Origin of the sequence: Bradyrhizobium sp. LA6.1, from assembly GCF_040547805.1 — a bacterium.
GTDB lineage: Bacteria > Pseudomonadota > Alphaproteobacteria > Rhizobiales > Xanthobacteraceae > Bradyrhizobium > Bradyrhizobium barranii.
This window is the reverse complement of sequence record NZ_JBEPQK010000012.1, coordinates 168,772-225,102: the sequence shown is the minus strand read 5'-3', so window position 1 is coordinate 225,102 and position 56,331 is coordinate 168,772. Positions and strand designations below refer to the sequence as shown.

The following is a 56,331-nucleotide window of genomic DNA, read 5'->3' as shown; positions in this document are numbered from 1 at the left end:
ACGAGTGCAAACTGGAGTAGCATCCTGGGGGATCTCGATGCGCCAAAAGGTTCCCCGACAGGTTACGTCTGCGGCCCGCGATGAGGCAAGCTCGGCGGCGCCGGCTAACCGCCCTTGGCGACGATCTCCGCCAGCGCGCGGCGTGCGACGATGCCGAGCTCACCAAGCGTGGAATGGCCCGATTGCGCCGCCTCGATCAGGCGCTCGGCGATGAACCTGCGGCTGTCGTGATCGCCGCCGTGCGGCAATTGGCGGCACGTCTGCTCCAGGACGACGTCCATGTTGGCTTTCGTCCGCTCGCTCAACTCTGTCATGACGTCCGGTCGGTACGCGTGGCTTGTAACCGCAAGCATACACAGAAGGATGTGGTCTGATTAGCCCGGACAATCCCGGCGGTTGTGCATCGCGGTGCGTGTATCGCCGCAACCTTCGCGCGGCCACGATGGCGCCGCAAACGACTACCGAAGATTGTACCTGTCCTGATGACAAGCCAAGCCTGCGGCGATAGCCTGCCGGCAAAACAAAAGACACGGGAGGAATACCATGCCAGACGCAATGGTCGCCGCACGTGAGTCCAAAGCGGCGAGTGGAACAGCCCAACAAGTCGACGTTGCCGTGGTCGGTGCCGGATTTGCCGGCCTTTATCTTCTCCATCGCCTGCGCAAGTCCGGCCTCACGGCGGTCGCCCTCGAGGAAGCCGGCGATGTCGGCGGCACCTGGTACTGGAACCGCTATCCCGGCGCCCGCTGCGATATCCAGACCATCGACTACAGCTACACTTTCGATCCGGAGCTCGATAACGCGTGGACCTGGTCGGAGAAATACGCGACCCAGCCCGAGATCCTGCGCTATCTCGGCTTCGTTGCCGATCGCTACGATCTGCGCCGCGACATCCGCTTCAAGACCAAGGTCACCGAAGCCAAATGGGACGAAGCGACTGAGCGCTGGCAGCTCACCACGAGCAGCGGCACGCCGGTCTCCTGCCGCCACTACATCATGGCCACAGGCTGCCTCTCCGCGCCGAAGCCGCCGGAGATCGACGGCGTCAAGGATTTCGAGGGCAAAGTCTATTTCACCGGGCGCTGGCCGCATGACGGCGTCGATCTCGCCGGCAAGCGCGTCGCCGTGATCGGCACGGGGTCGTCAGCCATCCAGTCGATCCCGCTGATCGCCGAGCAGGCCGCGCATCTGACCGTGTTCCAGCGAACGCCAAACTTCGCGCTGCCGGCGCATAACGGCCCCTCGCCGTCCGATCGCATGGATATTTTCCAGAGCGACCGCGCGGCCTATCGCGAGCAGGCGCGACAGTCGATGACCGGCGTGCCCTATCCGCAGCAAACCGTCGTGAGCTGGCAATTGAGCGATGCCGAGCGTCGTGAGCGGTTCGAACGTGCCTGGGCAGCCGGCGACCTCGTCCACATCCTGACGCAGCTCTGGGCCGACCAGGGCGTCGACTTCAACGGCAATGCGCTGATCGGCGAGCTGATCCGCGAGAAGATCGCCGCTGCCGTGAAGGATCCGGAGACGGCGGCCGCACTGATGCCGCACGATCATCCTTTCGGCGCAAAACGCCCCTGCCTCGATACCAATTACTACGCGACCTACAACCGGCCGAACGTCACGCTGGTCAATCTGCGCCAGGAGCCGATCAAGGCGATCACCGCCAGCGGCATCACCACCGGCAAACGTAACGTCGACGTCGACGTCATCGTGTTCGCGACCGGCTTCGACGCCATGACCGGCGCGATCCGCGCCGTGCATCCGATCACCGGACGCGGCGGCAAGTCGCTGACCGATGTCTGGGCGCAGGGGCCGCAGACCTATCTCGGGGTCACGGTCGAAGGGTTCCCCAACTTCTTCATCATCACCGGGCCCGGAAGCCCGTCGGTGCTGTCGAACATGGCGGTGTCGATCGAGCAGCATGTCGACTGGGTCGTCGACCGCATCGCTGCGCTGCGCGACGCCGGCTTCACCACGATCGAGCCGACCGAGACGGCGCAGGCCGGCTGGGGCCGGCACATGACGGACTGTTCGATGGTGACCCTGCACCGGCTCGCCAACACCTGGTACACGGGCGCCAACGTCCCCGGCAAGGTGCAGGGCCTGATGCCTTACACCGGCGGCGTCGGCCCCTATCGCAGCATTTGCGACGAGGTCACGGCCCGCGGCATGCTCGGCTTCAGGCTGACCGGCCCCAACGGCGCCGCGCAATGCAACGACGGCGAGGTGGTATGCCTGCAGCCGGATGTGCGGCTGGTGCTGAACCTGCTGGCATCGCTGAACCTGCCGCCGATCGAGTCGATGGGCGCGCTCGGCGCACGCGCCTTCGTCAACGAGTTCAACCAGGGCCGGCCCGCGGGACGGCTGATCGGCGATATCGTCGACGGCACGCTGCCCGGCGCGGACGGCACGCTGCCTTACCGGATCTACAAGCCGGCAACGCCGGGGCCCCATCCGGTCGTGGTCTATTTCCACGGCGGCGGCTGGGTGCTCGGCGACGAGCAATCGGACGAGCCGCTCTGCCGCGATCTGGTGCGGCGGACCGGCATGATGTTCGTCAGCGTCGGCTATCGCCACGCGCCCGAGCATCGTTTCCCGACCGCGGCCGAGGACGGCTATGCGGCAACGCGCTGGATCGCCGAGCACGCGACCGAGCTTGGCGGCAGGCCGGGCCCGGTGCTGGTCGCAGGCTGGAGCGCCGGCGGCAACATCGCCGCCGTCACCTGCCAGCTTGCGCGCGATCGCGGCGGGCCTGAGATCGCCGGCCAGCTCCTGGTCTGCCCGGTCACCGACTGCACCTTCGACCGGCCCTCCTACAACGACAATGCGACCGGCTATTTCCTGACGCGCTCGCTGATGTGCTGGTTCTGGGACCTCTACTGCTCACCAGCCGACCGCACCGATCCGCGCGTCTCGCCGCTGCGCGGCAACGTCGCCGGCCTGCCGCCGGCCTTGGTCGTCACCTGTGAATTCGACCCGTTGCGCGACGAGGGCATCGCCTATGCCGAGGCAATGGCGGCCGCCGGCGTCCCGGTCGAGCAGCTCAGGGCACGCGGCCATTTCCACTCGTCCTTTGCGATGGTCGACGTGGTGATCACCGGTGTAGCGGGTCGGGTGCAGATGGCCGAAGCCCTGCGGCGCTTCGCCGGGCTTCCGCCGAAAGTCAGCCGCGACGATGAGGATAGCCACGATCACGCCAGCCCGGGCCACAGAATCGCGGCGGCCGCGAGCTGATTTGCGACAAGGCGGCCGGGAACCTTTTCCCGGCTGCTGCGTTAAGCGCTTGGCATTAAGATGCAGTGATAGGTGTGGGCCCCGGCACGCAGGCCCGCGTGTTGGGGCAATTTTTGTTGCGTGAGGGACGATGGGAGACGTGGTTGCGGATTCAAAGGTCGATTTCGGAGCGCCGGCAACCCTGCATAAATGGCCGTCGCTTGCGAACCAGCGCCGACCGGACAGGGATTCTTATCAGGTGAGCGAAGGTACGCTCGACCAGTGTATATCGGCCTTCATGGAGAAGCCGGCCACGACCAGGCATCTCTATGAGATTCACACGATTGCGCAGCCGCCGCTGGTCACCGATATCCTCTCGCCCGAGCACGTCATCGAGCTATCGCGGTTGAGAGAATTTCTCTGATTGCGTGCAGACGCGGAAGCTGCACGCGCGCGACAAGCTTTTCATGAGGCAGGAACCTTCTACCCGATTTTCCCGTTAACCGGGATCGGAAGTCGAGACGAGAGCCCCAAGATGCTTGAAGCCGGCGTACCATCCGCGGTCGTGCCCTATGGCGCAGACCAGACCCTGTTCGTGGTGATTGATCGCCGCGACAAGGCGACTGAAATCCGCATCGAACGAAGCGATCTTGAAGCCACCATCGGCGAGCTCGTCGCCGGCTGCTTCAACGATCCGATCAAGGTGATCTCGTTCAACACGCTCGAACACTGGATGAAGGACATCTCGACCGAAATCGCCGGCGAGATCAAGGCGCGCTGCGACATCGATGGCGTCCGGCTTCCCGACTATCTCAGCGACTTCGTCGAGAGTCATAGCTGACCGCGCCCCGTCCTCGTTGATACGTTTCAAATCGCAGGCAAAAAAAGCGCCGCTTCCGCGGCGCTTTTCGTGTGGCAGCATTATTGTTTGAGCGTGATCTTATCAGAAAGCGACTCCACGCTTTTCCGGATCATGCACTAGTGGTGCCAGAACAATGCCAGCAGCAGAACGATCGGCAGCGGCACGCCAAGCAGCCAAAGCAAAGCACCTCGTCCAAAACCCATGACTTTCCTCCTCCACATTCATCAATGACATGACGCCAGAGACGAACAGAAGTTCCGCGCCTCGCAGCGAGGGCGAATGCGTTCAGTGCATGGTTATCAGGCGCGCCGGTACCTGCCGGCGATGACCTCGATTTCGCGGCGGCGTTCGCCGGCAAAGGTCAGGAGCTTTTCGATGGTCAGCGTATCCGTGATCCGTTTGGCGAGCCGCTCGGCGCGCGCGGCCTGATCTTCGAGATACTGGATCGTGTTCAAACGCCGCCTCCCCCGAGGACCCCAAATTGGAGCCCCGACTTGTTTGGGCACTCATGGTGCGCCAGGGCGACTAACACTCGGTTAAGCGGGGCGGCTCAAGTCAATCAATCGCGCTCTATCGCACCACGTCGAGCCGGACATTGGTGATGCCCTTGTCGACCATGCCGAGCGCCTCGGCCGCGGACGGCGAGATGTCGACCACGCGTCCGCGAACATAGGGCCCGCGATCGTTGACCCGGACGGTCACGAAGCGGCCTGAGGAGACGTCCGTCACGCGCAGCTTGGTGCCGAACGGCAGGCTGGGATGCGCCGCCGTCAATTCGTTCTTGTCGAACCTCTCGCCGCTCGCGGTCTCCGTGTCCGAATAGAAGCTGGCAACGCCGTGCGAAGCGGTTTGCTTTGCGTCACGGTCGCGGACCCGGCTGATCGGCCGCGGATGCAGGGCCGCTACCCTATGGGGCCGCTGGACCGCAGCCTGCCGATTGGTGCCAAGATCGGCCTTCTGGCGGCCGACCGGCGATTGTGCGCAGGCGGCGAGCGATGCGGCACCGACGATGGCGAGCAGCAACCGGCATGAGCTTGCGAGGGAAATTCGGGCACTTTCGGCACGTGCAATGCGAGACATGGTACGCCCTCCGAACTGCCCGGAGTTTCGGCGGGCAATGAGGGCAGAACCTTGGCTGAAGGAAAGCAGGCTTAGGGCCACGACCGTTTCGCGCCGGCTGTGGCGATTCCACCACAGTGGCGTGTCCTAAGTCGAGCCAGACTCGCGAAAAACTAACCCGATACAACACGCCAGACGATCGGGCGCGTCTCCAGCTGCGCGTCGCTCGCCTCGGTGTCACCCTTCAGGAGCCGCATCAGCTCGCGCCGATAGAGCCGCCGCCAGCTGGTTTTCAGGCTGGCGAGAAAGTCGAGTTCCCGTTGCGTCAGTGTGCACATCATGGACCCGATCCGGTTGCGACGGCCGCGCCGTCAGCCGACGAGGCCTCCCATCGGCTTGACGTCCGCGCTGCCGGGGAAGACCGCATCCGCCAGCACCTTCTCCTCGACACGCAGATGATCCCTGAGCAGGCCCTTCAGCACGGCGCGGAGATCGGTGGTCGGCTTGAGGTCGCGATCCTCGAACAGTTGCACGGACTTCAGTCCCGGCCAGTCCGCGATCACGCGGCCGCCGGCGAGCGCGCCGCCAATGAGGAAGGCGACCGTGCCCGTGCCGTGATCCGTGCCCTGCGTGCCATTGATGCGCGCGGTGCGCCCGAACTCGGTGACGACGGCGACGACCGTCTCGCCCCACACCTCGCCCATGTTGCTCTCGATCGCGGCAAACGCACCGTCGAGCGCGCCGAGCAGATTGTAGAGCTGGCCTGACGCTGCGCCTTCCGCGATGTGCGTATCCCAGCCGACGAAGCCCATCGCGCCGACGCGCGGGCCGTCGGGCTTGGCGAGATAGCGCGCGGCGGTGCCGGCGGCTTCGGCGAAATAGGCGCGCACGCGCGCGATGCCGGGCGGCATCAATGTCGGATCGTCCGACATCGGATCGCCCGTGCCGGGCGCGCCGCCGAGCGAGGCGAGCTTCATGCGCGCCTGGAGCACGGTCGCAAGCTTCGGGTCGGTGTGCTGGTAGAGATCGAGCAGGCGGTTCTGCGTGTCCTCGCTCGCCGGCAATAGTTTCTGCGGCACCCATGTCATAACGGGCGCCGAGCCGCGCACCACCAGCGGCGTCACCGAGCCGATGCCGAGCGCGCGACTGCCGCGCGGATCGACGCGCCCACCCGATTCCATCGCGAGCAGCGCGCGGTTGAGCCATCCCGATGCGGTGGCACCGGGCTTGGTGAACCCGCTCTCCAGCACGTCCTGGCCGTCGAAATGCGAGTGCTCGCGATAGGGCGTCGCGGTGGCGTGGACGATCGCCGCCTTGCCGCCCTTGTAGAGCCGGTGCAGGTTCGGCATCGCCGGGTTGAGCGCGAAGAAGGAATCGAGCGGCAATGCCGGCGGCTTGCCGTCCAGCACCAGCGCGCGATCGCCGCGCAAGCCGACCCAGTCGGGATCGCCGACCGGCGCGACCGCACCGAGACCGTCGAGCGCGCCACGCAGGACGACGACGAGAAGGCGCGGATCGCGCCCTTCGGCACGTGCGATCCGCGGCATCTGGCTCCACGCGAACAGCGCACTGGAGCCGACCAGAAGCTCGCGCCGCGTGGGCAAATGATTGTCGAAGCCCATGCTCACCTCCTCTGAAAATCTGCCGACATGAACAGCAGCGCCAGCGCCTGCTGGCGGCTCTCGGCGCGGCCGACCGCCTGCTTCACTTCGGGCGCGATCTGCGATGCGAAAACGTCCTCGATGATCCCCTGCGGATCAGCAGTGGCCGCCACGCGCTCGGCAAAATTGTTGGCGATGTCGAGCCGCCGGCCAATGCCGTCGATCCAGCTTGCCTCGTCATCCGGATAGCCCTTGGGCGCCGACGGCCGCCACAGCCCTTCGCCGAGCAGCTCCTGGCCCGCCGTGAAACGCGTGGGGTCGACGACCGTAATCCCGGTCGCGCGCACCATGCCAACGCCCCATTCGCTCGGACGCTTCAGTTTTGACGGCGACCCGCGCCACGCGTCGTCCGACGAGACCATCGTGATAGCGACCTGCTTGAGATCGCCCTCGGTGTCGCGGAACGTCTTCGCCATTTGTTCGACGAGTGGCGGAGGCGGCTCGTCGGCCACGAAATGCCGTACGAGCTTGGTTGCGACATGGGTCGCGGTCGCCGGATGTGCAGCGAGGTCGCGCAGCACGGCGCGGCCCTGCTCGGCGTCCTCCTGCTCGTAACGCTTGCCGAGCACCGTCTGCCCGCCGGGCTCGTGGAGCCGCGGGTTGAAGGTGAATTCGCCGCCGTGCTCGGGATTGTCTCCGGGCGGAACAAGCGTCCATCCCGTCAACACATTGGCGAAGCTGATCACGTCGTCCTGGGTGTAGCCGGTCCGCACACCCAGCGTGTGCAATTCCATGATCTCACGCGCGATGTTTTCGTTGAGGCCGCGGCTGCGGTTGATGCCGGCGATCGAGTTCGCGCCCATCGAGCCGAGATTATCGAGATAGAACAGCATCGCCGGGTGGCCTTCGACCGCCAGCAGAAGATCGACGAAGTGGCCGAGCGCATTTGCGCGAATGGCCTCGCGCTCGTAAGCACCCGACATGCTCTGGATCTTGTAGGCCGAGATGCAGAAATGGTTGGACCAGAACCACACCAGCCGCTCGGCGAAGCCGATGTCGGCGGCGAGCGCGGCTTCCGTGTGCAGCTTGGCTTCCTGCAAATACATCGGACGGCCGGGATCGGGAACGGCATCGGCCGCCTGCTTGGCCGCCATCTCGGCGGCATCCTTCGCGGAGCCCTGGCCTTGCGCCTGCCCTTGCGTTTGATCTTCGGACATGACGGGCGCCGCCGCCGTCTGCTGCTTCTTCGCCTGCTGCTGCGCCTGCTTGGCGCGCGCCGCGCGCCGCGCATTGGCGTCGGCCACCGTGCGATAGGCCTTCGCACTGGAAGGCAGGCTTGCCGCTGCGGTCAGCACCAGCGGCCGGTCGAGCTCGGCAATCAGCGCGCCGCGCGGATCTGTCCCGACAGCGGCAACCGACCCCGGTCGCGGCCCCATCCCGAACCGATGAAGCGCCAGCACCGCTTCAGCCTTTGCAGAATTGCTCATGGCGAACGCCCAATTCTCCGAGCCACCCGACGGCAGCGCGATGTTGCCGCGTGCGGACTACGAACCGTAATGCTACAGACCGTAACACTAGAGATCGGCTTGCGCAAGCCGGGATTGAAAACGCCGCTGCACTATCTCGGTAGAACAAGCGCGCATCCGCTGCCCGGCGGACGCGCGTGAGAGGCCTAGAAATTCGGCCCGAGCGCGATCTTCGCCGCGTGCTGCTCCCAAAGCCCAGGATTCAAGATGAGCCCAGAGACTTTGCCCGCGGCGTCCCTGACGAAAGCGATCCGGGTACGATCTTCGTCGGCTGCGGTGAATTCGTTGCTTGATGTCGCCACGAACGGGGTCGCCTTGCCCTTCTCGAATTCGAGGACCGGCCAGACCCCCGTCGCTTCCGCGACGAGCTTGCCTTCCGCGACGCGAACCTGAAGCCGGACCGAATTGACACGGCGGTCGGCTCTCACGACACTGAGGTCGTTCACGCCGTCTTGCCCCTTGTGGACGAGCTTCATCTTGATCGTCGAGTTGGCTGGCCCTCGCAGCTTGGCCAGGACATCGGCGAGCGCGAGGCCTCTCAGCGGCGCGCCGTCAATTTCAGTGATGAGGTCACCCGCCGTCACACCGGCCTTGGCTGCGGGGCTGCTGCCAGGGTTCGGCTTGTTGATCCTCAGCCCCTCCTGCTCCATGGCGACGAAATTGCCGATTCCCAGCCATCCGGTCTTGCCATCGGCCAGGCCCTGCCTGTCACGCGAGCTCACCGTGGCGCCGAAGTCATAGGTTCCGGCATAATCGGCGAGCGCTTCCGGGCTCAGGGGCACCGGCGCAGCCGGCGGGACGGCGGTCGACTCGGGAATCGTCAATGCGCCATAGACGAGGTGATTGATCCCCGAATACAGCACCGCCTGGCGCCCTTTGCTGCCGGGCGTCGCCTGGACCATCTGTACGCCGATCAATTGCTCCGCCGGATCGATCCAGAAATACGTGCTCCAATGTCCAGCCCAGGAAAAGCTTCCAACCGCTCCCGGTATCCAGCTTTGGACCGGATCGGTGCGGATGGCGAAGCCAAGCCCGAAGGTTGTTCCGGCGCGGGCGCCAACCTCGTCACCTCCGAAGATGCTGACACCCGATGGCAGTGCGTTCGTCGTCATCTGCTTCACCGCATGCGGGCTGAGCACGCGCACGCCATCGAGCTCGCCGCCATTGAGCAGCATCTGGCAAAAGCGGAGATAGTCGGGCGCGGTCGATACGAGTCCGCCGTCGCCGGAAAACAACTTTGGCGACGTCGTGACATCCCAGATCGGCGGCCGTTCCGGCATGGGAGAATCGACGAGCCGATCGAGCTTCTCCTTCGGCACAAAGAAGCCGGTATCGACCATATGCAGCGGACCAAAGATGTGGCTCTCCAGGAACTGATCGAAGGGCTGACCGGACGCCACTTCAACGACCCGGCTCAGCACTTCGGCGCTCCAGCCATATTCATGGACCTCGCCGGGCTCGTGCGCGAGCGGCAGGCGGGCCAGGCTCGACACGAATTCCGCCAACGTCGTGTCGCGTCTCCGCACGGCCCTCAAGCCATAGAGCTCATGGATCGTCCGGATCCCGAAGTCGGCGCTTGCGTCGGCAAGGCCCCGTTCCGGGTAGGCAAAATCGAGCTCCGGATAGATCAGGCCAGACGTATGGCGCAACAGATCGCGAACCGTCATCGCACGTTTTGCTGGTTTTGGCAGACCGAGCCCGTACTCCATTTCGCCTGTCGCCGGGTCAGCCTTCTGGAAAGCGACCCGCATGTTCGCAAGCTCCGGCAGATATTGCGAGACGGGAGCGTCGAGGTCGAGCTTGCCCTCGTCCACCAGAATCATGGCGGCGACACTGGTCACCGGCTTGGACATCGAGGCGATCCAGAAGATGGAATTCGTCTTCATCGGGACGGTCTTGGCGCGGTCCTGAAATCCGATGGCCTGCAAATAGGCGAGCTTGCCGCCCTTCGCGATTGCGACGACCGCGCCGGGCAAAAGGCCGTCCGACGGCGAGAAAGAATCGAAGCGCGCCTGATACCACGGCGCGATCCGCGCCAGACGCGCGGCCGAGAATCCCATGCTTTTCGCATCGCCCGGCGTCGCGAGGTCATCGGCGAACGCCGTCCCCGACAGGCAAAGCACAACGGGAATCGCCCACATCGATGCGACGAGTCTCACTCCGCAGTCTCCGCAGAAGCAGAAGCACAACAAATCTGAGCAGGCACTCCTGCGGCAGATGTGAACCGCTAGAAATTGGGTCCGAGCGCGATCTTCGTGATCGTGCCGTTCCTGACGCCGATGCGCCATTCCGCCGAGCCGTTGGCGAACTGGGCGACATAGATGTCGCTGTCGAGCGCGGTGACGCCACGGAACGAAACCGCGCGCAATGCGCCGAGCCGCGCCAGGATCGCCTGGTCGAACGGAAGCTGCTGACGCGTGATGTCGGCCACCTCCGACGTCATGCGCTCGTAGTCCGGCTGGCCCTTGCCGACGCCTTCGATGTAGTGGCGCAGCATCTCCTCACCATTGGCGATCGGAACGGCGCGGCGCGCGGCGCGGCCGGGACGCGCACCGAGGTTTGACGCCTCGACGTTGTGGAAGCGCGTCTGCCGGCCCGGCACAAGAACCTCAAGGCAGCGCCCCGACTTGTCGGCGATCATCCAGGGATTGTTCACGGTGGTCGTGGAGGCCCAGGTCGCGTTGGGCCTGACGACGCTCTGCATCCTGCGATTGCCGCTGGCGTCGAGATTGAAGACCTGAAGGTCCTCGCCCATCTCGTTGTAGACCATGATCCTGATCGGCGAGGTGCCGGCGCGGCCGCGCACGCTCGCCTCCTCCGAACAGGAGACGATGCCGCCGAGTTCGTCATTGCCGTCGGCCCGGAACAGCACGTCGCCGGCCTTGCCGTCGGGCTCGAGCATCAGGCGGAATTCGGCCGTGCCGTTCTCGAACTTCGCGCCATAGATGTCATAGCCGCCGGGGCCGACGCCACGGAAGAAGAGCGATTCCACCGCACCGAGCGCCTGGAACGCCTCGCGCATTTCATTGAGCTGCCGGTGGACCTTGGCCGCAAGCGGCGCGCTCATGCGATCGTAGTTCGGCGTTCCGGCGCGCAGGTCTTCGATCCCGCGCAAGATCATCTCCTTGCCGCCCGCGACCGGGACCTGCTCCCTGAACCTGTCAGGAACTTCCGCAAGGCGGCGCGTGAAGTCCGCCTCGACCGCCTGGGCCACCGCTGCATCGACGCGAGGCGCGAGGCGAGCGCCGAACATTGCGCTCTGCACCAGCACGCGTGCGACCTTCGACTGCTCGTCGCGCAGGAATATCAAGAGATGGTCGCCGCGGAAGGAGAAGGCGTCAGCGCCCTCGGCGAGGACCTGCGTTGCGCCCTGTCCCGTCTCACGCAACCAGAGACGATCGCCGTCACGCCGCAGGGTGAGCACGCGGTTCGGCGCGATCCTGTACCAGCCGACATATTGATCGAGCGACGCGGGATCGACGGCCGCCGTCGGCATCTCGGCGACGCGAACCGCGCGGATATCGCGACCGTTCATGCGCAGCGTCAGCTCGGAGGAGCGGCGCTCCGCATCGAGCGGGAACGTGATCTCGCCGGACGAGGTCGCGTAGGCCGCGGTGCCGTCACTGCCAACCGTCAGGCGCAGCCTGCGCTGTCCGGTGAGCTGGCCGTAAAGGTCGTCGCCCTCGCGGAAGATGGCGAACACCGAGGCAGGACCCATGGCGTAGAAATTGACGAAGGGGCGGTAATGCTGGGCCGGCACCTCGCCGGTATCCGCAGCGACGGGCGCGGGATCCGGGGTGCGATAGGCGATCATGCCGGCGGACACGATCACAGCCGGAATGATCGCGGCCGCGATCCATAGCCGCTTGCGCCAGCCGACCGCGACGGGCATGGCGGCGGCCGCGATGATGCGCTCGACGCGGGCGCGCACGGTCGATACCCGCGCCATCGCGAGCTCCACCGGCCGCGGATTTACGCTGGTTGCGACATCGAGCAGGATTTCGGCATAGGACCACCGGTCGTCGATGACTTCGATCGCCTCGGCGTCGCTGATGATCTCGGCGAGCTCGGCGAGACGCGCGAGCTGCCACCACGAGAACGGACTGAACCAGAACACTGCACGGTTGAGCGAGGCGAGCAGCAGGACGTAGAAATCGCGATTGGCGACATGCGCGCTCTCGTGCGCGAGCACCGCGAGGCGCTTCTTCGCATCCCAGCCGGAGAATTGCGGCGGCACCAGAATGGTCGAGCCGAACGTGACGGGACCGCCGACCTCGCGGCTGACGCGCACGTCGGCGTCGATCAGCTGCGGGCCGCTCATCGGCCTTGCCGCGCGTGCCAGACGCCAGGTCAGGCAGAGACCGATGGCCAGCCGCAGCAGCAACGCGCCGGCGACGCCGGCATAGACGATGGTGGCGACCAGCCACCAATTGATCGATACAGCAGCTTTTGCCGGCGCCACGACAGCCGCGCCCGGCGGAATTGGCAGCGCCGGTTGCGGGGCCTCCAGCATCGAGATGTCGGCCGGCAGGAAATCATCCGGCACGGATACCGGCAGAGGCATCCGGGTGATCGTCAGCGTCGGCCAATGCATCACGAAGGGCATCGCCAGCGATGCCAGCAGCACGACGACCCACGCCGTCATGTGGACGTGCGGATTGCGCACGCGAAACAGGTTGAGACCGAACCAGACGACGCCTCCCAGCACGAAGGAGCGTAGCGCCGCCTCAGCCAGAGTTGCGATCATTCTTTCTTCACTCCCCTCGCCTTCTTCGCCTTGGCCACCTGGTCGGCCAGTGTACGCAGCTGCTGCTGGTCGAGCATCGCATTGTCCACCATGCCGACGAGGACTTCCTCCATCGAGCCGTTGCAGAACCAGTCGACGATACGCTGCACCGCCTTGGCCGCGACCCGCGCGCGCTCTTCCGCAGCGTGGTAGACATAGGTGCGTCCGTCCACGGTGTGCCGAGCATAGCCCTTTTCTTCCAGCCGGCGCAGCACCGTGCGGACCGTGGATTCCTTTAGACGCCGCGACAGCCGCTCGCGCACGACTTCGGCCGTAACGGGACCATGGGCCCAAACCAATTGCATAACCTCGTGCTCGAGGTCGCCCAGTTCGGGCAAACGATCGTCCATGGCATCTGACCTTGCGGATTGAGTTTTCTTGTAACGCTACAGATCGTCGCATATGCGGCCGCGCCGCGCAACGGCGATTCCACCTGAAATGGCGTCGTGGGCCGGCCTGACGAGACGGATAAACTTTCGATTTTGGCCAGCAGCGTGCCTTGCCCCTCACCCGGATCGCTCACGCGATCCGACCTCTCCCCGCTGAAAAAGCGGGGAGAGGTTAAGAAGCGTCACCGCGAACGATCTGGCTGACCATCCGACGTCAGGGACGCACCACTCTCGCGCTCCCTCGCCCCGTTCTTACGGCGAGAGGGTTGGGGTGAGGGGCTGCCCCCACACGTTCGGCTGAAGTTGTGAGCCTCAATACTGCGGCTCGTACATCTGGGACTGGACCAGGCCCTTCACGTCGTTGGGAGCGGGGCCGTCGGCGAGACCGCGCTGGTAGGCGACGTCTGCCACCGCAACGGCGATGCGGGCCGAGACCTCACGGATGCGGGGCAGCGCCGGATAGAGGCTGCCCTGCGCGAGGTCCTCCTTGCCGACGCAATCGGCGAGCGTATGGGCGGCCGCCATGAACATCTCGTCCGTCACCAGGCGCGAACGGCTGGCGATGACGCCGAGGCCGACGCCGGGGAAGATATAGGAGTTGTTGCCCTGGCGCGGCACGAAGGTGCGGCCGTTGAGCGTCACCGGATCATAGGGACTGCCGCAAGCGAACAGTGCGCGGCCCTCGGTATAGCGGTAGGCATCCTCGGCCGAGCATTCGGCCTTCGAGGTCGGGTTGGAGAGCGCGAACACGATGGGCTGCTCGTTGAGCGCGGCCATCGCCTTGAGCACCTCGGGCGTGAAGGCGCCCCCGACCGCGGCGACACCGATGATCGCCGTCGGCTTCAGCGTCTTGATCGCGGTGAGGAAATCGGCGATCGGCGCTTGGCCGGCATGGGCATAGCGCAGCTTGTGGCCAGAGAGGCCATCACGGCCGCCGACGACGAGGCCGCGGGAATCCACCAGCCAGTTGCGCCGGAGAGCTTCCGCCTCGGAAATCCCCTCCGCCATCATGGCGGAGACGACGAGATCGGCGATGCCGGTTGCCGCCTCGCCCGCACCGAGGAACAGGATACGCTGATCCCTGAGCTTGCCGCCATTGACGCGCAGCGCGGAGAACAGGCCGGCGAGCGCCACGGCCGCGGTGCCCTGGATGTCGTCGTTGAAGACGCAGGCCTCGTCCCGATATTTGTGCAGCAGCTTGAACGCCGAGTGATTGGCGAAATCCTCAAACTGGATCAGCACGCCCGGAAACGTCTTTCGCGCAGCCTGCATGAACTCGTCGACGAAGCTGTCATAGGCCTCGCCGGTCAGCCGCCGCTCGCGCAGGCCCAGATAATAGGGATCATTCAAGAGCTCTTCGTTGTTGGTTCCGACGTCGAGCACGATCGGCAGGCAATGCTCGGGATGCACGCCGGCGCAGGCGGAATAGAGCGAGAGCTTTCCGACCGGGATGCCCATGCCGTTGGCGCCGAGATCGCCCAGCCCAAGGATGCGTTCGCCATCGGTCACGACGATCAGCTTGGCCGGATAGGGCCAGTTCTTCAGGATCTCCGCGATCTGGCCGCGATCGCGCGATGAGATGAACATGCCGCGCGGCCGCTGGAAGATCAGACCGTATTTCTGGCAGGCGAGCCCGACCGTCGGGGTGTAGATGATCGGCTGAATCTCGTCGATATTGTCGACGACGACGCGGAAGAACAGCGCCTCGTTGCGGTCATGCAGCGCATTCAGCGCGACGTATTTCTCCAGATCCGTCGGCAGCGTGCGCAGATTGGTCAGCACGCGCTCGACCTGGGTCTCCATCGTCAGCACGCAGGGCGGCAGCAGGCCGCGCAGGCCGAGCGCATCGCGCTCCGCTTCCGTGAAGGCGGTGCCCTTGTTGAGCAAGGGATCGCGCAGCAGCGTCATGCCGTGAGCGGGGTCGGATGATGTCGATTGGGCGCTGACCCGAGCAGGTCTATTCACGAAATCCCCCAGGGAGTTTCTTATTGAAGGGCAAACATTGTCGGCCAGCGCTCACCTGAGATCAAGGACGTAGAGACTCAAGGCTCGATTGTGATCTCGCACCGCAGCGAGATTTCGTGAAAAGCCGGCATTTGCGCGCGAGAAGAGGTCAACGCAGCAGAACTACTCGGGCTTGATGTCGGCGGCCTTCACGATCGGCCACCATTTCTCGGTCTCCGCCTTCTGGAATGCGCCGAGCGCCGAAGGCGATTGCTGGTCGGCAGGCGGAATCTCCTGCCCCAATTCGGCGAAACGCTGCTTGACAACGGGATCGGCAAGCACCGCGACGATGGCCGCGTTGAGCTTTGTGACGATCTCCTTCGGCGTGTTCTTCGGTGCCCAGATGCCGTGCCAGTAGGAGATGTAGAGACCGGGCAGGCCCGCCTCGTCGACGGTCGGGATATCAGGCGCGGACGCGAGCCGCGTCGGCGACGTCACCGCGAACGCCTTGATCGCGCCGTTCTTGTATTGCGGCAGCGAGTTCGAGGCCTGGTCGAACATGATGTCGATCTGGCCGGCGACGAGATCGATCATGGCGGGTCCGGCGCCGCGATAAGGCACGAACTGGAAATCGGTCCCGGTCTTCTCCTTGAAGAAGACGCCCGCGACGTGTGCGCCCGTGCCGGCACCAGCCGTGCCAGCAGTCGCCTTGCCGGGGCTGGCCTTCAGCCACGCAATCATCTCTTTCAGATTGTTGGCCTCGAGCGACTTCCGGCCAACGATCAGCTGCGTTCCCATCGCGATCGTCGCGACCGGCTCGAAATCGGCGATCACATCATAGGGCAGCTTGAAGATTGCGCCGTTCAGCACATGCGTGCCCCAATGGCCGATGGTGATCGTCGTGCCGTCAGGCGTCGCGCGCGCGACGCGGGCGCCCGCAATGCTGCCGGAGGCACCGGCGACGTTCTCGACCACGACGGTCGTGTGCAGCTGAGCGGCGATCCGCTCGGACAGGATCCGCGCCAGCGTGTCGGTCGGGCCACCCGCCGCGAACGGCACCACGAGGGTGATGGGGCGCGACGGGAACGGCTGGGCGCCCGCCGGTACGGTCCACGCCGCACATCCGATCAACGCGCAAATGACGATCACATGACCGCGTAGTCCGGCCCACAGCCCCTGCATTCCATCCACCCTTTTTCATCGCCCGCATGTTGTCAGCGGGCTGGGGCCGGAGTGAACGCTGCCGGGCGGGCAGAGGCAAGCTGGAAATTATGCCGAGCGCTAACCAGCCGCCCGCCGCGGGGCCAGATTGGTGGCGCCATCAGCCGGCGGCGCGATCTGCATCAGGATAGTCTGGACCGGGGATGCGACCTCGATGCCGTTCTGCTGGAAGCGCAGCTTCATGCGGCGGTTGAATTCGCGCTGGACCGGCCAGCGGCCGGCCTCCGTGCAGCGGATCTGGCCGACGATCGACACCATGGCACCATCGACCTTGTCGATGCCCCACAGATCGAGGTCGCCGCGAATTGCCGCGCGAAACTCCGGCTCGCGGCGCATCTCCTCGACGATGTCCTTGAGGATCTGGCCGGCGCGGTCGGTGTCTTCCTTGTAGGCGACATTGACGCTGACGGATGCATTGCCGGCGCCGCGGCTGGCATTGGTGATGGTCGTCACCGCGCTGAACGGCACGATGTGCACGGCGCCGTCGCCGGCGCGCAGACGAATGGTGCGGATCGAGACGTTCTCGACCACGCCGGACAGCCCCGAGACGCTGACATTATCGCCGACCTGGACCGTGTTCTCCAGCAGCAGGAACAGGCCGGTGATGAGATCCTGCACCAGCTTCTGCGAGCCGAAGCCGATGGCGATGCCGACGATACCGGCGCCGGCCAGCAGCGGCGCGACGTTGACGCCGATCTCGCTCAGCGCCGTGAGGCCGACGACCGTGGCGATCAGGCAGAGCAGCGCCGTCCGCAGCATCGGCTGGAAGGTGCGCAGGCGCGCGGCGCGGGCGTAGTGCCCGTCGCGCGACAGCGTGTTGATCTGGCGGTCCAGCAGCGCGTTGCTGGCTTCCCAGATGGCGGCAGCAATGAGCACGGCGATGCCGATGGTCGCCACCGCCGAAATCAGCCGGCCGCCGATCTGGCCTCCATAGAACCAGACGATGGCGTCGACGCCCCAGACTTCGAGCACGGCCACGAAGCCGATGAACGCGATCACGCTGGATACGATCTTGCGCAGCAACGGCAGATAGCGGTTGGCGCGGATCTCGAGGCCCGGAAAGCGCTGGAGGATCTCCGGCCTGATGCGGAAGCCGCGGTCGATCAGGCTCAGCGTCACCATGATGGCGACGCGCGTGATCAGCGCGACCACGACGGTGCCGACGAAATATTGCAGCAGCAGCGAATAGCCATTGCGGATGTTGAGCGCCCACACCGCCCACAGCGCAAGGTCGAGCGCGATGGCGAGATAGTGCCAGCCGCCGGCAATGCGGTTGCGCAGGCGCGCCGCGATCCCCTGCCGCTCCGCCGGGGCGCGGATGGCTTCGGCGACCTGGCGGCGGCATTGCAGGATGATGACGACGACGAAGAGATGCACGACCAGCAACACCATGCGCAGCAGCGCGGCATAGCCGGCGCGATGCAGGCCGAGCAGCAGCGCCACATTGGCGAAGGCGATGCCGGAGACACCGACGCCGACGATGCGCCGCGCCCAGATCTCGATATAGGCCGCGGTTTCTGCCCGAACCGGAACCAGGCCAAACGGCCCCGCCAGCGCGCGGACGACGCAGATGAGCCCGCGCGAGAACGCATAGGCATTGACGACGGCCAGGATCACGAGGCGGACGGTTGCTGGATCGCCGATCTCCGTGCCGAGCAGTGCGGTTGCGACACCGATGAAAACGAACACGGGAAGCAGCTCGAGCAGGAGACGCCCGAGCACGAAGGGCAGCCGCAGCAGCAATTGCCAGACACGTGCGAGACTGTGGCGGCGCTTGTGCAGTTCGGGCGCGGGCGTGACATCGGCGACCGATGAGGGCGGATCGGCGATGGGCAGCACCTGCGCCGGCAGGCGCGCGGTTTGGGGTACGCGTCCTTCCAGGAAGGCGACCGGTCGCCGGATCGCGCGGAAGATCACCCACTCCGCCGCAATGGCGCAGCCGAGCACCAGCGCGAGCTTCCACGCGATCTCGATCAGGAGGTTGTAGGCGACGGGATCGTTGGCGGTCCGTACGATCCAGTAATAGAAGGCGGGGAAATGCGTCAGCGTCCGCGCCACGTCGGCGATCTCGCGCGATATCTCGCCGATCTCTTCCGACACCGTGAGCAGGAGCTGTGCGCCAAGGCCGTCGGCCGAGAGCGGGATCGGCGATTTCTGCTCGGGCGCGGCGGGCACGGGCTGCTGCTGACCGGGCACATTCGCGATCACGCGCAGCGTATCGATCATCTGCGCACGTTTTTTGTCGTCCTGGAGCGTCTCCAGCGCCCGCTTGGCTTCCTCCGGCGACAGTGCGGCGGCCCTATTGGCGGCCGGCGGCTCGGCGCGAACGGTGGAAAGAGATGAGATCGCGATGAAGAGAGCGGCGAGGAACGCCGGGGCAAGCTTGTGCGACACGAGGATTCCCTGGAAAAGCGCATGCGCCGGCGGAGTCGGGACTGTCGCCGCCGAAGCACTGCGTCATGTCGTATCGACGCTATTCGCCCCGGCGCTGTGTCGGAAGTTGGCCAACGCGGCGACATTCTCTTGGCATTTGCCGCGGTGCAGGAACGGGAACCGTCGGCCCCGTGCGGCCGAACATCAACCGAGTGCGATGCGCACAGCAAAGCTCGTCCGTCATTCCGGGAGTCGGCCCGGAATGACGGCGAGGAGGAGGAGGAGGAGAGAGCAGGATGTCAAAGCGCCTATCGCGGCGGCCGCATCACGGCCATCCGACATGATCGGTGTGATGCAAAATACAGCGCCGGGAAGGTAGGGGCTTTGCCTCACTGATGCAGCCCGCTAAACCTTGACCCGGCGTGCCGTTCGCGGTTTCTGCCGCTATGCGATAGTCCGAACGAGCTCCATCGCACTTAACGCGGCTGGATCTGCGGAGGTGGAGTCATAGACCTCCCCTTGCTCATGAGGTGGACGTTACGCGTCGCGTATTCGCGACCAGCACGATGCTCCTCCCGTGACATAAAACTGTCAAGCAGGATCAATGGTGCCGGTATCACATTTGAGGACGTGTTCCCTCCCACCTCGACAGATTGATCACAGTGGATCAGGGAATAAATTCCCTCCCGCCGCGTTTGTGTCAGAGAGTCCATTCGCCTTCCGCATTCCATCCATTTCCAGAAAGCAAGACATGAAAGCATTACTTTGCATCGCCGCTGTCGCGGCCCTCCTGACTGGATCAGCCTTCGCGCAGACCCCGCCGCAGACCTCGACCAAGAAGGTCGACGGCACCGAGAACGTCTACGTCTTCCGCTATGGCGGTCATCAGTCGATGTTCATCGTGACGCCGCAGGGCGTGATCGCGACCGACCCGATCTCGTATTTGCGTCCGGCAAAGCCCTATATCGACGCCATCAAGGCCGTCACCGACAAGCCGATCAAATACGTCATCTACAGCCACCACCATTACGACCACATCGCCGGCGGCCAGCCCTTCAAGGATCTCGGTGCCACCTTCATTGCGCACCGGCGGACCAAGGAGCGCCTGCTCGAGCTGAAGAAGCAGAATTCGCTGCTCGCCGATGTCGTGATGCCGGACCAGGTGATCGACGACAAGAAGAGCATCACGCTCGGCGGCACCACGCTGGAGCTGAACTATGTCGGCCGCAACCACTCCGACAATTCGCTGGTGATGCGGCTGCCGAAGGAGAAGATCGTCTTCGTCGTCGACTTCGCGCCGATCGAGTCCGTGCAGTTCCGCAACATTCCCGACAACGCCTCGCCGGTCGAGTATATCGCCTCGCTGAAGAAGCTGGCCTCGCTCGACTGGGAGCGGATGACCCCCGGCCATCCCTATGCCGGAGGGCGCTTTGGCACCAAGAAGGACGTCGAGGACGACATCGCGTACATGGAAGATCTGTCCGCGGAGGTGAAGAAGGCCGCCGATGCCGGCAAATGCTTCGACACCGCGATGAAGGAAGTGAAGCTGCCGAAATACGAGAAATGGGCGAATTACGAGACCGCCCTTCCCGCCAATATCGAGCGTTTCTGCTACTGGTGGGGCCGCGGGTATTGAGGGTCGGCTTGCTCAGACGCGACGAGCTTCGCTCGCGCTGAGATCGTAGGGTGGGCAAAGGCGCTCTTGCGCCGTGCTCACCACCTCTCGCCGGATGAAGATTGGTGGGCACGCTTTGCTTTGCCCACCCTAGGGATCGCCGCTAGCGAACGCGCCGCCCTGTCCTCGCCGACGGCGCCTGCGCGAAATACGGATTCGTCAGACATGTCGCCGGACGCCCCTGCGCGCTTGCCTGACACTGGGCGAACGAGGAGAAAATGCAGTCCATCCGCTCGCCCTCCAACTCGCCGAAGACGTGCAGGCAGACCGGCGCATCGCCCCCATAGGTCTGGGCGCGCGCGGAACCGGCGATCGAGAGCGCGGCGAACAGGGAAACGACGACAGCAGGCTTGTACACGACAACCTCGAAATCAGAGAAACATTTCAGTCAAATCAACCGTCGACGAGCTGCCGATCAAGTCGAAGTTTTGCGTCAGCCAGCTTCGCGCGGCCTCGCGCCCCTCGTCACGCAGACGGCACAACAGACTCCATTCGGGATGGAACTGCGTGGCCGTTCCGAGCTGCGACATCAATTGGTCGTTTCCAATCCAGTGCATGAACATGCGGCTGTGCGTGTTGCGATCGAGCTCGCCATTGTCGATCAGCCGGGTCGCGAAGGCAATCGCGCGCATCTCACGCATCAGTGACGAATTGAAGCTGATCTCGTTGATGCGATGGAGAACGTCGGCGGCGCTCGCCGGCAGTTCGTCACGCCGGATCGCGGTCACCTGCACGATGATGACGTCTTGGCTACCTTTTCGATAGATCAGCGGAAAGATCGCGGGATTTCCGAGATAGCCGCCATCCCAATAATGCTCGCCGTCGATCTCGACCGCCTGGAAATATGGCGGCAAACAGGCCGAGGCGAGCACGGTCTCCGCGCTGAGCAGCGGCGTCTGGAACACCTTGATCTTGCCGGTACGGACATTCGTTGCGTTGAGAAAGAGCTGCGGTGCGTCCGGCGATGAATTGAGCCGATCGAAATCGACCACGCGTAGCAGCAACGACCGGAGCGGATTGAAGTGGAGGGGGTTGAGCAGGTTCGGCGGCACCGTGTGCGTCAGCGTGTGGATGAAAGCATGGACAGGGTGATATTCCGGCGGCAGCTTGAGGGCCTGGATCAACTGGTTGAGTGGCGAGAACAGGTCATAGACCTGATCCATCCGCGAGACCTCGTACCAGAACGCATGCAGGTTCTGCCGCGCCGCCTCGGCTCCACCGATGGCCATGCCTGAGGCCAGCACCACCGCATTCATCGCGCCCGCGCTTGTAGCGCTGATCGCCTCGATGGCGAGCCTGCCGTCCTCGAGCACGTGGTCCAGCACGCCCCAGACGAAGGCGCCGTGCGCGCCGCCGCCCTGGAGCGCGAAGTTGACGTTCTTCTGGTTGCTGGTCTCACGGGCGGTCACTTTGCGGGCTTCCGGCCTCCCTTCCCCTCGCGCTCCAGCGCCTTGCGCACCTCGTCGAATTCGCCAAGCGAGGCCTTGTCGGCGCGGGGGAAGCGCAGGTCGAGCTTTTCGAGCGCCGCGACGATCGCCGAGCCGATCACGACGCGCGCGAACCATTTGTGGTCGGCCGGCACGACATACCAGGGCGCGTGCGACGTTGCCGTATGCCGGACGATGTCCTGATAGACCGCCTGGTAGCGCGGCCACAGCGCGCGCTCCTTGATGTCGTCCATCGAGAACTTCCACTGCTTGGCCGGTTCCTCGAGCCGCTCAAGGAAGCGCTCGCGCTGCTCCTCCTTGGATAGATTGAGGAAGAATTTCAGAACCACCGTGCCGTTGCGGCTGAGATGGCGCTCGAAAGCGGAGATGTCCTCGAACCGCTCCTTCCAGATGTTCTTGGTGACGAGCCCTTGCGGCAGCTTCTGCCTGGCAAGAATCTCCGGGTGCACCCGCGTGACCAGGCACTCCTCGTAATGGGAGCGGTTGAAGATGCCGATATGGCCGCGCTCGGGCAGCGCGATCGCGTGGCGCCAGAGGAAATCGTGATCGAGCTCCTTGGTGCTCGGCGCCTTGAAAGCATGGACCTCGCAGCCCTGCGGATTGATGCCCTCGAAGATCGCCTTGATCGCAGAATCCTTGCCGGCGGCGTCCATGGCCTGGAGCACGATCAGCACCGACCAGCGGTCCTGGGCGTAGAGCTTCTCCTGAAACTCGATCATCCGCTTCTTGTTGGCGTCGAGAATCTCCTGCGCCTTCTCCTTGTCGAGATCGCCCTTCTCGTTGGTCTTGTAATCCTTGAGGTGAAACTTGCCCGATCCGTCGTAACGGAACGGCGTGATGTAGCTGTCAAGTTCCTGGGCGAGCGATTTGGACGGCTTCTTGCTCATGAGCGCGGGGCACCTTGCGTTGCGGCTTCAATCGGTCGAGCAGGCTACCAAGGATGCCCTTGGGAAGGAATATGATGAAAAGGACCAGCAGCACGCCATAGACGAGGTTGTCCCAGCCGACCGCCTTGGTGCCGAAGCCGATACGCAGGGTTTCCGCCAGCAGAATGGTGATGACAGCGCCAAAGGTCGGGCCGAGCGAGACGAACAGGCCGCCGACGATGGCCGCGAACACCATCTGGAGAGACACCGCGATGCCGCTGACGGTGTCGGGGGTGATGAACATCTGGTACTGGCAGTACATTGCGCCGGCGAGCGCCGTCATCACCGCACTGAGCAGCGTGATCTTCAGCTTCTCCGCGGTGACATCGACGCCGGCGGCGGCCGCGGCATCCTCGTCCTCCGAGATCGCCTCGAGCGCGTAGCGGGCCATGCTGCGGTCGACCCAGTGCCAGACCACGATGCCGAAAAGCCAGACCCCGAGCGCGATCAGATACCAGGTCGTCTTGTCGTCGAATTGCAGCGCCAGCAGCTTGTTGCCGGAGGCGCGATTCGGCGTATAGCCGAGCGAGCCGCCGGTATAGTCGCGCGTCGCGGTAATGACCTGAAGCACGATGCCTGACAGCGCCAGCGTCACCAGCACGAAATAATGTCCGGTGATACGGAAGCGGAAGCAGGGATAGCCGACGATTAGCGCCAGCGCACCCGCCGCAACCATGCTGATGGGGATGCCGATCCAGGGCGACCAGCCCAGATGATTCCAGAGCAGCGCGGTGACATAGGCGCCGATCCCCATGAAGCCGCCATGGCCGAGCGAGACCAGACCGAACCGTCCCATCATCGACCAGGACGTGTAGGCGAACGACCAGATCAGGATCAGCACCAGAATGTGCAGATGATAGGGGTCGCGATAGAGGAAGGGCAGCGCGATCAATGCTGCAAGCCCGATTGCCCACGCCACAAGCCGGCCCTGCCCCATCATCGGCGCCTCGCAAGCAGGCCCGCGGGCCGGATGAACATCATGACGATGAAGAAGGCGAAGGCGAGCACGTAGCCCCATTCGAGGTCGGAGAACAGGCCGCCGAGCGAGATGATCTCGGCGAACACAAAGGCGGCGATGAAGCCGCCGATGAAATTGCCGAGCCCCCCGAGCACGCAGATCAGGAAGGTGATCGGTCCGAAGGAGAGGCCGACGAAGGGATGCACGTCATATTGCAGCACCAGCAGGCAAGCGGCGAGCCCAGCCAGCGCGCCGCCGAGCGCGGAGGTGATGAGATACATTCTCTTCGTGTCGACGCCCATCAGCGCCATGATCTGCCGATCCTGGGAGATGGCGCGGATCGCGGTGCCGGTGAAGGTGCGGGTCATGAACAGGTACACTGCGACCATGCCGACCAGCGCGGCCAGAAAGGATAGCAGCCGCGCGTAGCTGAAATTCATGTCGCCGAAGGCGAGCACCGGCAGGCGGATGCCGAGATTGCGGAAGTCGATGCCGAAGGCGACGGTGGCAAAGCTCTGGAGCACGAACAGCACCCCGCCTGTCGCAAGCAGCTGGTTGATCGGCGGCGCGGTGAGCAGCGGCGCGATCACGAGGTAGTGCAGCGCGGCGCCGAGGATCGCGACGAGCAAAATGGTGAACGGCGCTGCGATGAAGTAGCTGAGGCCGTAATACTGCACGATGAAATACATGGCGTACATGCCGATCATCACCAGCTCTGCGTAGCAGATCCAGGTCACGTCGATGACGCCAAAGATCAAATTGAGCCCGAGCGCGAGCAGTGCCAGCACGCCGCCGAGCAGGATGCCGTTGATCACGGCCTCCAGCAGATAGATGTCGAAAATGCCCAAAAAAGCTTGCATGCCTGCATGAACCTCATACCCCGAGATACGCTTCCTTGACCGTGTCGCTCGCCAGCATCTCGGCCGAGGTGCCGGACGCCCGGATCGTGCCCGCCTCGATCAGATAGGCGCGATCAACCACTTTCAGCACCTGCTGCACGTTTTGCTCGACGATCAGCACCGTCAGGCCACGGGCGCGGATCCGCTTCACCAGCTCGAACACCTGCTGCACCACGACTGGCGCCAGCCCCGCCGACGGCTCGTCGAGCAGCAGGAGTTTTGGATTCGACATCAGCGCGCGGCCGATCGCGCACATCTGCTGCTCGCCGCCGGACATGGTGCCGGCCATCTGGTGGCGGCGTTCCTTCAGGCGCGGAAACAGGTCGAACACGACATCCAGCCGCTCGGCATAGTGGCCGCGCGCTTCCTTCATGAAGGCGCCCATCTTGAGATTGTCGTCGACCGTGAGCTGCGGAAACAGCCGCCGGTTCTCCGGCACATGGGCGATCCCGAGGCTGACGATCTTGTGCGGCGGCGTCGCCACGACATCGACGCCCTCCATCCTGATCGACCCGCGCGTGGGACGGATCAGGCCGGAGATGACGCGCATCAGGGTGGTCTTGCCGGCGCCGTTCGGACCGATGACGCCGACGGCCTCGCCCGCTTTCACGTCAAGATTGACGTCGAACAGCGCCTGGAACGTGCCGTAACCCGCGCTGACCGAACGAAGCTCCAGCATCGTCTAGCCTCCCGAGCGGCGGCGCGCTTCCGCCGCCGCGGCCTGCGTGGTCTCGGCATCGGTGCCGAGATAGACCTCGATGACGCGCGGGTCGCCGGCAACCGCGCTCGGCAAGCCTTCCGAGATCTTCTCGCCGTGATCGAGCACCATGACGCGGTCGACGACGCGCATCAGCACGCCCATGATGTGCTCGACCCAGATGATCGTGATGCCGAGCTCGTCGCGGATGTTGCGCAGCATGTCCGCCGCCTGGTCCATCTCGGTCTCGTCGAGACCGCCGAGGCTCTCGTCGGCAAGCAGCAGTTTTGGCGCGGTGGCGAGCGCCTTCGCCAATTCGAGCTTCTTCAGGCCGGCTGCGCCCAGGCCATCGACGCTGGCATGGCGATCGGTCGGCAAGCCCACCATCGCAAGTGACCGCTCGGCCGCCTCCTCCGCCCTGGCACGGCTGTGGCGGCCCTGGCCGTAGAAGCCGGCCAGTGCGACATTCTCGAAGATTGTCAGGCGCCGGAACGGCCGCGGAATCTGGAAGGTGCGGCCGATGCCGCTGTTGATGATCCGGTGCGGCGCAAGGCCTGCGATCTCGGCGCCGCCGAACAGGATCGAGCCGGTTGTCGGCGCCAGCGTGCCGGAGAGCATGTTGAAGATCGTGCTCTTGCCCGAGCCGTTGGGGCCGATCAGGCCGAGGATCTCGCCCTGATCGACCCGAAACGACACGTTGTTGACGGCGGTGAAGCCACCAAACCGCTTCACCAGCCCGCTGACTTCCAGCACCGCCCTGCTCCGCCGCTACTGGTTGCTGTAGGTGGTGCCCTTCGGCAGCGGCAGCACGGCCTCGCGCTGCGCCTGACTCTTGGGCCACACCACAGAGGATTTGTCGTCGATGTACTGGATCACGACCGGGAATGAGCGCTCGTTCTGCCCGGCCATCGGCGTGCCCTCGCCGTAGAACTTGACGCCGAAGCCGAGCATCGTGCCGCCTTCGGGGATGTCGGTGTCGAGCGCGGCCTTGCGCAGCGCGTCGGGATCGACGCCGCCATACTTTTTGATCGCGCGCGGCAGCACATCACTCATGAACACGTAAGTGTTGGACGCGCCGATGCCGACATGCGCCGAGCGGATGGCAACGCCGGGCCTGATCTTGTCGAACTCCTCGCCGACCATCTTGATGACGGGCGGGAGCTTGGGATCCATGGTCTTCTGGTTGGCGAGCCAGATCGAGATCGGGTCGGTGTTGAAGATGTAGGTAGCGTCGACCCCCATCCCCTCTTTCAGCTTCTCGTAGACGCCGTAGCCGGCGCCATGGCCCATCAGCGCGCCGAACTTCAGCCCCTGCTCGCGGGCCTGGCGCAGCAACAGCGTTATGTCAGGGTTGTAGCCGGTGTGGAAGATGACATCGGGCTTGGCACGCTTCAGCTTGGTCACCAGCGCGGAGAGATCGGGCGCCGTCGCCGAATAGCCTTCCTTCATCACGACGTTGAAGCCCGCCTTCTTCGCGCCTGCCTCATTGCCCCTGGAGACGTCGACGCCATAGGCGCCATCCTCGTGGATGATGGCGACGCGCAGGTCCTTCGGCTCCTTGTCGAACTTCGCCTTGGCATTCTGCGCGATGAAATCCATCGTCATCATGCCGAACTGGTCGCCGCTCGCCTGCGGGCGGAACACGTATTTGTAGCCCTTGTCGTTGAACACGGCCGACGAGATGCAGGTCGTCATCCACATGAACTTCTTGAGCTGCTCGACGCGGGCGGCGACCGGCACGCATTGCGCCGAGGAGAAGAAGCCGAGCACCATGTCCACCTTCTCCTGCTCGAGCAGGCGGACGGATTCGTTGATGGCGATGTCGGGCTTGCTCTGCGCGTCGGCGTAGACCGCCTCGATCATGTAGCCCTCGACGCCGGTCTTGGCGAAATGGTCGAGAATAATTTTTGCGCCGATATAGCCGAGCTCAGATCCACCGCCCGCGAGAGGCCCGGTCAGGTCGAAAACAACGCCGATCTTGATCTTCTTCTCTTGAGCCTGGGCCGAAGCCATCAAGCCCGTCGCTGATATCGCGACCAACAGCCCACGTACCAAGCGGGCAGCCATGCGCAGGCGCATCAAAACCTCCCTGGACGATTGTGCATTGCAGTCTTCTTGCTTTTGCTTTTTGGCCCATCACATGGGCTGGGGGCAGCGATGTCAAGCCTCGCGCTTCAGCGCGACGCGAACTGCTGCTCGATAAAGGCCGTGACAAATCGCGGCATGGTCGGCGTGAGATCACTCATCCCGCGCACGAGATGAATGGCCGACAACTCCGGTTCGGCTTCGCGGGCGAGGTTGGCCTCGATCCGGGCCCGGGCCACGTCACCCGGCATGTCCAGGTTGATGATTTGAATCATTGCAATCGACGGACCAGTGACGACACAGTGCCAGTCCGGCTGGGTCCGGTAGTCGGCCGCGGTCAAGCCGGTCTCTTCCCCGAGTTCGCGGATGACACTGCCGGGAATGTCGAGCGCGCCGTCACTGACGTCGTCCAGATCGGGCGTGCCCGAGGGGAAATAGATGCGGCCCGCATTGGCGGTGTGCTGCGCCATCTCGCCCATGATGAAGGCGCCGTCGGAGGCGCGCAGCGCGCCCATGCCAAAACCGTTGAACACGGCCCTGTCGGGAAAGCCCCAGTCGCGCCAGGCAAGGAAGCTCGCGAAATCCGTCTCGAAATAGGTCGCGGCGAGATGGCCGTCCGTGAACACGGCATCGCGCCCGAGCAGGACGCGGCCGTTCCACATCTTCGGCCGCTCGCGCTGCTTCTCGGCGAAATGCGCCGCGATCTCGGCGCGGCGTTCCTCCGCGAACGGCCAGGCGATTGGCCGCACGGCAAGATCAAGCGTCGTGACGCGATGAATGACCAATGACGTCATGACAGCTGATTACAATGCCTTCGCGTCAGTTATTTGGCATTCCCCGTGGTCTTCTTGGCCTGATCGACATACTTGTTGGTAAAGGTCTTGCTGACGTCGATCTTGGCGGCGGCCACCTCGGGCGAGCCGACGCTGAACACCGCGAGCACCGCGTCCGCGCCCTTCGGGTCCATCTTGCCGGTTTCGGAGAACATCGGGATCGTGTTCTTCAGCGCGGCGAGATAAAGCTCCTTGTTCTTGCCGACCATCTCGTCCGGCATCTTCGCCATGATCTCCTCCGGCGAATGCGAATGGATCCAGCCGATCGTGGCCAGCATTGCGTTGGTGAGCGCCTGCGTTTCCTTCTCGTGGCCGTTGATCCAGGCCACGGTCGAGTACAGCGCGCCGCCCGGATATTCGCCGCCGAACGTCTCGAGCGTGTCCTTCTGGGTCCGGGTGTCGCTGAGGATGAGCAGATCCTTGTGGCTGCCTTGGAGCACGGTGACGGAGGGATCGAGCATCACGGCGGCGTCAATCTGCCCCTGCTCCATCGCGGCCACGGCGGTGGCGCCGAGGCCGACGCCGATCACGGCGGTGCCGGCGGGATCGAGCCCGTTCTTCTTGAGCAAATATTTGAGGAAGAAGTCGGTCGAGGAGCCGGGCGCGCTGACGCCGACCTTCTTGCCGGCGAGATCCTTGATCGACTTGATTTCGTTCGTGTGCGACGGCGAGACCACCAGCACGAGGCCGGGATAACGGTCATAGACCACGAAGGCTTGAAGCTCCTGCTTCTTGGCGGCGAGGTTGACGCAATGGTCGAAATAGCCGGAGACCACGTCGGCGCTGCCGCCGAGCACGGCCTTCAGCGCGTCCGAGCCGCCCTTGAGGTCCACGAGCTCGACATTGAGGCCCGCCTTCTCGTATTCGCCGAGCTGCTTTGCCAGCACCGTCGGCAGATAGCACAGGCAGGCGCCGCCGCCGATCGCGATGGTGACCTTGCTTTGCGCCGCGGCAAGACCGGTGGTGAGCGTGAGCGCGAGCAGCGCGCCGGCGAGCCTGGCAATCGTGTTCTTCATTGGTTTCCTCCGTTCGGCCGGCGGCACCATAGAGCAGCGGGACTGGCTTGAGAAGCACCGCTTAAGTGGCACTGGCCATTGGCCTTTCGGCGCAATAACATGCTCAGACAAGAACAATTCTTGATGGGGAGGATCATCCATGAATCGCCTTGCAATCGGGCTGTCGATCGCCGCCGCCTTTGCCGCCGGATGCGGCGCAAACCAACTGCTCCGGCCGGCGCTGGCCGCGGAGAACGTCACCGCGCAGATCATCCATACCGGCGAGATGGAAGGCGACGCGCTCGGGCCCGCCAACAATGTCGGCTACCGTTCCAAGATGTTTGCCAGCGCCGACGGCGCCACCATCTCGATCCAGGTCGGCAATGTGCCCAAGCACATGCATCCCAACACCAACGAGATCCAGTACATCCTGGACGGGACCGGGACGATCTGGCTCGGCGACAAGGAGGTGACGGTGAAACCCGGCGACCTCGTCATCATCCCCAAGGGAACGCCGCATGGCGGCACCAAGCCGATCAGCGGTCAAGTCAAGGCCATCGCGATCAAGACGCCTCCGCAGGCGCCCGATGACACCAAGCTGCTGGATTAGGCTCCCCGCAACTCGGGCCGGTTGAACGTTCGGGCTCGCACTGCCGTGCGGGCCCATTTCGTCGGTTTCGAGGCTAGATCGGGCGCGTCTGCTTCCGGATCTCGTTCGCGATCGGCTTGAGGGTGTCTCCCGGAAGCTGGCCGACGAGCGTGTAACCCATGCCGCCATCTGCCCACACGAAGCCCGCGACATCGCCGGTCGATTGCGGCATCATCGGCGTATCCAGGTTGCGGTTGCTCATCGGACGCGTCAGCACGACAAGCCGGTCGCCGCGATCGTCATCGTACATGAACATCGCGGCCGGGCCGTGCGACGTCGCAACCAGGCGACCGCCCATCAACCGATAACCTGAGCCGGAGAGGTCCGGCACCTTGACCGGCTGTTTCAGCCGATTCGATACCCATCGCGTGAGCTCGGCACTGTCGGACGCCCTTATCTCGACCGGCCGCACGCGGTCCGGTGCGTAAACGCCATACGAATAGGCCGCCTCCTGTGCCAGCGCAGACAGTCCGTTCGAGCCCTCCTGCAAGACGCCGCGCATGGTCCATCCGCCGAGACCGCCGATGCCGAGAAGCAACATCGCAGCGATCGCCCACCACGCCCGCATGGGAGACCGCCTCCGGCTTTCGATGATGTGCGACAGATTCAGCTCGGCCGGCAACGGCTCGTCGGCGATCGACGCAAATGCCCCGCGCAGCTGCTCGCGCTGGGTGGCGAAGGCCGCAACGCGCGTGGCGACATCCTGATGATCGTCCAGATAGGATGCGACCTCCGCGCGCCGCTCAGGCTCGAGCGCCTGGTCGACATAGGCGTGGAGATCATCCTCGGTGATCGGCCGGCGGTTCATTTCACGCCCCGCAATGCCACGACGTTCCCTGGAGCCACGCCCTCCATCTCCTGCAATAGCCTCTCCCGCGCGCGCGACAGGCGTGACATCACGGTCCCGACCGGGATCTTCAGCACTCCCGCGGCGTCCGCGTAGGATAGATCCTCAACCGCAACAAGCAACAACACGGCACGCTGCTCTTCCGGCAGTCTCGCAAGCTTTTTCAGGACATCCTGATAGATCAGCCTGTGCTCCTGCGCGGCGGCACTGACAAGCTCACGCTCGCCTGCATCGTCGATCGGCATATGCCTGCCCCGCGCCGTCGCCTGACGGAATTGCGTGACCGCCAGATTGTGGAGGATGCTGAACAGCCAGGCGCGCACGCTGCCGTCGCGCCGCTGATGCCAATGGCTGACGGCACGCTCCAGGCAATCCTGAACCAGATCATCGGCAGCCACGCGATCGCGCAAAAGCGCGCGCGCGTAGCGGCGGAGCGCGGGGATAAGCGGCTCGACCTGAACCAGCATGTCCTTCACGAGCCGCTCCACCTGCCCTTTGCCGACGTCGGACGGCGCGTCATCGCGCCTCGATCTGGACCGCCTCACCAGGCATGGCCGCGTCACCGGCCGCAATCACCAGGTACCGCCTTGCTTCAGCGGCGGACTGGTCGACGATCTGCCGGATCGGACCGGCCACATTGACGATGGCAGATCCAGCCGGATTGGTCATGAACGCCGCCAACGGCTGCAACGGGCCACTGCCGTCGCCATGCTCCGCCAGGGCAAGCACATATTTCTGCTTGGGCTGAAGTCCCGTCACCGAAGCCTGCAAGATCTGAATCAGGCCCTGATCGAACAGCGACACGCTGGTCGGCGCCGTGCCGTCCTTCGCACCGTCCTTCGACGCAAGCGTGAGATGAGCGACTTGGCCGGCAACGCCGAGGGCCTGCAAATTCTGGCGGTCATCAGGGTTAGGCGCAGCATTTGGAACATACGCGATTGCCTGCGGCGCCTGGCCGATCGGAACGTTCCCGACCACCTTATTGGTCGCCGTGTCGATGGCCGCGAGTGCGTCCGCGTTCTCCAGCCCCACATAGATGCGCGTGCCATCGCCGGACGGCCAGACGCCGTGCGGCAGATTGCCGACCGGGATCGTCGCGACCTGCGAGAAATCGTCGGTGCGGAACACTTTTACTTCGTTCAGGCCACCGATGGTGACGTAGGCGAACGTGCCCTTGGCGGTGTGCGCGAAATTGACGTGGTTGGTGATCGGCCCGGTATCGATCGTCTTGATCGCGTTGAACGGTGGCCTGGCGTTGAACACCTGTGTCCGGCCGACGTCCTTCAGCGTGAACCACACCTGGTTTCCATCCGGCGTCGCCGCGATGTTCGGGCAGAATGGGCTCTCCTGCTTCACCGTGGCGATGATCTTGTGCTCGGCCACCGAGACGACGTCGGTCTCGGGATTGAACGACGAGCAGATGTAGCCGTATTTGCCGTCGGGTGAGAAAATCTGCATGCCCGGCCCGTTCGGGGTCGTGATGCGAGTCTTCTCCTTGAAGCTGATCGGATCGATGACGGAGACGTAGTTCTCGCCGCGAACGGTGACCCACACTTCCTTGCCGTCCGGCGTGAAGAACGCCTCGTGCGGCGATCGTCCGACGTAAGTGATATGCTTGACCGCGTTGGTCGCGGTGTCGATGAAGCTCACCGAATTGGAACCGATCGACACCACGGCGAGCGTCTTGTGATCGGGCGAAAAGCCCATACCGTGCACGAGCACCTGCCCCTTGTAGAGCGGGCTGAAATTGCCTGGCTGCGGGTCGCCCAGCCGGATCACGCCAAGCAGCTTGTTATCGACGGGATCGGTGACCGAGACCGTATTCGAGAACTGCTCTGCGGCGTACACACGGTCGTGGTGGCTGATCGGAATATCGGGGCCGGACAGCGCGCCCGGCGCCTGCCCCGCCCTCGCGACCGAACCCGTCGCAAGCATCGTGGCCGCCAGGAAAATGCTCTTCATCATGGTGCTTCGTGACGTGGTCATCTGCGACTCCTACTTCTTCATTCCCGTGGACATATCCATCTGCATGCCCGGATGATGATGGACGGTTGTGTTGGGAGCGGAGGGCGGTTGGGTCGGGGCGGGCGTGGTGTCTGTCGCCGGCTCGCCGATCGCGAGCTTCATGGCCGCGATCTCCTGCATCTGGTCGACGATGATTTCCTGGGCGATGCGCCGCAGCTGCTCGTTCTTGCCATAGCGCAATTCGATGACCGCCATCTCGATCGCGCCCTGATGATGCGGACTCATCATTGCGACGAAGTCGCGATCGATGTCGCCGGTCGGCTTGGCCGCCATGTCGTTCATCATCTTGGTCATCGCCGCTTCGTTTTCTTCCAAAAACGCACGCTCCTCCGTGCTCACCGCGGCCGGCGGGGCGGCCGGATGGGATTCATGCGCGAACACGAGCAGCGGGAGTGCGGACGCGACCAGAATTGGCGCGGCAAGGAACGCCGTACCGAGGCCGGGCCTGGGCCATCGGCATCTGCCTGCGAACACCGCTACGGCGCGGCGGAACTGTGAGGGGGGCATCCTGAACTCCCATGCAGGTGGTTGCATGGGGGTATGACGTATGGCCGGGCGTTCTATTCCGGGCGGTCAATCACATAAACGTCAGCAGCCAAACGAGGCGGACTACCCCCGCCCGTCCACGGTCGGGCGCCAGACCAGCAGCCTGCGCTCAACCAGCGTCACCCCGAAGTCGATCAGGATGACGAAGGCCGACAACACGAACATGCCGGCGAACACACCGGCGACGTCGAAGATGCCTTCGGCCTGCTGGATCAGGTAGCCGAGCCCCGCCGCCGATCCCAGATATTCGCCGACGACTGCGCCGACCACGGCGAAGCCGACCGAGGTGTGCAGCGAGGAGAACATCCACGACAGCGCCGACGGCCAATAGACATGCTGCATCAGCTGCCGCTCGCTCATGCCGAGCATGCGGCCATTGTCGAGCACGGTGCGGCTGACCTCCTTGACGCCCTGATAGACGTTGAAGAACACGATGAAGAACACCAGAGTCACGCCGAGCGCGACCTTGGACCAGATGCCGAGGCCCAGCCACAGCGCGAAGATCGGCGCAAGCACGACGCGGGGCAGCGCGTTGACCATCTTGACGTAAGGATCGAACACCGCGGCAACCAGCGGCTGGCGCGCGAACCAGAAGCCGACCAGCACGCCGCCGAGCGATCCGATCACGAACGCCAGAATCGATTCCGTCAACGTGATGCCGAGATGCTTCCAGATCACGCCGGACGAGAACCATTTGACGATCTGGCTGAACACGTCGACCGGGTTGGAGAAGAAGAACGGTGGCAACAGGATTTTTCCGAACACCGGCACGGTCGCAAAGAGCTGCCACAGTGCAAGGCAGACAACGGCGACCAGGACTTGCAGCGCAAGCAGCGTCACGCGCGACATCAGATCGCCTCCGCCGCTTGGGTCGATTGCGCGTAGCCCTTCATCACCTCGTCCTTGAGCACGCTCCAGATCTCGCGGTGGAGCGCATGGAACTCCTTGTCCAGCCGCACCTCGAAAATATCGCGCGGGCGCGGCAAGCTCACGCGCCAGTCGCCGATGATGCGCGAGGACGGCCCCGCCGACATGATCACGACGCGGTCGGCGAGCGCGATCGCCTCTTCGAGATCATGGGTCACGAACAGCACGGCCTTGCGGTCGGCATTCCAGAGGTCGAGCAGCAGATTGCCCATCACCTGGCGGGTCTGCGCATCGAGCGGCCCGAACGGCTCGTCCATCAGGAGTATCTTTGGGTCGCGGATCAGCACCTGTGCCAGCGCCACGCGCTTGCGCTGGCCGCCCGAGAGCATGTGCGGATAACGGTTGGCGAAGGCGCCGAGGCCGACGGAAGTCAGCCATTTTTGCGCGCGTTGCAGCGCCTCGGCGCGGGGCGTGCCCGCGATCTCGAGCCCGATCGCAACATTGTCGAGCGCGGTCTTCCAGGGGAACAGCGCATCGGCCTGGAACAGGTAGCCGGCGTCCCGGTTCAGCCCCGCAAGCGGCCGGTCGAAAATCTTGATGCTGCCGGCGGCGGGCTTGAGCAGGCCGGCCGCGACGTTGAGCAGGGTCGATTTCCCGCAGCCGGTCGGCCCGACGATGGCGACGAACTCGCCCTGCGCGACCGAAAGATGGGCCTTCTCCACCGCCGTATAGACCCGGTCGTCCCCCAGCCGGAACGCGACTTTGGCGTCTTCCAGCGCCACTGCCGTGGGCGTCGTCATGTGTTCCCTCCGAACTTGGCCCGATGCCTTAGCCGCTCGCGCGGCCAAGTTCAATCGAGCCGCCAAGCGTGCTACGCATGGGGTCCGTCGCCTCCTTCACCCTCCCCTGGAGGGGGAGGGTCGGTGCGCATGAAGCGAAGCGGAATGCGGACCGGGGTGGGGTGACGGTCCCTCCACGTCCAACACCGCCCGTGTTGAGAGATCACCCCACCCCGCCCGCGCTTCGCGCGAGCGACCCTCCCCCTCCAGGGGAGGGTAAGGAAGAGTGAGCCGCGTCGAATGCCTTCCAAACCTGCCATCAGCTATTCCCACGTCAGCAAGAACTTCGGCTCACTCAAGGCCGTCGACGATGTGTCGCTCGATATCGCCGAGGGCGAATTTCTGGCCATCGTCGGCGGCTCCGGCTCCGGCAAGACCACGCTGCTGCGGCTCGCCAACCGGCTGATCGAGGCCGATGCCGGCACGATCACGGTCGAGGGCGAGGATGTGCAGACCGTCGATCCTGTCTCGCTGCGGCGCCGGATCGGCTACGTCTTCCAGAGCGGCGGGCTGTTTCCGCATCTGAGCGTCGCCGACAATATCGGAATCACGCCAAGGCTGCTGGGCGCACCGGCAGCGGACATCACCGCGCGGGTCGACGAGCTGCTCGAGCTCGTGCAACTCGACCGTCGCGCGCATCGCGATCGCCTGCCCGAGGCGCTCTCCGGCGGCCAGCGCCAGCGCGTGGGGGTGGCTCGGGCGCTCGCGGCACGGCCCCGCATCGTGCTGATGGACGAGCCGTTCGGCGCGCTCGATCCCCTCACCCGCGATGCGCTCGGCGAGGATTTTCGCGAACTGCATCGCAAGCTCGGCCTGACCACCGTCATGATCACCCATGACATGACGGAGGCGATCCTGCTCGCCGACCGCATCGCGGTGATGCGCGGCGGACAACTGCTGGCGCAGGGCACGCCCGCGGACCTCTCGACGAGCGGCGACGCCTATGTGCTGGAGCTGCTGCGCACGCCGCGACGCCAGGTCGAGCGGCTGAACGCGCTACTGCCGCCGAGCGGTGCGGCATGAGCCTGTTCGCCGATCCGCGCTGGGGCGAGGCGCTGTCGCATCTCCCCGACTATCTCGGCAACCATGTTCGGGTCAGCCTCGCCGCGCTCGCGCTCGGCCTCGCCGTCAGCCTGCCGCTGGCGATCCTGACCCGCAACCGCCCGGCGCCGCGCGCTATCCTGCTCGCGCTCGCAAGCATCGTGCAGACGGTGCCCGGCTTGGCGCTGCTCGCGCTGTTCTATCCGCTGCTGCTGCTGGCCGCGTCCTTGACACTCGCCTGGTTCGGAATCTCCTTCTCCGCTTTCGGCTTCCTGCCGGCGATGCTGGCGCTCGCGCTCTATTCGATGCTGCCGGTGCTGCGCAACGGCATCACAGGCCTCAACGGCATCGATCCTGCGCTGATCGAAGCCGCCAAAGGCGTCGGCATGACCGCGCGGCAGTCGCTCGTCATGGTCGAGTTGCCGCTGGCGCTGCCGGTGATGATGGCCGGCATCCGCACCGCGGCGGTGTGGGTGATCGGCACCGCGACCCTGTCGACGCCGATCGGGCAGACCAGCCTCGGCAACTACATTTTTGCCGGGCTTCAGACCCAGAACTGGGTGTTCGTGCTGTTCGGCTGCTTTGCCTCGGCCCTGCTCGCGCTCGCCGTCGATCAGCTGCTCGGCCTGATCGAGAGCGGCTTGCGCCACCGCAGCCGCCTGCCTGCCGCGCTCGGCGGCATCGGGATCGCGGCGCTGGTCCTCGCAACGCTGGTGCCGACGATGGGACGCTCGTCGCAGAGCTATGTCGTCGGGGCCAAGACATTCGCCGAGCAATATGTGCTGTCGGCCCTGCTGAGGGACCGCCTCCAGGCCGCCGGTCTCCCCGCGACCGCGCGGTCGGGTCTCGGCTCCAGCGTGATCTTCGAGGCGCTCAAGGCCGGCGACATCGATCTCTATGTCGATTATTCCGGCACGCTGTGGGCCAACCAGCTGCACCGCACGGACATCAAGCCGCGCGCGGAGTTGTTGGCGGAGCTCAAGACGGCGCTCGCAAAGGACCATATCACCCTGCTCGGCGAGCTCGGCTTCGAGAACGCCTATGCGCTGGTGATGCCGAAGAAGCGCGCCGAGGCGCTCGGCATCCGCACCATCGCCGATCTCGCCGCACATGCACCGGCGCTGTCCATCGCCGGCGACTACGAATTCTTCTCGCGCCCCGAATGGGCGGCGCTGCAAAAATCCTATGGCCTCTCGTTCCGCGCCCAGCGCCAGATGCAGCCGGATTTCATGTATGCGGCCGTCGCCAGCGGCGAGGTCGACGTGATCGCCGGCTACACCAGCGACGGGCTGATCGCGAAATACGATCTGGTCGTGCTGGACGATCCCAGGCACGCGATCCCGCCCTACGACGCGATCCTGCTGCTGGCGCCGAAGCGCGCCGGCGATGAGCGACTACAGGCCGCGCTCGAGCCGCTGCTCGGCAAGATCGACATCGCCACGATGCGAGAGGCCAATTTGCGCGCCAGCGGCAACGACGCGAATTCATCGCCGGATGCGATGGCGAAGTGGCTTTGGGAGAAGGTGGGCAAGCGGTAGGCCGACTACAGCCCCCGGATGATCCCGGCATTGATCAGCAGCCGGTTCAACCGCCGCGCCTCGGCGCCGTCCTTGCAGCCGTAGAAGATGCCTTTGCAGCGGAGCATGATCTGCTTCTGCTCGGCGAAGGAGGGATCGAGCGGAATGCCGGCGGCTTCCTGAATCACCAGCGGGAGATAAGGGCCGTCGACCGTGTCCATCACGGCCTCGCTCTTCACCGGCTCGAAATTGATGGCGTCGATCGCGTAATAGGTCGCGTAGAGACGCGGATCGTAGGCGTCGAGCTTCTTGCCGAGCGCGCCCTCGTCGAGCCCGGGCTCGAGGAGGTTCGGCGCAAACTCGGGCTGGTGGTCGCCGTAGCGCACGATCAGGAAGGGCTCGCCGGGAAAATTCTTCTTCAGCCCCGCGACAAACGCTCTGTACTGCTCGGCGCTCATCGCTTGCCGGCGCAGATATTCGTCGATGGACGCCACATTATTGCCCGGCGCGCGCCAGTTCGGCAGCAGGTCGGGGCGGAAGCGCGTCTCCCAGGGGAAATGATTGGCGCCGAGATAGATGAAGGTGAACAGCGGCTTGTTCGGCGGCTGCTGGCCCATCAGTTGGAGCGCCTTGTCGTAGAAGAAGGAGTCCGGCTCGACGTCCTTGGCGCCGAGATCCTTCGAGTCGAGGAAGCGTTCGACGCCGGTCGTCACCTGAAAGCTGCGCGCGCCCATGAAGCCGCCATAGGCGGGATAGAGCGATAGCGTGTCATAGCCGCAGCGGCGCAGCGCCAGCGGCAGGCCGCGCTCGACGCGGTTTGAGGCGATGCGCGTCACGAAATAGGCGAAGCGGCCGAACGAGCGCGAGGAGAGACCAGCGAGCACGTTGTATTCGGTGAACCAGCTCGGCCCGCCATTGCTCTCGGCCAGGAACGTGCGCTGCTTGCCGTCAAAGGACTTGAAATGATCGCCATAGCGCGGCGGCACCTTGATGCCCTGGGCGGCGCGAATGTCGAAGCTCGATTCATCATGGACCATGATGATGTTCGGCCGCCGTCCCGCGGGGTGGCAGGCATCGACCAGCGGCATGTTGAGCCGTTCGCTGGTCGAGGTCGCCGACTCCATGAAGCCGTATTGCGCGAAATCGGAGACCGCGCTGACGCCGGAGCGGAAGAATTTCGAGAGATAGCCGTCGTCGTAATAGCCGCGCCAGGCCTCGTCCGGATGATAGAGCGAATAGCCGACCAGTGCGGCAAGACAGGCGAGCGTGGACGCGAACGCCGGCAGGCGGCGGATGCGAAACGGATCGAGCCACCACAGCGCATACATCAGCGGCAGCGTGACGAGGCCGGCCCCGATCACCGACCAGCGCAGGTTCGGGAAGATCGTGAACAGGAACGCCACGGTGTCGCGGTCGATCATCATCAGGTCGATGAAGTTGACCGTCATCTGCACGACGTCGTGCTTGAGACGCGACAGCAGCACCAGCACGACGACCATGGTCAGCGACAGCGCGCCCGACAATGCCGGCCGCCGCAAGAGCGTGATCCAGAAGAAATTGAGGATGCCCCAGGCGAGCACGAACGAAAGCCGCGAACCCAAATCGGTCTCGGTCTCGTACATGAGCGCGAGGGCGGCAAGATGCGGCGCGGCAACCGCAAGCAGGCGCCAGATGCCGAGCGCGGCAACGCTCGCCAGCACGGCGGTGGTGGCAGAAGGACCTGGATTCGGCGCGGACGCCATCGACGGCACGCAACTTCTGGTCCGGCGCGATGAATACCCAGCCGTCGGGCCGGCCTGCGGCGTTCGGCGCAGCCGGAAGCCTGCACCGTGTCATAAAACTGTAATTGAATGGTCACGGACAAGCAACGCGTGTCGCGGTCCGACCTTCGCTTAATGTTAGCAGGCGGCGAACAGCCGCACGGCCAACTCCATCCCCTCACCCTGAGGAGCCTGCGAAGCAGGCGTCTCGAAGGGCGAGGCCCGAGTGGGCCTGCATGGTTCGAGACGGCGCTACGCGCCTCGTCGCCATGAGGGTCAGTCAGTTCAGGAGCCGCGGCCCGACTTCGCGATCCCCGCGATGAAGAGGTCGATCACCCCTTCCGCCATCCGCTCGGTCTCGCCCTCCTCCACCCCCCAGCGCGGAAAGTGGCCGTCGAGGTTCATCCGGGCAAAGCCATAGACCAGGGCGCGGCCGGCGATCTGGATGCGCTTGAGGTCGGCCGACCGCAGCAGGCCCTGCTCCGCCGCGTCTGCCAGCATCCGTTCGGTCAGAGCGATCAGCTCGGCATTGTCGCGTGTCAGCTCCACGGAGCTGCCATGGGCGAAGTAGCGCCCCGTGGAGATGATCTCGAAATGCGCGGGATTGCGCATCGCCCAGCGCAGGTAGGCGAGCCCGAAGGCGCGGAAGCGGCCGAGCGGGTCGGTGGCCGGCGCCTGGCCCAGCGCCACCTCGATCTCGGCACGAAAGCGCCGCTGCGCCTCCCCGGCCACCGCCGCCATCAGCGCGTCGCGGTTGGGGAAGTGCCGGAACGGCGCCCCCGGCGAAACCGCGGCCCGGCGTGCGGCCTCGCGCACCGAGACTTCGGCACCCTCCGCCGCCAGTTGCAACGCAGCATCGATCAGCACGCGGCGGAGGTCGCCGTGATGATACGGCCGGGCTTCCGGCGTTTGGCGGCGGGTGCGCGGCTTGGACGGCTGTCGGGCGGGCATGGTGCTTCCTAGCATCACCCGAACGTGAATGTAAGCACCGATTACACCGTTGACGATTTCGCCAGCCTGAAATGTAATCGATGCTTACATTAGGGAGGAGACCGCCATGTCACAACGTCAAAACTGGTTTGAGGGCTGGCGGCTGCTCGCCGTTCTCACCCTGAGCCTGATCGCGCTCAGCCTGTGGATCGCGTCGATGCGGCAGTTCGAGGTCGAGGGCGTGCGGATGGTGATCCGTTTCACGGCGCGAAGCTCGCTGCTGCTATTCTGCCTTGCCTTCAGTGCAGCGGCGCTCGCCCGGCTGTGGCCGAACGCCTGGACCCGCTGGCAGCGCCGCAACCGCCGCGATCTGGGCCTGAGCTTTGCGGCCTCCCACGCCATCCACGCAGTTGCGATCGTTGCCTTCGCCAAAATGGACCCGGCCGGCTTTGTGGAGGCCACCTCGGCCGCCTCCTACATCTTCGGCGGCATCGGCTATGCGTTCATCATCGCCATGAGCGCGACCTCGTTCGACCGCACCGCCGCGCTGCTCGGACCGCAGGCCTGGCGCGTGCTGCACCTCGTGGGCGGCTATTACCTCTGGTTCCAGTTCATGGTGTCGTTCGGCAAGCGCGTGCCGGCGATGCCGCTCTATGCCGCCTTCCTCATTCCGCTGCTCGCCGTGATGGCGCTGCGCCTGATCGCGATGGCCGCCCACCCCCGCCGACGGACGGCCGAAGCGAGCTGAACGTCGATCAGCCCTGCGGCAGGAACCCGAGGCGCTTGGCGATGATGCGATCGACCGTCCGTTTCGGCAACAATGCGCCGATCAGATGGCGCAGCGGGTCCGGCGTGATCTGGTAACGCACCTTGGGGCTTGCGGCGGTCAGCGCCTCGAACACGATTTCGGCGATCCGCTCGGCCGGCAGACCCTTCGCACCGAGGTCCATCATGAACGCCATGACCTTGTTCAGCGCCGGCAGATAGGGCGAGTTCTGATAGACGGAGAGATCGATCTCTTCGGCCTTGCTCCAGATCGGCGTCTTCACTGCGCCCGGGGCGACGATGATGACGTCGATCCCGAACAGCATCAGCTCGCGCCGCAGGCTCTCCGACAGGCCTTCGATGGCATGCTTGGAGGTGCAGTAAGGCGCCGACAGCGGATTGCCGTTCTTGCCGGCGACCGAGCTGATCATCACGATCCGCCCCTTCGGCCCCTTCAGCGATGGGTCCGCGCCGAGCAGCGGCCCAAAGGCTTGCGTCGCGATGACCGGGCCGATGACGTTGATGTCCATCTGGCGGCGGAAATCGTCGACCGACAATTCCAGGACCGGCCCCGCGACCGCAATGCCGGCATTGTTGACGAGCCCCGCCAGCGTCTCGCCAGCCAGCGCTTCGCGAACTTGGCGCGCAGCGGCGAGCACGGCGGCCTCGTCGGTAACGTCGAACAGGAGCGGCGTGAAGTTCGCGCCGAACTCACCCCTGAGCCGGTCGGCGTCGGCCTGCTTGCGGACGCTGCCGAAGACGCGGTAGCCGCGCCCGATCAGAAATTTCGCAATGGCCCAGCCGATGCCGGTGGACGCGCCGGTGACGACGACAGATCGCATAGACCCCTCCCCTCAAGTTCCCGCGATCATGGAGAGAAGGATGTGTCAGCGCAATGCCACCCAACGCTCAAAGGGACGTCGCGGGTGTCGATTCTTAAGATGAAGCGGCGCGCGAGCTTCGCGCCATGAGATTGATTGCGCCCTGAAGATGCAGATGAAGATCCGAATCCTCGATCTTGAAGACGCTGGGCTTTTGGCGATCGCGAGCTTCTGGAGAAGTTATGAAAACGACGCGAGACCAAGAATGTGGTTTAAGCGTCAGTTCTTCGCGCCCAGAGGGCATGTCAGCTCGCGAAGAATTTGAATGAAGCCGCAATGCTTCGCGCGAGATGAAAGGAGCGAGACCGCCGTTCGCGACCTCGCTCCGATGTAGTCGAGAAGGTTTAAAATTTGGTTTGGCGAGCGAAGCTTGTGTTTCGCTCGTCATTCCGGGGCGCGACGAAGTCGCGAACCCGGAATGACGGCGCAGCCGTCAGTTCTTGCTCTTGTCGACCAGCGCGCCCTTCTTGATCCAGGGCATCATGTCGCGAAGTTTCGCGCCGACTTCCTCGATCGGGTGCGCGGCGAGCTTGGCGCGGGTCGCCTTGAACGAGGTCTGGTTGACCTTGTTCTCGAGCATCCAGTCGCGGGCGAACTTGCCGCCCTGGATGTCGGCGAGAACGCGCTTCATCTCGGCCTTGGTCTCCGCCGTGACGATGCGAGGACCGGTGACGTACTCGCCATACTCCGCGGTGTTGGAGATCGAGTAGTTCATGTTGGCGATGCCACCTTCATAGATCAGGTCGACGATCAGCTTCACTTCGTGCAGGCACTCGAAATAGGCCATCTCCGGGGCGTAACCGGCTTCGACCAGGGTCTCGTAGCCGGCCTTGATCAGCTCGACCAGGCCGCCGCAGAGCACGACCTGCTCGCCGAACAGGTCGGTCTCGCACTCTTCCTTGAAGGTGGTCTCGATGATGCCGGCACGACCGCCGCCGACGGCGGAGGCGTAGGAGAGGCCGAGGTCATGGGCGTTGCCCGAGACGTCCTTGGCGATCGCGATCAGGCAGGGCACGCCGCCGCCGCGCTGATATTCCGAACGCACCGTGTGGCCGGGGCCCTTCGGCGCGATCATGAGCACGTCGAGGTCGGCGCGCGGGTCGAGCAGGTTGAAGTGGACGTTGAGGCCGTGCGCGAACACGAGGGCGGCGCCCTTCTTCATGTTGTCGTGCAGGTGCTCGCGATAAATGTCGCCCTGGAGCTCGTCCGGGGTCAGCATCATGACGAGGTCGGCCCATTTGGCGGCGTCGGCGACTTCCATCACCTTGAAGCCGGCGGCTTCCGCCTTCTTGACCGAGCCCGAGTCCTTGCGCAGCGCAATGGCGACTTCCTTGACGCCGGAGTCCTTGAGGTTGAGCGCATGGGCGTGGCCCTGGCTGCCATAGCCGACGATGGCGACCTTCTTGCCCTTGATCAGGTTCAGGTCGGCGTCGCGATCGTAATAAACACGCATAGTCGTTTCCTCGTTCAGGGCCAGAATCGGCCAAAGGTCAGTGTCCGAAGGGTGAAATTTGCGGATTTCGGGGGCTGTCTAGAGCATTTTCAGCCCCTAGGGAAACCCGTTTCTGCATGGAAATCCGCGACATCATGCATCCATGAAAACGGGGTAGAGGGAGGCGAGCAGCAGGAGCGCCATCACGATATTGAAGGCGCGGATCAGCCGCTCCGAGGTCAGTACCGGTCGTAGTGCAGTGCCGAACAGGGCCCAGACCACCGTCGAGACCGTGCCGACGAGCAGGCTGATCAGGGTCTGGATCGCGATGTTCAGGGGGAATTGGGCGATGGCCGCATAGGCGGTGATGGTGCCGATCACGATCACCCAGCCCTTGGCGTTGATCCACTGGAACATCGCCGCGCCCCAGAAGGTCATCGGGCCACGGCCGTCCTCCTCGTCCGGCTTGGCCGGCCCCGAGAAGGCGATCACCGCGGCGAGGTAGATCAAGTAGGCGGCGCCGGCATATTTCAGGATGGTCTGGAGGATCGGATAGGCCAGAAACACCGTGCCGAGCCCGAGGCCGACGGCGCCGACCATGAAGGCGAAGCCGATCGTGATGCCGGCGATATGCGGGATGGTGCGGCGGAAGCCGTAAGTCAGTCCCGACGACAGCAGCATGATGTTGTTCGGCCCCGGCGTGAAGAACATCACGAGGGCGAAGATGATGAAGGCATAGAGCAGCGACTGGGACATGCTCACCTCACGCGGTCTTCGGCAGCGGCTGCGGGCGCCTCGCCAGCACCATCACCGCGATGCCCCCGATGACCGTCAGCATCCCGGCCAGCCGCAACGGGCCGAACTTCTCGCCAAACACGAGGCTGGAAGCGGCCGAGCCGACGAACGGCACCAGCAGCGCGAACGGCACCACTTGAGCGGCTGGATAATCACGCAGCAGCCGGCCCCACAGCCAATAGGCGATGCTGGTCGAGATGGCGCCGATCGCCAGCAGGCAGACGAGGCCAGTCGGCGACATATGGATCAGCGACTGGAAGGTCGGCGCCGGCCCGTTGACGACCAGCGCCAGCGCGAACAGCGGCACGGCGGCGGTCAGGCAGAGCCAGGCGAACAGGTCGAACATCGGCGCGCCACGGGCGCCGCGCAGCAGGAGATTGCCGACGGCAAAGCAAATCGGGGCGATCATCAGCACCGCGAAGGCACCAACGCTGAAATCGTAACCGACGGTACCGCAGATCAAGAGCAGTCCGACTGCGGCGACGACGATGCCAAGGGTCTGCACCGGCGTCGGCCGCTCGCCGAATGCGATCGCGGCAAAGCCGATGGTGAACAACGCCTGGCTCTGCACGACGACGCTGGTCAACCCCACCGGAACACCGTGGGCGATGCCATAGGCCTGGCTCAGGAACTGGCCGAGGAACAGCGTGAAGCTGATCGCGATCAGCAGCGACCAGGCGATCTTCGGCTTGGGAATGAACAGGCACGGCACCGCGGCAATGGTGAAGCGCATCGCCGTCATCAGCTCCGGCGAAAGTTCGTCGAGCGCGATCCGGCTCGCCACGAAGGCAAGCCCCCAGATGACCGCCACCAGAATGGCGATGAGGATATCGGCCGGCTTCATTGTTGTTCTCGGTTCTGCTTTGTCGTGCAGCCCTGTTTGTTGTTCTGTTCTAGCCTTGCTCGCCGGCTTTCGCTTTCCGCAGCAGATAAGTGCCGTGCATGGGCGCGTGGTAGTCGACCGAGACCAGCGTGAAGCCGACATCGGTCAGCATCCGCTCCATCACCCAGCCGAAGGTGGAATATTCGTCGCGCATGTGCGTGACGACGCTTTCGCGCGAAAAATCGTGGTTCTTGATATGGAAGTCGGCCCATTGCTCGACGTCGCGCTCGATGGCGTCGGGCATCGAGGCGTAGACGATGTCGCGCAGATAGAAGCTCGCGCCCGGCTTCAATGCACGGTAGATCCGCGACATCGCCACCGCCTTCCAGAAATCCGGCAGATGGTGCAGCGTGAACTCGCTGACGATCAGGTCGTAGGATTCCGGGCGGTAGGCGAAGCTGAGCAAGCCGGCGGACTGCGTGCGCACGGGCGCCTTACGGTCGCGAGCGTAGATCTCGGCGAGCGCCAGCATCGCCGGCGAGATATCGATGGCGTCCACCTCGGCACCCATCAGCGCCGCTTCGGTCGCGAGCACGCCGTTGCCACAGCCGATATCCGCGATGCGCCAGCCGCGCTGCACCCCGAGCATTTTCAGCGCGGCGCGCGCCCGCAGATCGGCATCGTCATGGGCGTCGTAGATCGAGGCCACTGCGGGCTCGATCCCCATCCCGTTGCGCTCGTTGTAGTACCAGTCGCGCGCCAGCATGGCTCACATCCCCTCAGGCCCGCGGCCAATCGCGGCAACGCCGGTGCGCGACACCTCGACAAGGCCGAGCGGGCGCATCAGGTCGATAAACTGGTTGATCTTGTCCGTATTGCCTGTGATCTCGAACACAAAGCTCTCGGTGGTGGCGTCGATCACGCGGGCGCGGAACGCATCCGCCAGCCGCAGCGCCTCGACACGATGCTCGCCCTGCCCGCGCACCTTCACCATCGCAAGCTCGCGCTCGATCGAGCGCTTGGTCAGGGTCATGTCGACGACGCGATAGACCGGGATCATGCGGTCGAGCTGGTGCTTGATCTGCTCGATCACCATCGGCGTTCCCGTGGTGACGATGGTGATGCGCGACAGATGCTTCTGGCTCTCGGTCTCCGAGACGGTGAGACTCTCGATGTTGTAGCCGCGCCCGGAGAACAGGCCGATGACGCGCGCGAGCACGCCCGGCTCGTTCTGGACGAGCACCGAGAGCGTATGCGTCTCGTTGGGATCGTGGCGGTCCTCGATGAAATAGGCGGATGCCGGCTGGTTCATGGTCGTCCCCTCTTGTCTCTCCGTCACGCCATCGCTGGCGCCTCTGCCCCGACCCAACTGCGGAACAGATCGAAATCGATATTGCCGCCGGACAGCACGAGACCGATGCGCTTGCCTGACAGCTTGTTCTTTTCCTGAAGCGCCGCGGCGAGCGAGGCTGCGCCGGCGCCTTCGGCGAGATTGTGCGTGTCGGTCCAGTAGGCGCGGATCGCGGCGGCGACCTCGTCGTCGGAAACCTGCACGATGCGCGCGGCACCCTTGCGGATCAGCGCGAACGCGTCTGCGTCGGGAATGCGCGTTGCCATGCCGTCGGCCAGCGTGTTGCTGGTCTTCGTCGTCACGACCTTGCCGGCCGCGAACGACAGCGCGTAGGACGGCGCTTCGGTCGACTGCACGCCGACGATCTCGGTCTTCAGGCCGAGCAGGTCACGCGCCATGATGCAGCCGGAGATGCCAGAGCCCTGCCCGATCGGCACATAGAGAACATCGAGATCCGGCGCCGTCCGGAACAGTTCGAGCGCATAGGTGGCGACGCCGAGCACGAGATCCGGATGGAACGACGGCACCATGTGCAGGCCGGTAAACTGGGCGCGCCGCTGCGCCTCTTCGGCGGCCGCCTGAAAGTCCTCGCCATGCTCGACGAGCTCGGCGCCAAACGCCTTCATCGCCCGGTTCTTCTCGACCGAGTTGCCGCGCGGCACGTAAATCACTGCCGGCACGCCGTGACGGCTCGCGGCAAAGGCCAGGCTCTGGCCATGATTGCCGCGCGTCGCCGAGATGATGCCGGGTGTGTTCGGCCGCTCGCGCTTCAGCCGTTCGAGATAGACGAGACCGCCGCGCACCTTGAAGGCGCCGATCGGCGTGTGGTTCTCGTGCTTGACGATGACCTGCGTCCCGAGGCGCCCGGCGAGCAACGGCCAGCCGCGTGCCGGCGTCGCCGGCACCGCCTGCCCCACGATCGCATGTGCGCGCTCGAGCTCCGTCAGGTCGAACATGACGTCACACCAGCGCCTTGCCGCCGGCAAACGCCTTTGCCGTGGCCTCGTCGTTCGCCTGCTCGGGCAACAGCATCTCGTTGTGCGCCTTGCCGGAGGGGATCATCGGGAAGCAGTTTTCGAGTGCCGCGACGCGGCAGTCGAACAGCACCGGACGCTTGACCGAGATCATCTCCTGGATGGCGCCGTCGAGATCAGAGGGCTTGTGCACCTGGATGCCGACGCCGCCATAGGCTTCCGCGAGCTTGACGAAATCCGGCAACGCCTCCGAATAGGAATGCGACAACCGGTTGCCGTGCAGCAGCTGCTGCCATTGCCGCACCATGCCCATGTACTGGTTGTTCAGGATGAAGATCTTGATCGGCAATTCGTACTGAACCGCCGTCGACATCTCCTGCATCGTCATCTGCACCGAGGCGTCGCCCGCGATGTCGATGACGAGGCTGTCGGGATGGGCAACCTGCACGCCGACCGCGGCCGGCAGGCCGTAGCCCATGGTGCCGAGACCGCCCGACGTCATCCAGCGATGCGGCTCCTCGAAGCCGAAGAACTGCGCCGCCCACATCTGGTGCTGGCCGACTTCCGTCGTGATGTAAGTGTCCTTGCCGCGCGTCGCCTCGAACAGGCTCTGGATCGCGTGTTGCGGCAGGATCACGTCGTTGCTCTTCTTGTAATAGAGCGAGTTGCGGGCGCGCCACTGCGCGATCTGCTGCCACCAGGCCTTGATGTCGGGCTTCTTCGCTTCCGCCTTGAACACCTGGAGGATATCGCCGAGGATGTTGCCGCAGTCGCCGATGATCGGCACGTCGACACGGATGTTCTTGTTGATCGAGGACGGATCGATGTCGATGTGGATCTTCTTCGAGCCGGGCGAGAACGCGTCGACGCGGCCGGTGATGCGGTCGTCGAAGCGCGCGCCGACGCACAGCATGACGTCGCAATCATGCATGGTCATGTTGGCTTCATAGGTGCCGTGCATGCCGAGCATGCCGAGCCAGTTCTTGCCCGACGCCGGATAGGCACCCAGGCCCATCAGCGTGGAGGTGATCGGGAAGCCGGTGACCTCGACCAGTTCGCGCAGGAGCTTGGTCGCCTCGGGGCCGGAATTGATCACGCCGCCACCGCTGTAGATCACAGGGCGCTTGGCGTTGGCGAGCAGCGACACGGCCTTGCGGATCTGCGTCGCGTCGCCCTTCACGCGCGGCGCGTAGGAGCGGTGCACGTCCGACTTGCGCGGCGGATGATAGGTGCCGGTCGCGAACTGCACGTCCTTGGGCACGTCGACGAGCACCGGGCCGGGACGGCCGGAGGTCGCGACATAGAAGGCCTCGTGCAGCACCTTGGCGAGATCGTTGACGTCGCGCACCAGCCAATTGTGCTTGGTGCAGGGCCGCGTGATGCCGACGGTGTCGCACTCCTGGAACGCGTCGTTGCCGATCAGATGCGTCGGCACCTGGCCGGAGATGCAGACCAGCGGGATCGAGTCCATCAGCGCGTCGGTCAGCGGGGTCACCATGTTGGTGGCACCGGGTCCGGAGGTCACCAGCGCAACGCCCGGCTTGCCGGTCGAGCGCGCATAGCCCTCGGCGGCGTGGCCCGCGCCCTGCTCGTGGCGGACCAGGATGTGCTGGACCTCGCTCTGCTGGAAGATCTCGTCATAGATCGGAAGCACGGCGCCGCCGGGATAGCCGAAAATGTCGGTCACGCCATGATCGATGAGCGCACGGACGATCATCGCGGCGCCGGTCATCTGGTTCGGATCGTGGCTCTTGTCGCTCATTGTCTTGCTCCGGATGCGCTGTTGTCAGCGGCTTCGTTCGTGTCGGGTTCGGGAAATAAAAAAGGCCCCGAAGAGGGCCCATGCACACCGCCTGTCTTGTGGATGGCAGCTAGCCACCCCCGGCGGTGTGCCTGGGTACGACGGCGATAAGGAGTTTGGTAATAATGTTACGCATGGCAGGTGCCCGGCTTCCCAAAGGTTGCGCGAAACATAACGGTCAAAGCCCGGATGTCAAGGCAATGCGACCGTTCCCGCGCGATTTTGGCAATGTAGCGGTGTTCCCAGGGTTCGGCGAGAGGTAAATTCGGGAACCCGGGTACAAAAGCGCGTCAGCCGGGGTCTCGGGCCGCATTCACGATGGCGGCAAGCCACCCCCTCGCCTCCTCCGGCTTCACCCATTCGAACTCGGGCAGTTGATGCCGGAACCAGGTGAATTGCCGCTTGGCGTAGTGGCGGGTGTCGGCACGACCGATCGTGGCGGCATCGTCCAGGCCGATCTCACCGCGCAGATGCCGGATCAGCGCCGGCACGCCATGGGCTTTCATCGCCGGCAGCAGCGGATCGAGATGTCTGGCGGCGAGCCACTCCACCTCCCTCAACGCGCCGGCACCGAGCATGGCATCGAAACGGGCATCGATGCGGGCATAGAGCTCGTCGCGCTCGGGGGCGAGAAACACCGCGCGAAAACTGTCCTTGGGCAGCAGCGGCGGCTGGCCTTCATGGTGCCAGTCGAGCAGCGAACGGCCCGTTGCTTCGACCACTTCGAGCGCGCGCGCGATCCGGGTGCGGTCGCGCAGGTTCAATCGTTCCGCGGCGCGCGGATCACGGCGTGCAAGTTCCGCATGCAGCGCCTCGACGCCGTTCCGCTCCAGCCGCGCGCGCACGTCGTCGCGGACTTCGGCGGGGATCGGCGGCACCACCGAGAGGCCCGCCGTTAGCGCCTTGAAATAAAGGCCCGTGCCGCCGATGAAGATCGGCAGGCGGCCTGCGGCTTTCGCCTCTTCCAGCGCCTTCGTCGCGTCGACCACCCATGCGCCGGCCGAGAAATTCACGGCCGCATCGACGTGGCCGTAGAGACGGTGCGGCGCGCGTCCTTCCTCGCCATGTGTGGGGCGCGCGGTGATGATGCGGAGGTCACGATAGACCTGCATGGAATCGGCATTGATGACGATTCCGCCCGTACTCAGGGCAAGCTCGAGCGCCAGCGCCGACTTGCCGCTGGCGGTCGGGCCTGCGATAAGCACGGCCTTGCCAACATGTCTTCTGCTGACTTGTCCCTCGCTCACGAAAACCTCAAATGTCCCTCGTCGCCACGCTGATCTGCAATCCCGACAATCCCGCGCTCGACAGCACCATCGTCGACGGCGCCCGCGCCGTGCTGCCCCAGGCGCAACCTGCGCACTGGCTGTTCGACGGGGTTGCGGTCGACATTCCCTTCGGCGCGCAGGATAACCTCCAAGGCGACCGTCACGCCATCGAACAGCGGTTGCGCGAGCTTCGCGGCGACCTTCCCATCGACATCGTGGTGCAGCCAGTCGGCTTCCGGCGCAAGAAGCTTTTTCTCGCCGACATGGATTCCACCATGATCGGCCAGGAATGCATCGACGAGCTCGCCGATCTCGTCGGGATGAAGGCCCACGTGGCGGCCATCACGGAACGCGCGATGCGCGGCGAGATCGAGTTCGAGCCGGCGCTGCGCGAGCGCGTCGCGCTGCTGAAGGACCTTCCCGCCAGCGTGGTCGACGAGGTGCTGGCCAAGCGCATCACGTTGACGCCGGGCGGCCGCGAACTGGTCGCGACCATGCGCGCCCACGGCGCCTATGCCTGTCTCGTCTCCGGCGGCTTCACGCTGTTCACGCGCGCGGTCGCCGCAAAAATCGGCTTCCAGGAGAACCGCGCCAACGAGCTCGTCGTCCGCGACGGCAAGTTCACCGGCGAGGTCAAGGAGCCGATTTTGGGCCGCGCGGCAAAACTCGCGACGCTGGTGGACCTGATGGAGTCGTTCGATCTCGACGACATCGACTCGGTCGTGGTCGGCGATGGCGCCAACGATCTCGCGATGATCCAGGCGGCGGGACTGGGCGTGGCGTATCACGCCAAGCCAGCGGTCGCGGCTGCGGCTGCCGCGCGGATCGACCATGGCGATCTCACCGCGCTGCTCTATGCTCAGGGGTATCGGCGGGACGAGTTCGTGGAGGCTTAGCCTCTCCCGTCGTCAGCACTTGCGGCACGCCCAGCGGCCGTAGGGTGGGCAAAGGCGCACTTGCGCCGTGCCCACCACTCTTGTCGCAATGGTGGAAAGATGGTGGGCACGCTTCGCTTTGCCCACCCTACTGGATTGAACCGCGACTACTGCACGCTCAGCGCCACAAACCGCAATTCGCCGTCGGCGTTGGAGACGAGCAGCAGCACGGACTTCTTGCCGTCCTTCTTGAGCTGGTCGACCCGCTTCTGGATGTCGGCGCCGCTGGAGACGGCCTCCTGCGCAACCTCGACGATGACGTCGCCGGCGGAGAGGCGCTTCTCGGCAGCGTCCGAATTGGCGTCGACATTGGTGACGACCACGCCCTTGACGCTGTCCTTGATCTTGTAGCGCGTGCGCAAATCCTTGCTGAGCGCGGCAAGATCGAGACCGAGCGCCTTCTGCGTCACCGGCTTCTCGGGCGCCGGCTCGTCGGTCTTGACCGCGGCCTGCACCTTGTCGGGATCCTGGAGACGGCCGAGCGTGACCTTCTTGGTCTCCTCCTGGCCCTTGCGGATGACGACGACATCGACTTCCTTGCCGACCGCCGTGTCGGCGACGACGCGGGAGAGATCCTTGGGATCCTTGACGTCCTTGCCGTCGAACTTGACGACGACGTCGCCGGGCTCGATGCCGGCGGGCTTGGCCGGGCCCTTGTCATCGACGCCGGCGACCAGCGCGCCGCGCGCGGGCTTGATGTTGAGGCTCTCGGCGATCTCGTCGGTGACGCTCTGGATGCGCACGCCGAGCCAGCCGCGGCGCAGTTCGCCGAACTGGCGGAGCTGGTCGACCACGGCGACAACCGTCTTCGATGGCACCGCAAAGCCGATGCCGATCGAACCGCCGGAGGGCGAGATGATCAGCGTGTTGACGCCGATGACGTCGCCATCGAGGTTGAACAGCGGACCGCCGGAATTGCCGCGGTTGATGGAGGCGTCGGTCTGGATATAGCTGTCATACGGCCCCGAGGAGATGTCGCGGTTCTTGGCCGAGACGATACCGGCCGTCACCGTGCCGCCGAGGCTGAACGGATTGCCGATCGCAATCACCCAGTCGCCGAGGCGCAGCTTGTCGGAGTCGCCGAACTTTACTGCCACCAGCGGCTTCGGCGGCTTGATCTTCAGCACGGCGAGGTCGGTCTTCTTGTCGACGCCAACCAGGTCGGCCTTGATCTTGGTGCCGTCGTTGAGGATGACGTTGATCTCGTCGGCGTCCGCGATGACGTGGTTGTTGGTGACGACGACGCCAGCGGTGTCGATGATGAAGCCGGAGCCGAGCGAGTTGGTCTTGCGGGGCGGGTTGTCACCGCGCTCGCCGCCCTTGCTGCCGCCGCCGGGGCCGCGGCGGTTCTTGAAGAAGTCGTCGAAGAACTCCTCGAAGGGCGAGCCGGGCGGCAGTTGCGGCATGGTGTTGCTGCCGCCGCCGCCGCCCTTGGCTTCGACGGTCTGCGAGGTCGAGATGTTGACGACCGCGTCGATCACCTTCTCGGCGACGTCGGCGATCCCGTCCGGGCCACGCGCAAGGGCCGGCGTGCCGAACGCGCTGAATGCACTGACGGCGAGCGCGGCCAGCCCTAAGCGCAAGCGGGTCGGGGCAATGGTGGCAGCGGTCATTGGTATCTCCAGAGAAAAGGATCAGGCGCCAAGGATTCGCCTCCAAGACTGCGCTCGAACGGGGGGACGGCGCAAGCGCGGAGCTTAACGGGCCTCAAGACCCGGATAATACGGCGAAAACCAGTCTCTCGCCTTCACTTTGGCGTTGGCGTGACGCCTAAATCGGACGGCGCATAACCCAGATCAAGACCAGGCCGGCCACGGCCGAACCGATCCCAACCGCCCGCAGGATATTGTCCGGCGTGGCGATGGCGCTTTTCATGGCCTTGCGCATCCAGTTCGGACTTGCCGCGAACATCAAGCCTTCCAGCACGAACAGGATGCCTAAGCCGATGAGGAAGTCGGCGAACGCAATGGACCTCATCGGAATGGAACCTCCCGTAGTGCTGTTCTTGTCTGGACGAAGGGCGGCAGAACTGCCGCCCTCTGTCTGGCTCACGGCTTCGCCGGCGTCTCGGTCGCCGTCTTGCCGGACGGGTTACCAAAGAACCGGAAGAAATCCGAGTCCGGCCGCAGCAGGAAGCGGGTGTCGTTCGCGCGCAGCCCGTTCTCATAGGCTGTCATCGACCGGTAGAAGGCGAAGAAGTCGGCGTCCTTGCCGTAGGCTTCCGCGAACAGGCGGTTGCGCTCGGCGTCGCCGACGCCGCGGATCTGCTCGGCCTGCGATTTGGCTTCCGCCTCGATCACGGTCGCCTCGCGGTCGGCCTTGGAGCGGATCTCCTGTGCCTTCTGGCCGCCCTGCGCACGGAACTCGGCGGCTTCGCGCTCGCGCTCGGTCTTCATGCGCTGGTAGACCGCCTGGCTGTTCTGCTCCGGCAGGTCGGCGCGGCGGATCCGGACGTCGACGACCTGGATACCGTAGCCGTCGGCCTCGCGATCGAGCTGGTCGCGGATGCGCTGCATCAGCTTCTCGCGGTCGTCGCGCACCACGTTGATGAAGGTGACCTCGCCGAGCACGCGGCGCAGCGCCGCGTTCAGGAGCGTGGTGAGCTGGATGTTGGCAGCCTGGATCGAGCCGACGCTCTGGTAGAAGCGCAGCGCGTCCTTGATGCGGTAACGCGCGAAGGCGTCGACCACGAGCCGCTTCTGGTCGGACGCGATCGCTTCCTGCGACGGGTTCTCCAGATCGAGGATCCGCTTGTCGATGTTGATCACCGAATTCCACGGCGCCTTGAAGTGCAGGCCGGGCGCGGTGACGACGTCGACGGGACGGCCGAACTGCAGCACGATGGTCTGCTCGGTCTGTTGCACCGTGAACAGCGACATGTAGCCGACGATCACGACGAGCAGGAGGGCGAGCAGCGTGACGATACCTGTGACCGGAGACCTCATCGGTTGCCTCCGCTCGACTGCTGACCGGTGGTAGGCGGCCGCTTGGTTGTCAACTCACTGAGCGGCAGATAGGGCACGACGCCCTGGCCCGAGGGGCCGCCGTCATAGACGAGCTTGTCGGCGCCGCCGAGCACGCGCTCCATCGTCTCCAGATAGATCCGTTCACGCGTCACGTCGGGCGCCTTCTTGTATTCCTCGTAAACCTTCAGGAAGCGCGAGCTCTGGCCCTTGGCCTCGGCGACCGTCTGCTCCCTGTAGCCTTCGGCGGCCTGCGTGATCTGCGCCGCACGTCCGCGTGCCTGCGGCACGACCTGGTTGGCGTAGGTCTGCGCCTCGTTCTGCAACTGCTCGAGATTGGCGCGCGCCGCCTGGACGTCGCGGAACGCGTCGATCACCTGCGCCGGCGGGTCGACCTTCTGCATCTGCACCTGGCTGATGAGAATACCGGCGCCGTAGCTGTCCAAAGTCCTCTGGATCAGCTCCTGCACGCCCTGTTCGGTGACGTTGCGCGCACCGGTCAGGATCGGCTGGATCTGCGAGCGGCCGATCACCTCGCGCATCGCGCTCTCGGAGACCGCCTTCACGGTGCCTTCGGGATTCTGGATGTTGAAGAGGAAGTCGCCGACGCCGTCCGGCTTGATGCGCCAGAGCACGGTGAAGTCGACGTCGACGATATTCTCGTCGCCGGTCAGCATCAGGCTCTCTTCCGGCACGTCACGAATGGAGCGGCCGCGCCGCGCCGGATCGTCGATCAGCGTCATGCCTATGGAGATCGTGTTGACGCGCAACGCCTTCGGCAGCAGCACGGTTTCGATCGGATAGGGCAGATGATAGTTCAGACCCGGCTGCACGGTGCGGACATGCTTGCCGAAGCGCAGCACGACGCCGAGCTCTTCGGATTGCACCCGGAAGAAGCCCGACAGCAGCCAGAACGCGATGATGAGCAGGACGATCAGCGTGATGCCGATGCCGGAGAAATAGCCGCCCGGCATGATCTGCTGGAGGCGGTCCTGGCCGCGCCGCAGAAGGTCTTCCAGATCCGGCGGCCTTGGCCCGACCGGTTGCGGGCCGTTGCCCCATGGTCCCTTCGGACCCGAGCCCCATGGGCCACCGCCCTGATTCTTCCACGGCATTCGACGCTCTCCTCGGCAGGGTGAAAATCGCCCCCGCCCGCTTTGTCCGGTCCGGCTTTATAGGGGACAGGCAAGTCCCTTACAACGCGGCCCGGGCTGTCCCTCGAGCTATGCTCGGGCACGAAAAAGTCAATGTAAACATTGACGAATGCGGTTAATTGCCCGCCCGCCGACGATATGTCACATAGGAGTAGTCGGCGCTGTCGTCGGGTCCGGCAGGATGCCGGATGCGCTCAACCTCATCCCACTCTGCCTTGTCGATGTCGAAATGCGTGTCGCCTTCGGGGCGCGCATGCACTTCGGTGATTTCGAGGCGATCGGCGCGATCGAGCCATTGCCGGTAGATCTCGGCGCCACCGATCACCGCGATCTCGGCGACCGAACGCCGCAGGGCATCGCCAAGCGCAACCGCGCCCGCATCGGCAGCCGATGTCGTGACGATGGCGCCATTGGCGCGATAATCCGCATCGCGCGTGATGACGATGTTGGTACGGCCAGGAAGCGGCCGGCGCAGGGTTTCGAAGGTCTTGCGGCCCATGATCACGGGCTTGCCGATCGTGAGCGCCTTGAAGCGCGCCATGTCGGATTTCAATCGCCACGGGAACCCGTTGCCGGCGCCGATGACGCCGTTCTCCGCGATCGCTACGACGAAGATGATCTCCATCAGGACGCGCTCCCTGCAAGTCGTGTCAGCGCGGGGCCGGTGACGCGGCACAG

At 64.8% G+C, this 56,331-nt stretch carries 55 protein-coding genes (2 of these 55 cut by a window edge); 9 read left to right on the top strand and 46 right to left on the bottom strand.

Annotated elements, in window-relative coordinates:
• Window positions 1–23, bottom strand: the 5' portion of a protein-coding gene (locus ABIB99_RS27490) for a carboxylesterase/lipase family protein (RefSeq protein WP_354178343.1). The gene continues 1,450 nt to the left of window position 1, outside the view; the window shows 23 of its 1,473 coding nt (coding positions 1–23); the start codon lies at window positions 21–23; its stop codon lies off the left edge, out of view.
• Between the two features lie 81 nt (window positions 24–104).
• A complete protein-coding gene (locus ABIB99_RS27485) occupies window positions 105–353 on the bottom strand; it encodes a hypothetical protein (RefSeq protein ID WP_014493107.1) in 249 nt (82 codons plus the stop codon).
• Window positions 354–543: 190 nt separating this feature from the next.
• Between ABIB99_RS27485 and ABIB99_RS27480 the strand changes: the two genes are divergently transcribed.
• The 3 genes from ABIB99_RS27480 to ABIB99_RS27470 all read left to right on the top strand — a co-directional run bounded on the left by ABIB99_RS27480 (window position 544) and on the right by ABIB99_RS27470 (window position 4,054).
• Window positions 544–3,234, top strand: a complete 2,691-nt coding sequence (locus ABIB99_RS27480) for a flavin-containing monooxygenase (protein ID WP_354178341.1) — start codon at window positions 544–546, stop codon at window positions 3,232–3,234.
• A 130-nt stretch (window positions 3,235–3,364) separates the two neighbouring features.
• On the top strand, window positions 3,365–3,637 hold the full coding sequence (locus ABIB99_RS27475; RefSeq protein WP_063979744.1) for a hypothetical protein: 273 nt from the start codon (window positions 3,365–3,367) through the stop codon (window positions 3,635–3,637).
• Between the two features lie 111 nt (window positions 3,638–3,748).
• The gene (locus ABIB99_RS27470) at window positions 3,749–4,054 is read left to right on the top strand and encodes a hypothetical protein (protein ID WP_014493104.1); all 306 of its coding nucleotides are present in this window, start codon (window positions 3,749–3,751) and stop codon (window positions 4,052–4,054) included.
• Window positions 4,055–4,374: 320 nt separating this feature from the next.
• On the opposite strand, the gene ABIB99_RS27465 is transcribed toward ABIB99_RS27470, so the two are convergent.
• From ABIB99_RS27465 to ABIB99_RS27415, 11 genes are all read right to left on the bottom strand, one after another.
• On the bottom strand, window positions 4,375–4,530 hold the full coding sequence (locus tag ABIB99_RS27465; RefSeq protein WP_166343542.1) for a hypothetical protein: 156 nt from the start codon (window positions 4,528–4,530) through the stop codon (window positions 4,375–4,377).
• A gap of 115 nt (window positions 4,531–4,645) precedes the next feature.
• On the bottom strand, window positions 4,646–5,155 hold the full coding sequence (locus ABIB99_RS27460) for a septal ring lytic transglycosylase RlpA family protein (protein WP_354178337.1): 510 nt from the start codon (window positions 5,153–5,155) through the stop codon (window positions 4,646–4,648).
• A 152-nt stretch (window positions 5,156–5,307) separates the two neighbouring features.
• Entirely contained in the window at window positions 5,308–5,475 is a 168-nt protein-coding gene (locus tag ABIB99_RS27455) for a hypothetical protein (RefSeq protein WP_354178335.1), read from the bottom strand.
• 30 nt (window positions 5,476–5,505) lie between these two features.
• Complete coding sequence (locus tag ABIB99_RS27450; RefSeq protein ID WP_354178333.1) at window positions 5,506–6,756, bottom strand: DUF1501 domain-containing protein; 1,251 nt, start codon at window positions 6,754–6,756, stop codon at window positions 5,506–5,508.
• A 2-nt stretch (window positions 6,757–6,758) separates the two neighbouring features.
• Window positions 6,759–8,222 carry a DUF1800 domain-containing protein gene (locus tag ABIB99_RS27445; protein WP_354178331.1) on the bottom strand — a complete coding sequence of 488 codons (1,464 nt, stop codon included), beginning with the start codon at window positions 8,220–8,222 and terminating at the stop codon, window positions 6,759–6,761.
• A gap of 185 nt (window positions 8,223–8,407) precedes the next feature.
• A complete protein-coding gene (locus ABIB99_RS27440; protein WP_354178329.1) occupies window positions 8,408–10,420 on the bottom strand; it encodes a serine hydrolase in 2,013 nt (670 codons plus the stop codon).
• Between the two features lie 68 nt (window positions 10,421–10,488).
• Entirely contained in the window at window positions 10,489–13,008 is a 2,520-nt protein-coding gene (locus ABIB99_RS27435) for a M56 family metallopeptidase (RefSeq protein ID WP_354178327.1), read from the bottom strand.
• On the bottom strand, window positions 13,005–13,397 hold the full coding sequence (locus tag ABIB99_RS27430) for a BlaI/MecI/CopY family transcriptional regulator (RefSeq protein ID WP_014493096.1): 393 nt from the start codon (window positions 13,395–13,397) through the stop codon (window positions 13,005–13,007). Before ABIB99_RS27430 ends, ABIB99_RS27435 begins: the two co-directional genes overlap by 4 nt.
• A 351-nt stretch (window positions 13,398–13,748) precedes the next feature.
• Window positions 13,749–15,401, bottom strand: coding sequence for an NAD-dependent malic enzyme (locus ABIB99_RS27425; RefSeq protein WP_354102694.1), 1,653 nt, complete (start codon window positions 15,399–15,401; stop codon window positions 13,749–13,751).
• A 162-nt stretch (window positions 15,402–15,563) separates the two neighbouring features.
• Window positions 15,564–16,562 carry a tripartite tricarboxylate transporter substrate-binding protein gene (locus tag ABIB99_RS27420; protein ID WP_354102693.1) on the bottom strand — a complete coding sequence of 333 codons (999 nt, stop codon included), beginning with the start codon at window positions 16,560–16,562 and terminating at the stop codon, window positions 15,564–15,566.
• Between the two features lie 99 nt (window positions 16,563–16,661).
• Entirely contained in the window at window positions 16,662–18,995 is a 2,334-nt protein-coding gene (locus tag ABIB99_RS27415) for a mechanosensitive ion channel domain-containing protein (protein ID WP_354178323.1), read from the bottom strand.
• 730 nt (window positions 18,996–19,725) lie between these two features.
• Here ABIB99_RS27415 and ABIB99_RS27410 point away from each other — a divergent pair.
• On the top strand, window positions 19,726–20,610 hold the full coding sequence (locus ABIB99_RS27410) for an MBL fold metallo-hydrolase (RefSeq protein ID WP_354178321.1): 885 nt from the start codon (window positions 19,726–19,728) through the stop codon (window positions 20,608–20,610).
• Window positions 20,611–20,752: 142 nt separating this feature from the next.
• On the opposite strand, the gene ABIB99_RS27405 is transcribed toward ABIB99_RS27410, so the two are convergent.
• The 10 genes from ABIB99_RS27405 to ABIB99_RS27360 form a co-directional block, all read right to left on the bottom strand.
• Window positions 20,753–21,007: a DUF3551 domain-containing protein gene (locus ABIB99_RS27405; RefSeq protein WP_063981647.1), complete on the bottom strand. Its 255-nt coding sequence runs from the start codon at window positions 21,005–21,007 to the stop codon at window positions 20,753–20,755.
• A gap of 13 nt (window positions 21,008–21,020) precedes the next feature.
• Complete coding sequence (locus tag ABIB99_RS27400) at window positions 21,021–22,058, bottom strand: patatin-like phospholipase family protein (protein ID WP_063981646.1); 1,038 nt, start codon at window positions 22,056–22,058, stop codon at window positions 21,021–21,023.
• A complete protein-coding gene (locus ABIB99_RS27395) occupies window positions 22,055–22,984 on the bottom strand; it encodes a polyphosphate kinase 2 family protein (protein ID WP_063981645.1) in 930 nt (309 codons plus the stop codon). The genes ABIB99_RS27400 and ABIB99_RS27395 overlap by 4 nt, the downstream gene beginning before the upstream one ends.
• Window positions 22,944–23,963 carry a branched-chain amino acid ABC transporter permease gene (locus tag ABIB99_RS27390; RefSeq protein WP_063981644.1) on the bottom strand — a complete coding sequence of 340 codons (1,020 nt, stop codon included), beginning with the start codon at window positions 23,961–23,963 and terminating at the stop codon, window positions 22,944–22,946. Before ABIB99_RS27390 ends, ABIB99_RS27395 begins: the two co-directional genes overlap by 41 nt.
• On the bottom strand, window positions 23,960–24,841 hold the full coding sequence (locus ABIB99_RS27385) for a branched-chain amino acid ABC transporter permease (protein ID WP_063981643.1): 882 nt from the start codon (window positions 24,839–24,841) through the stop codon (window positions 23,960–23,962). The genes ABIB99_RS27390 and ABIB99_RS27385 overlap by 4 nt, the downstream gene beginning before the upstream one ends.
• Window positions 24,842–24,854: 13 nt before the next feature.
• Window positions 24,855–25,559, bottom strand: coding sequence for an ABC transporter ATP-binding protein (locus ABIB99_RS27380; RefSeq protein WP_028150400.1), 705 nt, complete (start codon window positions 25,557–25,559; stop codon window positions 24,855–24,857).
• Between the two features lie 3 nt (window positions 25,560–25,562).
• Window positions 25,563–26,330, bottom strand: a complete 768-nt coding sequence (locus ABIB99_RS27375) for an ABC transporter ATP-binding protein (RefSeq protein ID WP_063981642.1) — start codon at window positions 26,328–26,330, stop codon at window positions 25,563–25,565.
• A gap of 15 nt (window positions 26,331–26,345) precedes the next feature.
• A complete protein-coding gene (locus ABIB99_RS27370; RefSeq protein WP_063981641.1) occupies window positions 26,346–27,656 on the bottom strand; it encodes an ABC transporter substrate-binding protein in 1,311 nt (436 codons plus the stop codon).
• A gap of 95 nt (window positions 27,657–27,751) precedes the next feature.
• Window positions 27,752–28,456, bottom strand: coding sequence for a hypothetical protein (locus ABIB99_RS27365; RefSeq protein WP_063981640.1), 705 nt, complete (start codon window positions 28,454–28,456; stop codon window positions 27,752–27,754).
• A 29-nt stretch (window positions 28,457–28,485) separates the two neighbouring features.
• Window positions 28,486–29,511 carry an ABC transporter substrate-binding protein gene (locus tag ABIB99_RS27360; RefSeq protein WP_063981639.1) on the bottom strand — a complete coding sequence of 342 codons (1,026 nt, stop codon included), beginning with the start codon at window positions 29,509–29,511 and terminating at the stop codon, window positions 28,486–28,488.
• 139 nt (window positions 29,512–29,650) lie between these two features.
• Between ABIB99_RS27360 and ABIB99_RS27355 the strand changes: the two genes are divergently transcribed.
• Window positions 29,651–30,100, top strand: coding sequence for a cupin domain-containing protein (locus ABIB99_RS27355; protein ID WP_015684397.1), 450 nt, complete (start codon window positions 29,651–29,653; stop codon window positions 30,098–30,100).
• 73 nt (window positions 30,101–30,173) lie between these two features.
• Here ABIB99_RS27355 and ABIB99_RS27350 read toward each other — a convergent pair whose 3' ends face one another.
• From ABIB99_RS27350 to ABIB99_RS27325, 6 genes are all read right to left on the bottom strand, one after another.
• Window positions 30,174–30,947 carry an anti-sigma factor family protein gene (locus ABIB99_RS27350; protein WP_063981638.1) on the bottom strand — a complete coding sequence of 258 codons (774 nt, stop codon included), beginning with the start codon at window positions 30,945–30,947 and terminating at the stop codon, window positions 30,174–30,176.
• Window positions 30,944–31,453 (bottom strand): sigma-70 family RNA polymerase sigma factor, encoded by a 510-nt coding sequence (locus ABIB99_RS27345; RefSeq protein ID WP_210387729.1) that lies wholly within the window; start codon window positions 31,451–31,453, stop codon window positions 30,944–30,946. The genes ABIB99_RS27350 and ABIB99_RS27345 overlap by 4 nt, the downstream gene beginning before the upstream one ends.
• Window positions 31,454–31,502: 49 nt before the next feature.
• Window positions 31,503–32,972 (bottom strand): YncE family protein, encoded by a 1,470-nt coding sequence (locus tag ABIB99_RS27340; RefSeq protein ID WP_063981637.1) that lies wholly within the window; start codon window positions 32,970–32,972, stop codon window positions 31,503–31,505.
• A 9-nt stretch (window positions 32,973–32,981) separates the two neighbouring features.
• Window positions 32,982–33,518, bottom strand: a complete 537-nt coding sequence (locus ABIB99_RS27335) for a DUF305 domain-containing protein (protein WP_063981636.1) — start codon at window positions 33,516–33,518, stop codon at window positions 32,982–32,984.
• 102 nt (window positions 33,519–33,620) lie between these two features.
• Window positions 33,621–34,406 (bottom strand): ABC transporter permease, encoded by a 786-nt coding sequence (locus ABIB99_RS27330; protein WP_063981635.1) that lies wholly within the window; start codon window positions 34,404–34,406, stop codon window positions 33,621–33,623.
• On the bottom strand, window positions 34,406–35,224 hold the full coding sequence (locus tag ABIB99_RS27325; protein ID WP_014493075.1) for an ABC transporter ATP-binding protein: 819 nt from the start codon (window positions 35,222–35,224) through the stop codon (window positions 34,406–34,408). Before ABIB99_RS27325 ends, ABIB99_RS27330 begins: the two co-directional genes overlap by 1 nt.
• 279 nt (window positions 35,225–35,503) lie before the next feature.
• On the opposite strand from ABIB99_RS27325, the gene ABIB99_RS27320 reads away from it, so the two are divergent.
• Both ABIB99_RS27320 and ABIB99_RS27315 read left to right on the top strand, forming a co-directional pair.
• Window positions 35,504–36,286, top strand: a complete 783-nt coding sequence (locus tag ABIB99_RS27320) for an ATP-binding cassette domain-containing protein (RefSeq protein ID WP_063981634.1) — start codon at window positions 35,504–35,506, stop codon at window positions 36,284–36,286.
• Window positions 36,283–37,842, top strand: coding sequence for a glycine betaine ABC transporter substrate-binding protein (locus tag ABIB99_RS27315; RefSeq protein WP_354178312.1), 1,560 nt, complete (start codon window positions 36,283–36,285; stop codon window positions 37,840–37,842). The genes ABIB99_RS27320 and ABIB99_RS27315 overlap by 4 nt, the downstream gene beginning before the upstream one ends.
• A gap of 5 nt (window positions 37,843–37,847) precedes the next feature.
• On the opposite strand, the gene ABIB99_RS27310 is transcribed toward ABIB99_RS27315, so the two are convergent.
• Both ABIB99_RS27310 and ABIB99_RS27305 read right to left on the bottom strand, forming a co-directional pair.
• A complete protein-coding gene (locus tag ABIB99_RS27310; RefSeq protein WP_063981632.1) occupies window positions 37,848–39,563 on the bottom strand; it encodes a sulfatase-like hydrolase/transferase in 1,716 nt (571 codons plus the stop codon).
• Between the two features lie 303 nt (window positions 39,564–39,866).
• On the bottom strand, window positions 39,867–40,532 hold the full coding sequence (locus ABIB99_RS27305; protein WP_063981631.1) for a TetR/AcrR family transcriptional regulator: 666 nt from the start codon (window positions 40,530–40,532) through the stop codon (window positions 39,867–39,869).
• Between the two features lie 106 nt (window positions 40,533–40,638).
• Between ABIB99_RS27305 and ABIB99_RS27300 the strand changes: the two genes are divergently transcribed.
• Window positions 40,639–41,259 carry a hypothetical protein gene (locus ABIB99_RS27300; RefSeq protein WP_063981630.1) on the top strand — a complete coding sequence of 207 codons (621 nt, stop codon included), beginning with the start codon at window positions 40,639–40,641 and terminating at the stop codon, window positions 41,257–41,259.
• 7 nt (window positions 41,260–41,266) lie between these two features.
• Here the strand turns inward: ABIB99_RS27300 and ABIB99_RS27295 are convergent, their stop codons facing one another.
• From ABIB99_RS27295 to miaA, 9 genes are all read right to left on the bottom strand, one after another.
• Window positions 41,267–42,118: an SDR family oxidoreductase gene (locus ABIB99_RS27295; protein WP_063981629.1), complete on the bottom strand. Its 852-nt coding sequence runs from the start codon at window positions 42,116–42,118 to the stop codon at window positions 41,267–41,269.
• Window positions 42,119–42,590: 472 nt separating this feature from the next.
• The gene (ilvC, locus tag ABIB99_RS27290; RefSeq protein WP_063981628.1) at window positions 42,591–43,610 is read right to left on the bottom strand and encodes a ketol-acid reductoisomerase; all 1,020 of its coding nucleotides are present in this window, start codon (window positions 43,608–43,610) and stop codon (window positions 42,591–42,593) included.
• A gap of 132 nt (window positions 43,611–43,742) precedes the next feature.
• Entirely contained in the window at window positions 43,743–44,345 is a 603-nt protein-coding gene (locus tag ABIB99_RS27285; protein ID WP_063986153.1) for a LysE family translocator, read from the bottom strand.
• 7 nt (window positions 44,346–44,352) lie between these two features.
• Window positions 44,353–45,228 (bottom strand): EamA family transporter, encoded by an 876-nt coding sequence (locus ABIB99_RS27280; protein WP_063981627.1) that lies wholly within the window; start codon window positions 45,226–45,228, stop codon window positions 44,353–44,355.
• Window positions 45,229–45,277: 49 nt separating this feature from the next.
• Window positions 45,278–45,973 (bottom strand): class I SAM-dependent methyltransferase, encoded by a 696-nt coding sequence (locus ABIB99_RS27275; RefSeq protein ID WP_354178307.1) that lies wholly within the window; start codon window positions 45,971–45,973, stop codon window positions 45,278–45,280.
• A gap of 3 nt (window positions 45,974–45,976) precedes the next feature.
• Window positions 45,977–46,519, bottom strand: a complete 543-nt coding sequence (gene ilvN / locus ABIB99_RS27270) for an acetolactate synthase small subunit (protein ID WP_014493064.1) — start codon at window positions 46,517–46,519, stop codon at window positions 45,977–45,979.
• A gap of 23 nt (window positions 46,520–46,542) precedes the next feature.
• Window positions 46,543–47,514, bottom strand: coding sequence for a threonine dehydratase (locus ABIB99_RS27265; protein WP_063981625.1), 972 nt, complete (start codon window positions 47,512–47,514; stop codon window positions 46,543–46,545).
• A 4-nt stretch (window positions 47,515–47,518) separates the two neighbouring features.
• Window positions 47,519–49,294, bottom strand: a complete 1,776-nt coding sequence (locus tag ABIB99_RS27260) for an acetolactate synthase 3 large subunit (RefSeq protein WP_063981624.1) — start codon at window positions 49,292–49,294, stop codon at window positions 47,519–47,521.
• A 329-nt stretch (window positions 49,295–49,623) separates the two neighbouring features.
• Window positions 49,624–50,580, bottom strand: a complete 957-nt coding sequence (gene miaA, locus ABIB99_RS27255) for a tRNA (adenosine(37)-N6)-dimethylallyltransferase MiaA (protein ID WP_063981623.1) — start codon at window positions 50,578–50,580, stop codon at window positions 49,624–49,626.
• Between the two features lie 11 nt (window positions 50,581–50,591).
• On the opposite strand from miaA, the gene serB reads away from it, so the two are divergent.
• A complete protein-coding gene (gene serB, locus ABIB99_RS27250; RefSeq protein ID WP_063981622.1) occupies window positions 50,592–51,497 on the top strand; it encodes a phosphoserine phosphatase SerB in 906 nt (301 codons plus the stop codon).
• Between the two features lie 146 nt (window positions 51,498–51,643).
• Here serB and ABIB99_RS27245 read toward each other — a convergent pair whose 3' ends face one another.
• From ABIB99_RS27245 to ABIB99_RS27220, 6 genes are all read right to left on the bottom strand, one after another.
• The gene (locus ABIB99_RS27245; protein WP_283017495.1) at window positions 51,644–53,149 is read right to left on the bottom strand and encodes a Do family serine endopeptidase; all 1,506 of its coding nucleotides are present in this window, start codon (window positions 53,147–53,149) and stop codon (window positions 51,644–51,646) included.
• 157 nt (window positions 53,150–53,306) lie between these two features.
• On the bottom strand, window positions 53,307–53,513 hold the full coding sequence (locus ABIB99_RS27240) for a DUF2065 domain-containing protein (RefSeq protein WP_025038031.1): 207 nt from the start codon (window positions 53,511–53,513) through the stop codon (window positions 53,307–53,309).
• 71 nt (window positions 53,514–53,584) lie between these two features.
• A complete protein-coding gene (hflC, locus tag ABIB99_RS27235) occupies window positions 53,585–54,481 on the bottom strand; it encodes a protease modulator HflC (RefSeq protein ID WP_063981620.1) in 897 nt (298 codons plus the stop codon).
• A complete protein-coding gene (hflK, locus tag ABIB99_RS27230; protein ID WP_063981619.1) occupies window positions 54,478–55,614 on the bottom strand; it encodes an FtsH protease activity modulator HflK in 1,137 nt (378 codons plus the stop codon). Before hflK ends, hflC begins: the two co-directional genes overlap by 4 nt.
• A 154-nt stretch (window positions 55,615–55,768) precedes the next feature.
• Window positions 55,769–56,278 (bottom strand): dihydrofolate reductase, encoded by a 510-nt coding sequence (locus ABIB99_RS27225; RefSeq protein ID WP_166101654.1) that lies wholly within the window; start codon window positions 56,276–56,278, stop codon window positions 55,769–55,771.
• Window positions 56,278–56,331, bottom strand: partial view of a GNAT family N-acetyltransferase gene (locus ABIB99_RS27220; RefSeq protein WP_063981618.1) — the end only. 432 nt of this gene lie beyond the right edge of the window; the window shows 54 of its 486 coding nt (coding positions 433–486); its start codon lies off the right edge, out of view; it ends in the stop codon at window positions 56,278–56,280. The genes ABIB99_RS27225 and ABIB99_RS27220 overlap by 1 nt, the downstream gene beginning before the upstream one ends.

Excerpts from the sequence above, each read along its gene's own strand:
- ABIB99_RS27485 (WP_014493107.1), bottom strand. The coding sequence starts at position 353 with ATGCTTGCGGTTACAAGCCACGCGTACCGACCGGACGTCATGACAGAG.
- ABIB99_RS27480 (WP_354178341.1), top strand. The coding sequence starts at position 544 with ATGCCAGACGCAATGGTCGCCGCACGTGAGTCCAAAGCGGCGAGTGGA.
- ABIB99_RS27475 (WP_063979744.1), top strand. The coding sequence starts at position 3,365 with ATGGGAGACGTGGTTGCGGATTCAAAGGTCGATTTCGGAGCGCCGGCA.
- ABIB99_RS27470 (WP_014493104.1), top strand. The coding sequence starts at position 3,749 with ATGCTTGAAGCCGGCGTACCATCCGCGGTCGTGCCCTATGGCGCAGAC.
- ABIB99_RS27460 (WP_354178337.1), bottom strand. The coding sequence starts at position 5,155 with ATGTCTCGCATTGCACGTGCCGAAAGTGCCCGAATTTCCCTCGCAAGC.
- ABIB99_RS27455 (WP_354178335.1), bottom strand. The coding sequence starts at position 5,475 with ATGATGTGCACACTGACGCAACGGGAACTCGACTTTCTCGCCAGCCTG.
- ABIB99_RS27450 (WP_354178333.1), bottom strand. The coding sequence starts at position 6,756 with ATGGGCTTCGACAATCATTTGCCCACGCGGCGCGAGCTTCTGGTCGGC.
- ABIB99_RS27445 (WP_354178331.1), bottom strand. The coding sequence starts at position 8,222 with ATGAGCAATTCTGCAAAGGCTGAAGCGGTGCTGGCGCTTCATCGGTTC.
- ABIB99_RS27435 (WP_354178327.1), bottom strand. The coding sequence starts at position 13,008 with ATGATCGCAACTCTGGCTGAGGCGGCGCTACGCTCCTTCGTGCTGGGA.
- ABIB99_RS27430 (WP_014493096.1), bottom strand. The coding sequence starts at position 13,397 with ATGGACGATCGTTTGCCCGAACTGGGCGACCTCGAGCACGAGGTTATG.
- ABIB99_RS27420 (WP_354102693.1), bottom strand. The coding sequence starts at position 16,562 with ATGCAGGGGCTGTGGGCCGGACTACGCGGTCATGTGATCGTCATTTGC.
- ABIB99_RS27410 (WP_354178321.1), top strand. The coding sequence starts at position 19,726 with ATGAAAGCATTACTTTGCATCGCCGCTGTCGCGGCCCTCCTGACTGGA.
- ABIB99_RS27395 (WP_063981645.1), bottom strand. The coding sequence starts at position 22,984 with ATGAGCAAGAAGCCGTCCAAATCGCTCGCCCAGGAACTTGACAGCTAC.
- ABIB99_RS27390 (WP_063981644.1), bottom strand. The coding sequence starts at position 23,963 with ATGATGGGGCAGGGCCGGCTTGTGGCGTGGGCAATCGGGCTTGCAGCA.
- ABIB99_RS27385 (WP_063981643.1), bottom strand. The coding sequence starts at position 24,841 with ATGCAAGCTTTTTTGGGCATTTTCGACATCTATCTGCTGGAGGCCGTG.
- ABIB99_RS27380 (WP_028150400.1), bottom strand. The coding sequence starts at position 25,559 with ATGCTGGAGCTTCGTTCGGTCAGCGCGGGTTACGGCACGTTCCAGGCG.
- ABIB99_RS27370 (WP_063981641.1), bottom strand. The coding sequence starts at position 27,656 with ATGCGCCTGCGCATGGCTGCCCGCTTGGTACGTGGGCTGTTGGTCGCG.
- ABIB99_RS27365 (WP_063981640.1), bottom strand. The coding sequence starts at position 28,456 with ATGACGTCATTGGTCATTCATCGCGTCACGACGCTTGATCTTGCCGTG.
- ABIB99_RS27360 (WP_063981639.1), bottom strand. The coding sequence starts at position 29,511 with ATGAAGAACACGATTGCCAGGCTCGCCGGCGCGCTGCTCGCGCTCACG.
- ABIB99_RS27355 (WP_015684397.1), top strand. The coding sequence starts at position 29,651 with ATGAATCGCCTTGCAATCGGGCTGTCGATCGCCGCCGCCTTTGCCGCC.
- ABIB99_RS27350 (WP_063981638.1), bottom strand. The coding sequence starts at position 30,947 with ATGAACCGCCGGCCGATCACCGAGGATGATCTCCACGCCTATGTCGAC.
- ABIB99_RS27345 (WP_210387729.1), bottom strand. The coding sequence starts at position 31,453 with ATGCTGGTTCAGGTCGAGCCGCTTATCCCCGCGCTCCGCCGCTACGCG.
- ABIB99_RS27340 (WP_063981637.1), bottom strand. The coding sequence starts at position 32,972 with ATGACCACGTCACGAAGCACCATGATGAAGAGCATTTTCCTGGCGGCC.
- ABIB99_RS27335 (WP_063981636.1), bottom strand. The coding sequence starts at position 33,518 with ATGCCCCCCTCACAGTTCCGCCGCGCCGTAGCGGTGTTCGCAGGCAGA.
- ABIB99_RS27330 (WP_063981635.1), bottom strand. The coding sequence starts at position 34,406 with ATGTCGCGCGTGACGCTGCTTGCGCTGCAAGTCCTGGTCGCCGTTGTC.
- ABIB99_RS27325 (WP_014493075.1), bottom strand. The coding sequence starts at position 35,224 with ATGACGACGCCCACGGCAGTGGCGCTGGAAGACGCCAAAGTCGCGTTC.
- ABIB99_RS27320 (WP_063981634.1), top strand. The coding sequence starts at position 35,504 with ATGCCTTCCAAACCTGCCATCAGCTATTCCCACGTCAGCAAGAACTTC.
- ABIB99_RS27315 (WP_354178312.1), top strand. The coding sequence starts at position 36,283 with ATGAGCCTGTTCGCCGATCCGCGCTGGGGCGAGGCGCTGTCGCATCTC.
- ABIB99_RS27310 (WP_063981632.1), bottom strand. The coding sequence starts at position 39,563 with ATGGCGTCCGCGCCGAATCCAGGTCCTTCTGCCACCACCGCCGTGCTG.
- ABIB99_RS27305 (WP_063981631.1), bottom strand. The coding sequence starts at position 40,532 with ATGCCCGCCCGACAGCCGTCCAAGCCGCGCACCCGCCGCCAAACGCCG.
- ABIB99_RS27300 (WP_063981630.1), top strand. The coding sequence starts at position 40,639 with ATGTCACAACGTCAAAACTGGTTTGAGGGCTGGCGGCTGCTCGCCGTT.
- ABIB99_RS27295 (WP_063981629.1), bottom strand. The coding sequence starts at position 42,118 with ATGCGATCTGTCGTCGTCACCGGCGCGTCCACCGGCATCGGCTGGGCC.
- ilvC (WP_063981628.1), bottom strand. The coding sequence starts at position 43,610 with ATGCGTGTTTATTACGATCGCGACGCCGACCTGAACCTGATCAAGGGC.
- ABIB99_RS27285 (WP_063986153.1), bottom strand. The coding sequence starts at position 44,345 with ATGTCCCAGTCGCTGCTCTATGCCTTCATCATCTTCGCCCTCGTGATG.
- ABIB99_RS27280 (WP_063981627.1), bottom strand. The coding sequence starts at position 45,228 with ATGAAGCCGGCCGATATCCTCATCGCCATTCTGGTGGCGGTCATCTGG.
- ABIB99_RS27275 (WP_354178307.1), bottom strand. The coding sequence starts at position 45,973 with ATGCTGGCGCGCGACTGGTACTACAACGAGCGCAACGGGATGGGGATC.
- ilvN (WP_014493064.1), bottom strand. The coding sequence starts at position 46,519 with ATGAACCAGCCGGCATCCGCCTATTTCATCGAGGACCGCCACGATCCC.
- ABIB99_RS27265 (WP_063981625.1), bottom strand. The coding sequence starts at position 47,514 with ATGTTCGACCTGACGGAGCTCGAGCGCGCACATGCGATCGTGGGGCAG.
- ABIB99_RS27260 (WP_063981624.1), bottom strand. The coding sequence starts at position 49,294 with ATGAGCGACAAGAGCCACGATCCGAACCAGATGACCGGCGCCGCGATG.
- serB (WP_063981622.1), top strand. The coding sequence starts at position 50,592 with ATGTCCCTCGTCGCCACGCTGATCTGCAATCCCGACAATCCCGCGCTC.
- ABIB99_RS27245 (WP_283017495.1), bottom strand. The coding sequence starts at position 53,149 with ATGACCGCTGCCACCATTGCCCCGACCCGCTTGCGCTTAGGGCTGGCC.
- ABIB99_RS27240 (WP_025038031.1), bottom strand. The coding sequence starts at position 53,513 with ATGAGGTCCATTGCGTTCGCCGACTTCCTCATCGGCTTAGGCATCCTG.
- hflC (WP_063981620.1), bottom strand. The coding sequence starts at position 54,481 with ATGAGGTCTCCGGTCACAGGTATCGTCACGCTGCTCGCCCTCCTGCTC.
- hflK (WP_063981619.1), bottom strand. The coding sequence starts at position 55,614 with ATGCCGTGGAAGAATCAGGGCGGTGGCCCATGGGGCTCGGGTCCGAAG.
- ABIB99_RS27225 (WP_166101654.1), bottom strand. The coding sequence starts at position 56,278 with ATGGAGATCATCTTCGTCGTAGCGATCGCGGAGAACGGCGTCATCGGC.